This is a genomic window from Streptomyces sp. W1SF4, from assembly GCF_003950035.1.
Taxonomy (GTDB): Bacteria; Actinomycetota; Actinomycetes; order Streptomycetales; family Streptomycetaceae; genus Streptomyces; species Streptomyces racemochromogenes.
This window is the reverse complement of record NZ_CP034351.1, coordinates 1-54,861: the sequence shown is the minus strand read 5'-3', so window position 1 is coordinate 54,861 and position 54,861 is coordinate 1. Positions and strand designations below refer to the sequence as shown.

The 54,861-nt window shown below is 71.5% G+C and carries 56 protein-coding genes and 1 pseudogene (1 of these 57 only partly in view); 24 read left to right on the top strand and 33 right to left on the bottom strand.

The features are described 5' to 3' along the window. Positions 1-252: the start of a TauD/TfdA family dioxygenase gene (locus D1J60_RS34100; RefSeq protein WP_125824402.1), read on the bottom strand. The gene continues 744 nt to the left of window position 1, outside the view; only the first 252 of its 996 coding nucleotides appear in the window; it begins with the start codon at positions 250-252; its stop codon lies beyond the left edge, outside the window. A gap of 314 nt (positions 253-566) precedes the next feature. Between D1J60_RS34100 and D1J60_RS34095 the strand changes: the two genes are divergently transcribed. The 5 genes from D1J60_RS34095 (at position 567) to D1J60_RS34075 (ending at position 6,235) form a co-directional block, all read left to right on the top strand. Further along, positions 567-2,123: an ABC transporter substrate-binding protein gene (locus D1J60_RS34095; protein WP_125824401.1), complete on the top strand. Its 1,557-nt coding sequence runs from the start codon at positions 567-569 to the stop codon at positions 2,121-2,123. Between the two features lie 89 nt (positions 2,124-2,212). Then, entirely contained in the window at positions 2,213-3,133 is a 921-nt protein-coding gene (locus tag D1J60_RS34090) for an ABC transporter permease (RefSeq protein WP_125824719.1), read from the top strand. Continuing rightward, positions 3,130-3,981 carry an ABC transporter permease subunit gene (locus D1J60_RS34085; protein ID WP_125824400.1) on the top strand — a complete coding sequence of 284 codons (852 nt, stop codon included), beginning with the start codon at positions 3,130-3,132 and terminating at the stop codon, positions 3,979-3,981. The genes D1J60_RS34090 and D1J60_RS34085 overlap by 4 nt, the downstream gene beginning before the upstream one ends. Beyond that, complete coding sequence (locus tag D1J60_RS34080) at positions 3,978-5,507, top strand: ATP-binding cassette domain-containing protein (protein WP_125824399.1); 1,530 nt, start codon at positions 3,978-3,980, stop codon at positions 5,505-5,507. The genes D1J60_RS34085 and D1J60_RS34080 overlap by 4 nt, the downstream gene beginning before the upstream one ends. A gap of 74 nt (positions 5,508-5,581) precedes the next feature. After that, positions 5,582-6,235 carry a class I SAM-dependent methyltransferase gene (locus tag D1J60_RS34075; RefSeq protein WP_125824398.1) on the top strand — a complete coding sequence of 218 codons (654 nt, stop codon included), beginning with the start codon at positions 5,582-5,584 and terminating at the stop codon, positions 6,233-6,235. A gap of 103 nt (positions 6,236-6,338) precedes the next feature. On the opposite strand, the gene D1J60_RS34070 is transcribed toward D1J60_RS34075, so the two are convergent. Further along, positions 6,339-6,827, bottom strand: a complete 489-nt coding sequence (locus D1J60_RS34070; protein ID WP_125824397.1) for an isochorismatase family protein — start codon at positions 6,825-6,827, stop codon at positions 6,339-6,341. Positions 6,828-6,974: 147 nt separating this feature from the next. Here D1J60_RS34070 and D1J60_RS34065 point away from each other — a divergent pair, with 147 nt between their 5' ends. After that, positions 6,975-7,670, top strand: a complete 696-nt coding sequence (locus tag D1J60_RS34065) for an alpha/beta hydrolase (protein ID WP_125824396.1) — start codon at positions 6,975-6,977, stop codon at positions 7,668-7,670. A 53-nt stretch (positions 7,671-7,723) separates the two neighbouring features. On the opposite strand, the gene D1J60_RS34060 is transcribed toward D1J60_RS34065, so the two are convergent. After that, positions 7,724-8,677, bottom strand: a complete 954-nt coding sequence (locus tag D1J60_RS34060) for an SDR family NAD(P)-dependent oxidoreductase (protein WP_125824395.1) — start codon at positions 8,675-8,677, stop codon at positions 7,724-7,726. A 223-nt stretch (positions 8,678-8,900) separates the two neighbouring features. Here D1J60_RS34060 and D1J60_RS34055 point away from each other — a divergent pair, with 223 nt between their 5' ends. Next, positions 8,901-9,596, top strand: coding sequence for an alpha/beta hydrolase (locus D1J60_RS34055; RefSeq protein WP_125824394.1), 696 nt, complete (start codon positions 8,901-8,903; stop codon positions 9,594-9,596). A gap of 8 nt (positions 9,597-9,604) precedes the next feature. On the opposite strand, the gene D1J60_RS34050 is transcribed toward D1J60_RS34055, so the two are convergent. From D1J60_RS34050 to D1J60_RS34040, 3 genes are all read right to left on the bottom strand, one after another. Next, complete coding sequence (locus tag D1J60_RS34050) at positions 9,605-10,165, bottom strand: GNAT family protein (RefSeq protein WP_125824393.1); 561 nt, start codon at positions 10,163-10,165, stop codon at positions 9,605-9,607. A 458-nt stretch (positions 10,166-10,623) separates the two neighbouring features. Next, a complete protein-coding gene (locus D1J60_RS34045) occupies positions 10,624-12,933 on the bottom strand; it encodes an ABC transporter permease (protein ID WP_125824392.1) in 2,310 nt (769 codons plus the stop codon). After that, positions 12,930-13,640 (bottom strand): ABC transporter ATP-binding protein, encoded by a 711-nt coding sequence (locus D1J60_RS34040; RefSeq protein WP_125824391.1) that lies wholly within the window; start codon positions 13,638-13,640, stop codon positions 12,930-12,932. Before D1J60_RS34040 ends, D1J60_RS34045 begins: the two co-directional genes overlap by 4 nt. Before the next feature lie 157 nt (positions 13,641-13,797). On the opposite strand from D1J60_RS34040, the gene D1J60_RS34035 reads away from it, so the two are divergent. The 3 genes from D1J60_RS34035 to D1J60_RS34025 all read left to right on the top strand — a co-directional run bounded on the left by D1J60_RS34035 (position 13,798) and on the right by D1J60_RS34025 (position 18,521). Beyond that, positions 13,798-14,619, top strand: coding sequence for a histidine kinase (locus D1J60_RS34035; RefSeq protein ID WP_125824718.1), 822 nt, complete (start codon positions 13,798-13,800; stop codon positions 14,617-14,619). Next, on the top strand, positions 14,616-15,320 hold the full coding sequence (locus tag D1J60_RS34030; RefSeq protein ID WP_125824390.1) for a response regulator transcription factor: 705 nt from the start codon (positions 14,616-14,618) through the stop codon (positions 15,318-15,320). The genes D1J60_RS34035 and D1J60_RS34030 overlap by 4 nt, the downstream gene beginning before the upstream one ends. Positions 15,321-15,545: 225 nt before the next feature. Next, positions 15,546-18,521, top strand: a complete 2,976-nt coding sequence (locus D1J60_RS34025; protein ID WP_125824389.1) for a BTAD domain-containing putative transcriptional regulator — start codon at positions 15,546-15,548, stop codon at positions 18,519-18,521. Positions 18,522-18,779: 258 nt separating this feature from the next. Here D1J60_RS34025 and D1J60_RS34020 read toward each other — a convergent pair whose 3' ends face one another. Beyond that, the gene (locus tag D1J60_RS34020) at positions 18,780-19,253 is read right to left on the bottom strand and encodes a hypothetical protein (RefSeq protein ID WP_125824388.1); all 474 of its coding nucleotides are present in this window, start codon (positions 19,251-19,253) and stop codon (positions 18,780-18,782) included. Positions 19,254-19,371: 118 nt separating this feature from the next. Between D1J60_RS34020 and D1J60_RS34015 the strand changes: the two genes are divergently transcribed. Continuing rightward, positions 19,372-19,668 carry a hypothetical protein gene (locus D1J60_RS34015; RefSeq protein WP_125824387.1) on the top strand — a complete coding sequence of 99 codons (297 nt, stop codon included), beginning with the start codon at positions 19,372-19,374 and terminating at the stop codon, positions 19,666-19,668. 305 nt (positions 19,669-19,973) lie between these two features. Here the strand turns inward: D1J60_RS34015 and D1J60_RS34010 are convergent, their stop codons facing one another. Then, entirely contained in the window at positions 19,974-20,984 is a 1,011-nt protein-coding gene (locus D1J60_RS34010; protein ID WP_125824386.1) for a quinone oxidoreductase, read from the bottom strand. Between the two features lie 255 nt (positions 20,985-21,239). Here D1J60_RS34010 and D1J60_RS34005 point away from each other — a divergent pair, with 255 nt between their 5' ends. Further along, entirely contained in the window at positions 21,240-21,923 is a 684-nt protein-coding gene (locus tag D1J60_RS34005; RefSeq protein WP_125824385.1) for a GNAT family N-acetyltransferase, read from the top strand. Positions 21,924-22,359: 436 nt separating this feature from the next. On the opposite strand, the gene D1J60_RS34000 is transcribed toward D1J60_RS34005, so the two are convergent. Together D1J60_RS34000 and D1J60_RS33995 are read right to left on the bottom strand one after the other, a co-directional pair. After that, positions 22,360-23,421 (bottom strand): hypothetical protein, encoded by a 1,062-nt coding sequence (locus D1J60_RS34000; protein ID WP_241253651.1) that lies wholly within the window; start codon positions 23,419-23,421, stop codon positions 22,360-22,362. 34 nt (positions 23,422-23,455) lie between these two features. Next, positions 23,456-23,863: a hypothetical protein gene (locus D1J60_RS33995; RefSeq protein WP_125824383.1), complete on the bottom strand. Its 408-nt coding sequence runs from the start codon at positions 23,861-23,863 to the stop codon at positions 23,456-23,458. A 490-nt stretch (positions 23,864-24,353) separates the two neighbouring features. Between D1J60_RS33995 and D1J60_RS33990 the strand changes: the two genes are divergently transcribed. Both D1J60_RS33990 and D1J60_RS33985 read left to right on the top strand, forming a co-directional pair. After that, on the top strand, positions 24,354-24,803 hold the full coding sequence (locus D1J60_RS33990) for a papain-like cysteine protease family protein (protein ID WP_241253650.1): 450 nt from the start codon (positions 24,354-24,356) through the stop codon (positions 24,801-24,803). Positions 24,804-24,813: 10 nt separating this feature from the next. Next, on the top strand, positions 24,814-25,695 hold the full coding sequence (locus D1J60_RS33985) for an LPXTG cell wall anchor domain-containing protein (RefSeq protein WP_125824381.1): 882 nt from the start codon (positions 24,814-24,816) through the stop codon (positions 25,693-25,695). A 620-nt stretch (positions 25,696-26,315) separates the two neighbouring features. Here the strand turns inward: D1J60_RS33985 and D1J60_RS33975 are convergent. Next, complete coding sequence (locus D1J60_RS33975; RefSeq protein WP_125824379.1) at positions 26,316-26,801, bottom strand: hypothetical protein; 486 nt, start codon at positions 26,799-26,801, stop codon at positions 26,316-26,318. A gap of 880 nt (positions 26,802-27,681) precedes the next feature. On the opposite strand from D1J60_RS33975, the gene D1J60_RS33970 reads away from it, so the two are divergent. Next, the gene (locus tag D1J60_RS33970; protein WP_241253649.1) at positions 27,682-28,668 is read left to right on the top strand and encodes a helix-turn-helix domain-containing protein; all 987 of its coding nucleotides are present in this window, start codon (positions 27,682-27,684) and stop codon (positions 28,666-28,668) included. Here the strand turns inward: D1J60_RS33970 and D1J60_RS33965 are convergent. Beyond that, positions 28,656-29,591 carry a hypothetical protein gene (locus D1J60_RS33965; protein WP_125824377.1) on the bottom strand — a complete coding sequence of 312 codons (936 nt, stop codon included), beginning with the start codon at positions 29,589-29,591 and terminating at the stop codon, positions 28,656-28,658. The two genes, D1J60_RS33970 and D1J60_RS33965, sit on opposite strands and share 13 nt — an antisense overlap. 72 nt (positions 29,592-29,663) lie before the next feature. Next, positions 29,664-30,122, bottom strand: coding sequence for a peptidase inhibitor family I36 protein (locus tag D1J60_RS33960; RefSeq protein ID WP_164721103.1), 459 nt, complete (start codon positions 30,120-30,122; stop codon positions 29,664-29,666). A 462-nt stretch (positions 30,123-30,584) separates the two neighbouring features. Between D1J60_RS33960 and D1J60_RS33955 the strand changes: the two genes are divergently transcribed. Then, entirely contained in the window at positions 30,585-30,812 is a 228-nt protein-coding gene (locus D1J60_RS33955) for a hypothetical protein (protein WP_125824375.1), read from the top strand. Positions 30,813-31,023: 211 nt separating this feature from the next. Here the strand turns inward: D1J60_RS33955 and D1J60_RS33950 are convergent, their stop codons facing one another. The 6 genes and pseudogenes from D1J60_RS33950 to sigK all read right to left on the bottom strand — a co-directional run bounded on the left by D1J60_RS33950 (position 31,024) and on the right by sigK (position 35,255). After that, positions 31,024-32,310: a cyclopropane-fatty-acyl-phospholipid synthase family protein gene (locus D1J60_RS33950; protein ID WP_125824374.1), complete on the bottom strand. Its 1,287-nt coding sequence runs from the start codon at positions 32,308-32,310 to the stop codon at positions 31,024-31,026. Next, positions 32,307-32,912, bottom strand: a pseudogene (locus tag D1J60_RS33945) (class I SAM-dependent methyltransferase); the annotation flags it as partial. The pseudogene D1J60_RS33945 and the gene D1J60_RS33950, both read right to left, overlap by 4 nt. Positions 32,913-33,034: 122 nt before the next feature. Continuing rightward, on the bottom strand, positions 33,035-33,301 hold the full coding sequence (locus D1J60_RS38770; protein WP_277607527.1) for an NAD(P)-binding protein: 267 nt from the start codon (positions 33,299-33,301) through the stop codon (positions 33,035-33,037). 145 nt (positions 33,302-33,446) lie between these two features. Further along, the gene (locus D1J60_RS33935) at positions 33,447-33,929 is read right to left on the bottom strand and encodes a peroxiredoxin (RefSeq protein WP_125824372.1); all 483 of its coding nucleotides are present in this window, start codon (positions 33,927-33,929) and stop codon (positions 33,447-33,449) included. Between the two features lie 58 nt (positions 33,930-33,987). Beyond that, positions 33,988-34,734 (bottom strand): anti-sigma factor, encoded by a 747-nt coding sequence (locus D1J60_RS33930; RefSeq protein ID WP_125824371.1) that lies wholly within the window; start codon positions 34,732-34,734, stop codon positions 33,988-33,990. Further along, positions 34,731-35,255 carry an ECF RNA polymerase sigma factor SigK gene (sigK, locus tag D1J60_RS33925; RefSeq protein WP_241253700.1) on the bottom strand — a complete coding sequence of 175 codons (525 nt, stop codon included), beginning with the start codon at positions 35,253-35,255 and terminating at the stop codon, positions 34,731-34,733. Before sigK ends, D1J60_RS33930 begins: the two co-directional genes overlap by 4 nt. 458 nt (positions 35,256-35,713) lie before the next feature. On the opposite strand from sigK, the gene D1J60_RS33920 reads away from it, so the two are divergent. Next, entirely contained in the window at positions 35,714-35,953 is a 240-nt protein-coding gene (locus tag D1J60_RS33920) for a chaplin (RefSeq protein WP_241253648.1), read from the top strand. A gap of 265 nt (positions 35,954-36,218) precedes the next feature. On the opposite strand, the gene D1J60_RS33915 is transcribed toward D1J60_RS33920, so the two are convergent. Then, a complete protein-coding gene (locus D1J60_RS33915; RefSeq protein ID WP_125824369.1) occupies positions 36,219-36,524 on the bottom strand; it encodes a hypothetical protein in 306 nt (101 codons plus the stop codon). 248 nt (positions 36,525-36,772) lie between these two features. Here D1J60_RS33915 and D1J60_RS33910 point away from each other — a divergent pair, with 248 nt between their 5' ends. Together D1J60_RS33910 and D1J60_RS33905 are read left to right on the top strand one after the other, a co-directional pair. After that, the gene (locus D1J60_RS33910; RefSeq protein ID WP_125824368.1) at positions 36,773-38,365 is read left to right on the top strand and encodes a molybdopterin-dependent oxidoreductase; all 1,593 of its coding nucleotides are present in this window, start codon (positions 36,773-36,775) and stop codon (positions 38,363-38,365) included. 86 nt (positions 38,366-38,451) lie between these two features. Next, positions 38,452-39,105 carry a fasciclin domain-containing protein gene (locus D1J60_RS33905; RefSeq protein ID WP_241253647.1) on the top strand — a complete coding sequence of 218 codons (654 nt, stop codon included), beginning with the start codon at positions 38,452-38,454 and terminating at the stop codon, positions 39,103-39,105. Between the two features lie 109 nt (positions 39,106-39,214). Here D1J60_RS33905 and D1J60_RS33900 read toward each other — a convergent pair whose 3' ends face one another. The 5 genes from D1J60_RS33900 to D1J60_RS33880 all read right to left on the bottom strand — a co-directional run bounded on the left by D1J60_RS33900 (position 39,215) and on the right by D1J60_RS33880 (position 42,560). Beyond that, entirely contained in the window at positions 39,215-40,069 is an 855-nt protein-coding gene (locus D1J60_RS33900; protein ID WP_241253646.1) for a DUF4394 domain-containing protein, read from the bottom strand. Positions 40,070-40,397: 328 nt separating this feature from the next. Next, a complete protein-coding gene (locus D1J60_RS33895; protein WP_125824366.1) occupies positions 40,398-40,922 on the bottom strand; it encodes a hypothetical protein in 525 nt (174 codons plus the stop codon). Then, positions 40,915-41,826: a DUF6286 domain-containing protein gene (locus tag D1J60_RS33890; protein WP_125824365.1), complete on the bottom strand. Its 912-nt coding sequence runs from the start codon at positions 41,824-41,826 to the stop codon at positions 40,915-40,917. Before D1J60_RS33890 ends, D1J60_RS33895 begins: the two co-directional genes overlap by 8 nt. Next, positions 41,823-42,005 (bottom strand): hypothetical protein, encoded by a 183-nt coding sequence (locus D1J60_RS33885; protein ID WP_125604889.1) that lies wholly within the window; start codon positions 42,003-42,005, stop codon positions 41,823-41,825. The genes D1J60_RS33890 and D1J60_RS33885 overlap by 4 nt, the downstream gene beginning before the upstream one ends. A 75-nt stretch (positions 42,006-42,080) precedes the next feature. Beyond that, positions 42,081-42,560 (bottom strand): Asp23/Gls24 family envelope stress response protein, encoded by a 480-nt coding sequence (locus D1J60_RS33880; RefSeq protein WP_125604887.1) that lies wholly within the window; start codon positions 42,558-42,560, stop codon positions 42,081-42,083. A 171-nt stretch (positions 42,561-42,731) separates the two neighbouring features. Here D1J60_RS33880 and D1J60_RS33875 point away from each other — a divergent pair, with 171 nt between their 5' ends. The 3 genes from D1J60_RS33875 to D1J60_RS33865 are packed head-to-tail and all read left to right on the top strand — an operon-like array spanning position 42,732 to position 44,265. After that, the gene (locus tag D1J60_RS33875; RefSeq protein WP_241253645.1) at positions 42,732-43,310 is read left to right on the top strand and encodes a sigma-70 family RNA polymerase sigma factor; all 579 of its coding nucleotides are present in this window, start codon (positions 42,732-42,734) and stop codon (positions 43,308-43,310) included. After that, positions 43,301-43,939 carry an Asp23/Gls24 family envelope stress response protein gene (locus tag D1J60_RS33870; protein ID WP_241253644.1) on the top strand — a complete coding sequence of 213 codons (639 nt, stop codon included), beginning with the start codon at positions 43,301-43,303 and terminating at the stop codon, positions 43,937-43,939. The genes D1J60_RS33875 and D1J60_RS33870 overlap by 10 nt, the downstream gene beginning before the upstream one ends. Next, positions 43,936-44,265, top strand: coding sequence for a hypothetical protein (locus D1J60_RS33865; RefSeq protein WP_125824364.1), 330 nt, complete (start codon positions 43,936-43,938; stop codon positions 44,263-44,265). The genes D1J60_RS33870 and D1J60_RS33865 overlap by 4 nt, the downstream gene beginning before the upstream one ends. A gap of 23 nt (positions 44,266-44,288) precedes the next feature. Here D1J60_RS33865 and D1J60_RS33860 read toward each other — a convergent pair whose 3' ends face one another. Together D1J60_RS33860 and D1J60_RS33855 are read right to left on the bottom strand one after the other, a co-directional pair. Continuing rightward, the gene (locus D1J60_RS33860; RefSeq protein ID WP_125824363.1) at positions 44,289-44,825 is read right to left on the bottom strand and encodes a helix-turn-helix transcriptional regulator; all 537 of its coding nucleotides are present in this window, start codon (positions 44,823-44,825) and stop codon (positions 44,289-44,291) included. A gap of 98 nt (positions 44,826-44,923) precedes the next feature. Then, complete coding sequence (locus tag D1J60_RS33855; RefSeq protein ID WP_125824362.1) at positions 44,924-45,841, bottom strand: chlorophyllase; 918 nt, start codon at positions 45,839-45,841, stop codon at positions 44,924-44,926. Between the two features lie 98 nt (positions 45,842-45,939). Here D1J60_RS33855 and D1J60_RS33850 point away from each other — a divergent pair, with 98 nt between their 5' ends. Continuing rightward, on the top strand, positions 45,940-46,530 hold the full coding sequence (locus D1J60_RS33850; protein WP_125824361.1) for a TetR/AcrR family transcriptional regulator: 591 nt from the start codon (positions 45,940-45,942) through the stop codon (positions 46,528-46,530). Between the two features lie 177 nt (positions 46,531-46,707). Here the strand turns inward: D1J60_RS33850 and D1J60_RS33845 are convergent, their stop codons facing one another. Further along, on the bottom strand, positions 46,708-47,385 hold the full coding sequence (locus D1J60_RS33845; RefSeq protein ID WP_164721102.1) for an adenosylcobinamide amidohydrolase: 678 nt from the start codon (positions 47,383-47,385) through the stop codon (positions 46,708-46,710). Between the two features lie 785 nt (positions 47,386-48,170). On the opposite strand from D1J60_RS33845, the gene D1J60_RS33840 reads away from it, so the two are divergent. Further along, the gene (locus D1J60_RS33840; RefSeq protein WP_125824360.1) at positions 48,171-48,989 is read left to right on the top strand and encodes a hypothetical protein; all 819 of its coding nucleotides are present in this window, start codon (positions 48,171-48,173) and stop codon (positions 48,987-48,989) included. Positions 48,990-49,220: 231 nt separating this feature from the next. On the opposite strand, the gene D1J60_RS33835 is transcribed toward D1J60_RS33840, so the two are convergent. The 5 genes from D1J60_RS33835 to D1J60_RS33815 form a co-directional block, all read right to left on the bottom strand. Then, complete coding sequence (locus D1J60_RS33835) at positions 49,221-49,787, bottom strand: DUF3152 domain-containing protein (RefSeq protein WP_241253643.1); 567 nt, start codon at positions 49,785-49,787, stop codon at positions 49,221-49,223. A 632-nt stretch (positions 49,788-50,419) separates the two neighbouring features. Continuing rightward, positions 50,420-51,001, bottom strand: a complete 582-nt coding sequence (locus D1J60_RS33830) for an RDD family protein (protein ID WP_125824358.1) — start codon at positions 50,999-51,001, stop codon at positions 50,420-50,422. Between the two features lie 86 nt (positions 51,002-51,087). Further along, entirely contained in the window at positions 51,088-52,026 is a 939-nt protein-coding gene (locus tag D1J60_RS33825) for a serine hydrolase (RefSeq protein ID WP_241253642.1), read from the bottom strand. A gap of 184 nt (positions 52,027-52,210) precedes the next feature. Then, positions 52,211-53,677, bottom strand: a complete 1,467-nt coding sequence (locus D1J60_RS33820) for an FG-GAP-like repeat-containing protein (protein WP_164721101.1) — start codon at positions 53,675-53,677, stop codon at positions 52,211-52,213. 155 nt (positions 53,678-53,832) lie between these two features. Continuing rightward, complete coding sequence (locus D1J60_RS33815) at positions 53,833-54,333, bottom strand: hypothetical protein (protein ID WP_125824356.1); 501 nt, start codon at positions 54,331-54,333, stop codon at positions 53,833-53,835. Positions 54,334-54,861 lie beyond the last annotated feature (528 nt).

The following is a 54,861-nucleotide window of genomic DNA, read 5'->3' as shown; positions in this document are numbered from 1 at the left end:
GGGGGTGGGTCCGATGCCTTCGTCGTCGACGTCGAGGCCGCGCAGGACGAACAGGCCGTCAGCGGTGTCGACGGGGCGGAAGTGGTGGCGCAGGTCATCGCCGAAGTCGCGGGCGAGCCGTTGGACTCGGCCGAGGAGCTCGGGGCTCGTGGCGGACGTGCCGAACTCGGCGAGCAGTTTCGCCGCGGCCTCGCGGAGTTCGGCCACGGTGTGGGGGTCGAGCTGGCGGACTGGCGTGGCTGCCGTGCTCATGGCGAAGGAATCCGTTTCGTTCGGAGGACGGGGGGACCCGGTGCTCTGACGCGGCTCATCTCGCGAAGACGGGCGAGAACTCGTAACTGGCTTGGCTCACCGGCTAGTTGGCGGCCAGCCGTGAACCTGCGGAACCGGCGAACGACTCGAACCGTAGCAGTAGATTTAGGTAAGGCAAACCTTACCGGCGCGTCTGATTGCTCTGAGATTCAGACATGCGTCCCATCGCGACCGACGGCTTGCGGACATGGTTGTCATTAGGGTAGGCAAACCTAAGTAACAACCCCTTGTGGCTCGGCGGATCGAGGAAGTACGTGAACATGAACAGGCGTCAAGTGCTGTGGGCCGGCGGAGCGATCGGCACAGGGGCTCTCCTCGCCGCCTGCTCCTCGGGGGACGGCGACGGCAAGGCCGGGCCCGCCGCCGACGGCGGCGACAAGCCCAAGAGCGGGGGCACGCTGCGCATCGGCGCGCTCGGCCGCGCCGGCGCCATCACCCGCGACCCCCACGGCTCCCAGGCCAACGAGAGCGACTACCTCGTCATAGCCCTGGTCCACGACACCCTCACGATCCCGGGCGACAAGCCCAACACCGCTCCCCGCCTGGCGGCGTCGTGGGAACCCTCGGCCGACCTGAAGACCTGGAAGTTCAAGATCGCCAAGGGCGCCGCCTTCCACGACGGCAGCCCGGTCACCGCCGACGACGTCGTCTGGTCCCTCAAGCGCCTGCGCAACACCCCCTCCGGAGCCTCGCGCCTGCCCGGCATCAAGCCGGAGAACATCACGGCCGAGGGAACCGACACCGTCGTCCTCGTCTGCGACCACGCCAACGCCGAACTGCCGCTCCTGACCCGTCTGACGACCTTCGTCCTGAAGAAGGACACCCCCGACAACGCGCTGGACAAGGCCCCCGGCACCGGCCCGTTCAAGCTCGACTGGTACCGCGGCGGCAACGCCCGCCTGGTGAAGAACGACACGTGGTACGGCGGCACCGTGCACCTCGACGCCATCGAGGTCACCATGTTCGAGACCCCACAGGCCATGGCCAACGCCCTCCTCGCCGGGCAGATCGACGTCGCCTCCAACGCCGGCGCGGTCGCCGCCCGCACCGCCGGAGCCCGCAAGGACATCCAGATCCTGCGCCGCCCCAACGACATGGCCATGCCCATCGTCATGCGCACCGCCGCGGGCAGCCCCTTCGCCGACCCGCGCGTCCGCGAGGCCATGCGCCTGGCCGTCGACCGCGAGGCCATGGTCAAGCAGGTCCTCTCCGGCTACGGCGGCGTGGCCAACGACGTCCTGGGCACCGGCGACCCGCACTTTGCCAAGGACATCCCGCAGCGCAGGCGGGACCTGGAGAAGGCCAGGAAGCTGCTCGCCGAAGCCGGCTTCGACCTGTCCAGGACCTACGACCTCGTCACCACCGAGGACATCCCCGGACTCGCCGAGTCCGCCACCCTGTTCGCCAACCAGGCCCGCGAGGCCGGCATCAAGGTCCAGGTCGTCAAGCAGGAGTCAGGCGCCTTCTGGGACAAGACCTGGAAGACCGGCGACTTCTACACCACGTACTGGGGCACGAACGACTCGGTGGTCTTCTTCGCCTCCAAGACCATGGTCAGCGAGGCCGCCACGAACGAAGCCGGCTGGGCGGACCAGGAGTTCGACGCCGCCTACCTCAAGGTCATCGGCACGGCCGACGAGGCGGCGCGCGCAGCGGCCCTGAAGGAGCTCCAGCAGATCGAGTACGACAGGTCCGGCTACCTGCTGTGGGGCATGGCCGACGGCATCGACCTGGCCGCGGCCAAGGTCCAGGGCCTGCCCAAGCTCGCCGGCTACGGGCGGGTCCAGCTCGAGAACGCGTGGCTGCGTTGAGCCACCCGGCCGAGAACGACGTGGTGACCGCCCCTTCCCGCTCGGGGGCGGTCACCGCGCCGCGCCGTACCGCCGCACTGGCCGCCCACGTGGCCGCCGCGGCGGCCCGGCGGGCACTGCTGCTGGTCGTCCTGCTGGCCGTGGTGTTCACCGCGGTGGAAGCACTGCCCGGGGACGCGGCCGCCGCGGCCGCCGAGCGCGGCGAGAGCGCCGCCGACCTGGCGGCCCGCCGGCACCTCCTCGGCCTGGACCGGCCGCTGTGGGAACGGTTCCGGGACTGGATGACCGCGCTGCCCTCGGGAGACCTGGGCACTTCGGCCCACGGCCGGCCGGTCACCGAGCTGCTGACCGATCCGCTCCCCAACACGCTGCTCCTGGGGGCGAGCGCGTTCGTCCTGACCGTGGTCCTGTCCCTCTGCCTCGGCTGCTGGGCGGCCGCCCGCCCGGGCCGGCTCACCGACCGGATCATCGGCCATACGGCCACCGCCTCTTTCGCCGTGCCCGAGTTCGTCATCTCGGTTCTGCTCCTGCTGCTCCTGTCGCTCTGGACGGGATGGCTCCCCGCGGTCACCGTGACCGGTGCCGACGGCGCTCCGGCGACCTGGACCATGCTGATCACGCCGGTCATCGCCCTGGTGATCCCCCAGACCGGCTGGAACACCCGCATCGTGCGCGGCGCCCTCGCCGACCAGGCCGCCACCCCCCACGTCGAAGCGGCCCACCTCGACGGGCTGTCGACCCGCCAGGTGCTCCTGCGCCACGCCCTGCCCGGCGCGACCCCCGCCATCGCCACCGGCATCGCCACCTCCACCGGCATGCTCCTCGGCGGAGCCGTCGTGGTGGAGACCCTCTTCAACTACCCGGGCGTCGGCACCGTCCTGGCAGGCGCCGTCGCCGCACGCGACACCCCCCTCATCGCCGGTGTCGTCATGTGCGCCGGAGCCGTCATCAGCCTCGTCCTGCTGGCCGCGGACCTGATCCGCGCCCGCGTCCTGGGAGCCCGCGCATGAGCGCCGCCACCACCCTCACCCAAAGGCCACGGCCGATACCCGGCCGACTCCGGACCCTGCGCCGCACCGCACCCGGCACACTCCTCGTCCTCCTCGCCCTGTGCGGCCCCGCCCTCGCCCCGCACACCATCGACACCCCCGTCACCGCCCCCTACGCGCCTCCCGGGCAGGGGGCACTCCTCGGCGGGGACCAGCTGGGACGGGACGTCCTGAGCCGCCTCCTGGACGGCGGCACCGCCCTCATCGGCAGCGCCCTGCTGGTGGCGACCGTCGTCACCCTGACCGCCACGCTGACCGGCTGCGTCGCCGTACTGCGCCCCGCGATCGGCCGCGCCGTCGAACGCACCGCGGACGTCGCCATCCTGCTCCCCTCCGTCCTCGGCATCATGCTCATCGCGCTCGCCTGGCCCGGCGGCGGACGCGGGGCCGTCGTCGTCGCCGCGATGGTCCTCGGCACCCCGTACGCCGTGCGCATCGTCGCCGGCGCGGCAGCCCCCCTGGCGAACTCCGGCTACGTCGAAGCGGCCGTCACCCGTGGCGAGAACCTCGCCTACATCGCCCTGCGCGAGCTGCTGCCCAACCTCCGCGCCACCGTTCTGGCCCTCTTCGGGCTGCGCTTCGTCGAAGGCATCTACGTGATCTCCATGGCCGGCTTCCTCCAGATCGGTCCCCAACCGCCGGCCGCCGACTGGGCGCTGATGGTACGGGAGAACGCCCCCGGCATCCTGCTCAACCCCTGGGCCGTCCTCGCCCCCAGCCTGGCCATCGCCGTCCTCGCCATCAGCGTCAACCTGGCCGCGGTCTCCCTGGCCCCCCACTCCGTACCCAAGGCGGTGACCACCGCATGAGCGACACCGCACGCCGCGCGGAAGCCAGTACCGTCCCAGCCCACACGCCCCCCGGGACCGAGACGGCACCCCGGGCCGCCGTCGCCACGGTCACCGGTCTCGAGATACGCGTCCCGGACGGCCCCGTCCTGCTCCAGCCGACCTCCGTCACCATCCACCCCGGCCGCATCACCGCTCTCACGGGCACCTCCGGCTCCGGCAAGACCACCCTGCTGCGCGCCCTCATCGGCCACCTCCCGCCCGGCGCCGCCGTCACCGCGGGCACACTGGACGTCCTCGGACACCACCCGCCCACACTCGGCTCCGAACAGCTGCGGCAACTGCGCCGCTCCCGCGTCGCCTACGTCGGACAGGACCCCGGCTCGGCCCTCAACCCGCGGATGAAGGTCCGCCGCCTCGTCGCCGAAATGGCCCCCGACCGCAGCGAGGCCACGATCCTCGGGCTCCTGCGCGAATGCCGGCTCCCCGTCGACAGCGGACTGCCGGACCGCCGGCCCGCGGCCATCTCCGGAGGCCAGCAGCGCCGCGTCGCCCTGGCACGAGCCCTCGCCCGCACCCCCGACATCCTGCTCCTGGACGAGCCCACCGCCGGACTCGACACCGCCGTACGCGACGAGATCGCCGAACTGCTGCGCGCTCTCGCCGCCGACCGCGGGCTCGCCATCGTCATGGCCACCCACGACCCGGAACTCGTCGCCTCCTGCGCCGACCACGTCGTCCGCCTGACCGCCCCGCTACAGCGGACCGTCCCCCCACCCCGCAGCCCGGAGCCCGCGCTCCGCCCACGTCCGCGCACCGGCGAGGAGACGAGCCGGGGGCTCACCGCCGCCGCCGTGAGCGTCACCTTCCGCGAACCCGGGTCGCGTCACCGGGCCCTGGACACCGTCGACTTCGCGGCATCACCCGGAGGCACGACGGGCATCGTCGGCCCCTCCGGGTCCGGCAAGACAACCCTCCTGCGGGTCCTGGCCGGGCTGCACCCGGTGGACACCGGCCACCTCACGCTCGACGGACACCCCCTGCCGGACACGGCACGCAAGCGCACGCGCGAGCACCAGCGGCGCATCCAGCTCGTCCCGCAGAACCCCCTGGCCGCCCTGAACCCGGCCCGCACGGTCGGCGCCGCCCTGGCCCGGCCGCTGCGCCTGCACGGCGGCCTCCCCAGGAACGCCGTACCGGGGCGCGTCAGCGAACTCCTCCAGCAGGTGGAACTCCCCGCCGACTTCGCCGACCGCTACCCCGCCGAGCTGTCGGGCGGCCAGCGGCAGCGCGTCTCCATCGCCCGAGCCCTAGCCGCCGGCCCCGAGATCCTGCTGTGCGACGAGATCACCTCCGCACTCGACCCCGACACGGCCACCGCCGTCATGGAACTCCTGGCGCGCCTGCGGACCGAGCGGACCATGAGCCTCGTCATGGTCTCCCACGAACCGCACCTGGTCGCCGCCTACACGGACACCGTGCACGTCCTCGAGAACGGCCGGCTGGCCCGGCACGGCCCCACGGCATCGACGCTGCCCAGCCCCTGAACCGCACGGGGGCCTGCGACCGCCCCCTACGGCTCGGACGGGGCGTCGTCAGTGCCCCCTGAGAGGATCACCGGATGACGAACCCCGCCGCCATCACGGCCTACTGGGACGCCGCCGCCGACACCTTCGACGAAGAACCCGACCACGGACTGACCGCGACACCCACCCGCGCCGCCTGGGCCGCCCGCCTGTCCTCCTGGCTGCCGGCCACCCCGGCGAGCGTGCTGGACGTCGGCTGCGGCACCGGCTCCCTGTCCAAGCTCGTCACCGAAGCCGGCCACCAGGTCACCGGCGTCGACCTCGCGCCGAAGATGGTCGAACAGGCCCGGGCGAAGCTGCGGGCGGCCGGATTGAAGGGCCGCTTCCTCGTCGGCGACGCCGCCCATCCGCCCACGGGCGACGAACGGTACGACGTCCTGCTCTCCCGGCACCTGGTGTGGACCCTGCCCGACCCACAGGAAGCCCTGCGCCAGTGGACCGCTCGGCTCCGCCCCGGCGGGATGCTGATCCTGGTCGAAGGCCGCTGGCGCGAAGCCGGACAGAGCGGCGTCCCCTACGTCGCAGGCGCCGAAACCCTGCCCTGGCACGGCGGCATCACCGCCGAAGACCTCACCGCCGCCGTACGCCCACTCGTCGCCGACCTGCGAGTCGAGGACCTCAGCCACGACGCCGACCTGTGGGGCGGCCCGGTCACCGACGAACGCTACGCGCTCATCGCCCGCGTCTGACCCCTCTCGCCGCACCCCGGTGCCCGGCACCACCGGCACCGGACCGCAGCGGCTCCACCCCCTGCGCACCCACCTCGCGGGGTTCGGCGTCGAGCTGCCGGATTCAGCTGTAGGACGCCGTGTCACGCACTTCACCGAACCGGGGAAAGATCCTTTCCACGGTGAAGTCGTGCTCGTCGGCAGCGAAGCCGGACATCGCGTCGGCGACGAACTCCAACTCGTAGCCGTGGTCGCTCGCGGCCCGTGCAGTGGACTCGACCCCCATCGTGGTGACCAGCCCGGCGAGCACCAGCGTGTCCACACCCAGACCGCGCAACCGGTCGTGCAGATCGGTGCCGTGGAATGCACCGACGGTGCGCTTGACGACCACGACATCGCCGGGCTGGACCAGACCGTCGGCGAAGCCGCTGCCCGGCGGCTGCTGGGTCGTGTTCGGCCTCTCCACCCGAACCACCACCACCGCGCGACCGCTCGCCCTGAACACCTCGGCCAGCCGACGGCAGCGCGTCAGCACCTCTTCGCCGGAGTGCGGGGCAAGGGGAAGGGCGATGATGCGTGGCATCAGGTCGATGAGGATCAGCGCAGAGGTCACGGAGAGGATGGTAGGCGAGGACCCGAGACGGCCCTGGGTGAACACCTGCACGGGTGGCGGTACCGTTCCCCACACGCCCTGCGGGCAGTACGCAGTGTCGCCTTCCGTGGGGGCACTGGCGGCAGGAGGAGGGAAGGTGTCAGTTTCATGATCGGCCCTGACGCTCCACGAGTACGGCGGATCAATCTCCCCGATGCGATCCTGCGCGGGGAGGAGGCCGGTGCCGGACCTACCTTCCTGCTCCTGCACGCCGGTGGCGAACGCCGTCAGGTGTGGGGACCGGTCAGCGAGGTCCTCGTCGACGCCGGGTACCGGTGCGTGGCCTTCGACCAGCGGGGCCACGGCGACAGCGGGGGCAGTGCTCGGACACTGTCGGCGTACGCGGACGACGTCGCCGCGATGGTGCACGCCGAGCCGCCGGCAAGCGTGGTCGTCGGTGCCTCACTCGGCGGGCTCGCCGCGACCGCCGCCCTCACGGATCCGGCCGTGCGGGCCAGGGTGGCGGGGCTGGTGTTGGTCGACGTCGTACCCTGCCTCGACCCCGCCCGGGTCCGCGGCTTCCTGGCTTCCGTCGGCCCGCTCGGCGCCCACACCGAGCTCGTCGAGGACATCCTCGCCCAGGTCTCACGGCTACGGCAGGTCACCACGGAACTCGACCTGCCCCTCCTGCTCGTCCACGGCGACAACGGCTCGTCGGTCGCCGACGAGGACATCGACGAGTTGCTACACCTGGCTCCGCACACCACGGTCCGGCCCGTCCAGGGCGCCGGGCACCTCATCGCCCGCGATCAGCCCGTGGCCCTGGCCCAGGCCGTCATCGCGGCCACCACCGCCTGGCGGTGAGCGCGCCGGCCGGTGTTTCCGCACCTGCCTGCCGGGCCGCCGTCCGCGTCGGGCTACGCGCCGTCGGCGCCGGTCAGCCGGCAGCTCGCCTCCCACAGCCGGGCCGCGACACCCGGGTCGGCGAGGTGGCTCCACACCGTCTCGCGCCGGGGCCGGCCCCGCAGGCCGAAGACGCGCGGCCCCCACACCTGGCCTCCGCGCACCGCCGGATCGAGCACCGCCCGGACCGCGCTCCAGGCGCCGGCGTGCTTGCCCTGGAGGACGAGGGCGGCGGGCGCGGCACCCAGCCGCGCACCAGCGCCCCGGACGTGGACCGGCGGCCGCGGCGGGGTCAGCGAGTCCAGCGCGCCCCCGGGATGGACCACCACGCTCGCCACCGTGCTGCCGACGGCGCGCAGGCGGCGGTCGAGCTCCAGCCCGAAGTACATCTGAGCCAGCTTCGAGCGCCCGTAGGCGTGCTTGGGGTCGTAGCCGGTCCGGGACTCCAGGTCGTCCAGGTCGAGCCGCTCGGTCTTCGCCGCGAAACTTCCCACCGTCACGACGCGGGCCGCCGGCGCCGCCTCGAGCAACGGCATCAGCCACCGGGTCAGGGTGAAGTGCCCGAGGTGGTTCGTGCCGAACATGAGCTCGTGACCGTCCGCGGTCTCCTGTCGTGACGGGCCGTCGAGCGCGACGCCGGCGTTGTGGACCACCGCGTCGAGGCGCTCCGCCCCCAGCGCTGCCACCGCCGGTCCCAGGGAGGAGAGGTCGGCGAGGTCCAGCCGTACGGACCGTACCCGCGCCCCCGGGACGCGAGCACGGATCGAGGCCATGGCCGCCCCGGCCCTGACGGGGCTCCGACTGCCGAGGACGACGGTGGCTCCGGTGGCCGACAGCTGCTCGGCCGCGAAGTACCCGATCCCGGCGTTGGCACCGGTGATCAGGAACACGCGGCCATCGGCACGGGGCAGCCGGCGGACGTCCCAGGGCGGGACGGCGGACGTGGGCGGAGGCGACACGGACGACATGACGAGGGGCTCCCTTGCTCTCGAAGACGACCCCACCCTCCCGGCACCCACCGACCGGCCCCTGACAACCCCCACCGCACCGCCGACAACCCACCGACAGGCCGCTCACCCACGTCCCAGGGCACCGCTCCCACCCACACCCCTCCGGCCTCGGTACGAGTACGGTGCGAGTGCCGAGTTCGCATACGGCCGGAGCCCGTCCCGGACGGTTGGGAGCCTTCCTGTGAGCACGTTCCTCTTGATCCACGGCGGCGGCGACGTCGGCTGGTACTGGCACCTCCTCGGGGAGGAGCTCCGGGCCCGCGGGCACGAGGCGGTGGCGCCGGACCTCCCTGACGGCGACGACTCCCTGACCCTCGACGACTACGCGGACCACGCCGTCGAGGCCGTCGCCGCAGACCGCGACCTCGTGGTCGTCGGGCATTCGTTCGGCGCCTACACCGCGTCCCTGGTCGCCGCACGCCGCCCCGTCGCGTCGCTGGTCCTGGTCGCGGGCATGGTCCCCGCGCCGGGCGAGTCACCGGAGGCCTGGTGGGGCGCCACCGGCCACGCGCAGGCCGTCCGGCGGCAGGCCGCCCGGGACGGGGGCCTGACCGGCAACGACGACCCGTACACCGCCTTCTACCACGACGTCCCGCCTGAGCTGGCCACGGACGCGATGAGCAGGGAACGCGCCCACCCGTCACCGACGGCATGGGCCCAGCCATGGCCCCTCGACGCCTGGCCGGCCGTGCCGACCAGGTTCGTGCTGTGCACCGAGGACCGCGTCTTCCCGCCGGACTTCCTGCGCCGGCTCGTGCGGGACCGCCTCGCGCTGGTCCCGGAGGAGATCGCGGCCGGCCACTGCGTCGCCCTCAGCCGTCCGGCCGCACTCGCCGACCTCCTGACGGACGCCGCATGCCGGCCAGCCGCTCCATAGAGCTCAACTCAGCCGAGTTCGCCCCTGGCGTGCAGTTGCGCGAACTCGTCCGCGAGCATGCCCATCACCACGAGGTCGTGGTGCCGACCGGCGAAGAACACGTGATCGCGGAGGCGACCCTCCTCGATGAAACCGAGCCGCCGATGAAGCGCCAGCGACGCCTCGTTGTGGGCGAAGATCCGCGCCCCGCACTTGTGATAGCGCCGCTCGTCGAACATGAAACGCAGCAACATCACTACGGCTTCTGCTGCGTAGCCCTTGCGCCGATGGTCAGCACCCATCGTGACGCCGTACTCGAACACGCCAGCACGTGGATCAGCGTGGTGCGAGCCGACAGCACCGACCATCTCCCCCGTGTCGACCGCTTCGACGGCCAACCCGAAGCAGTCCCCATCCGACTTGGCAGCGGCCTGCTCCCTCGCCCAGGCCCGGAAACCCTCCGCGGAACGAGGCGGATGCAGCACATCCCCCAACCGCTCCTCGTCGACGGCGAACCGCATGAACGCCGTCCAGTCGTCGGGCTCGATACCGCGCAGGCGTACCCGCTTGCCAGTCCAGAACGATGTCATCCCCTATTTGATCACGCCGCAGTGAGCGATGCACAGGCCGAGCCAGACCAACGTGGCACGTCAGCGGAGCCACGAAACCTGGTACGAACAGACAGGACGAAGGCGACCGGGGCGCGGCCCTTCGGCGTATTACGTTCGCGCACCGGAGCGGCTCCTGCGGTCGGGGAAGCAGCGAGATGCGCACCCAGGCGCTGCGCCGGCCCGACCTCAGGAACCGGGCCTCTGGCCGTACGGGGATCGCCGTGCATCAGGGGGCTTTGTCGGGCGGGACCCGGTCCACGCGGAGCAGACCGCCGACGAGGTTCGGGACGTCGCCCGGGTACGTGCGGCACCCGCAGCACCCTGGGCAGGGGCGCGCGGGCCGCATTGCTTGACTCGCCTCACCGGCGGACCGCACCCGTGACCGGGCCGCTTCCGGTGCGCCGACCCCGGTCAACAGGCTGGTGCCGACGGGTGACCTACTCGGTGTGCAGCACCGAGGCGATGGTCATCCGGGCCGCCGACCGGGCCGGGACCAGGGCACCCAGAACGGCGATCGCCACACCTGCCAGGAGCATCGCGGCCAGCTGCGGCGCGTGCCACACGTCCTTCATGTACGCGGGGAAGTCGACCACCCCGACGTGGTCCACGACGAGGCGGTGCGCCGCCATCCCGAGCGGGATGCCGAGCAGCCCGCCGACCGCGCCCAGCCCGGCGACGGAGGTCACCGTCATCACCACCACCTGCCGGGGGGTCATCCCGATCGACTTGAGCATGCCCAGGTCCCGGCGCCGCTCGCGAGTGTTCAGCAGGACGGTGTTGAAGACACCGAGCGACGAGACGAGGGTCAGCAGCACCGTGAACACCGTCGAGAAGGTGACGACGGTGGCGGTACCGGCGTTCGCCGAGTCCGCCACCGACGCGTGCAGGCCCGGGTCGAGCGCCTCGACCGCCTCGGCGTACGCGCGCGCGTCAGCGCCGGGAGCGAGCCGTACCGTGTACTCGGTGGCGTGGACGTCCGGTGCGAGTTGGGCGAGGGTCTGCCAGGTGGCCTCCAGGGCCCGGGCGTCGCCCTCGACGAGCTGACCCACGACGGTCGCCGAGACCTGCCTGCCGTTCAGCTCCAGGGTGGCCCGGTCACCGACCTTCAGCCCGCGCTGGGTCAGGAACGCCGGCCCGGCCACGATCTCGCCCGCCGCGGCCGGCGCGCGGCCCTTGACTATCACGCGGGCGTGCGAGGAGGCGTCCCCGCGGTAGAAGTCGGCGAAGACGGGCTGGGTCTGGCCGGTCATGCTCGCCTGGGCCAGCGCGCGGGCCCGCACCCCCTTGGCACCCGGCAGGGACCGCAGCCGTTCCTCGATCTGCGGGTCACTGAGCCGCGGCGGGGTCCGGTCGTTGCCCGCTCCTCCGGTCGTCACGTGGATCCTGGCGCCTCCGTCTTCCCGCCCGACGCTGCCGTACGCCACCATGGTGCTGGTCAGTCCGGTCGACAGGGTCACCGTGGTGACCCCGAGGACGATGGCCGCCATGGTCAGCAGCGTGCGGGCGGGCCGGGCGAACGGCTGGCCGAGGCCCAGACTGACCGGGCGCGGCAGCCGGGTGGCGCCGAGCACCCGCTGAACGCGCAGCCCGCGCCCGGTGCGCGGTGCGCGGCCCGCGCTGATCGCCTGCGCGGCGGATAGCCGGTGGGCTCGCAGGGCGGGGACCAGCGCGGCCAGCAAGACGAGGGCGGCCATGCCCACCAGGCAGACCACGGACACCCACGGGCCGACCTCGCCGACCGACGCCCGGCCCACGTCGATGCCGGTGAACGCCACCTTGAGGATCGGCCCGGCCAGTACGTTGCCCAGCAGCGTGCCCAGCACGCAGCCCACCACGGCCGGTACGGAGACCATCGTCAGGTAGACGGCGACGACCTGGTTCGGGGTGAAGCCCAGGGCCTTGAGCACCCCGATGTGCCGGTACCCGGAGACGACCGCCCCGCTGACCACGTTGCCGACGATGAGGGTGGAAACCAGCAGGCCGAGGACGCCGAAGAGCGTCATGAACGGGAGATAGGAGTCGGCCAGCGCCGAAAAGGCCTGCCTGAGGGTGAGATGGGTCTGCGTGCCGGTCAGCGATCCCTGGGGCAGTCTCGCGGTGGCCCCGGCCAGCCCAGCGCTCAGTCGGGCCTCCGTCGAGGAGTCCGTGAAGCGGTAGAGCATCTGGGCGGAGGACGGGTGCAGCGCGGCCATCTGCTCGGGCGCGACCCAGGCGCTCGCCGACTTGCTCATGCTGGTGGCGAATCCGACGACGGTCAACGTCGGTCCCCCGGGGTTCTCCAGCTTGGTGCCCAGCAGCTCCGGCCCGGGGGAGCCCTGGACCGGCCAGTTGACGACGATCTCGCCGGGCGCGGTCGCCCAGTGGCCTTCCAGCAGCTCGATCCGGTCCACGGGGCCCGCCGGATCGGCCCGGCCGACCACGGTGAGTGTGCCGCCCGCCGTCCAGAGCCAGCCCTTGGGGATGCCGACGACGGCCTGCCCGAAGGGCCCGGCCGCGGCCTCCACCCCCGGCTGCCGGGCGGTCCGCGCCAGCTGCTCCGGCGAAACCTTCGTGGTGTCGAAAGTCGCCACCGCATGCGCCCCGCGCTGCTCGGCGTAGGCCTTGTCGAAAGGGCCCGAGGCGGCAGCCAGCAGTCCCAGCGCGAGCAGGACGGTCGTTGTGGAACACAGGACGACGAGCCCGATGACGAAGGTCTGGAGCCGACGGCGTCTCACGGCCGCGCGCGAGGCCCTCCACACGGCGCTCATACGGTCGTCTCCAGCGCGCTCTCGCGGGCGACCCGGCCGTCGGCGACCTCGATCAGCCGGCTGGCGCAGCGGGTGGCCAGCTGCGGGTCGTGGGTGACGATCAACAGGGTCTGGCCGATCTGGTTGAGGTCGATCAGCAGGTCCATCACCTGTTCCCCGGAGCGGCTGTCGAGGGCGCCGGTCGGCTCGTCGGCCAGCAGCAGGGCCGGACGGTTCATCAGGGCCCGTGCCACGGCGACCCGTTGCCGCTCGCCGCCGCTGAGCGTCGCCGGATAGTTGTTCCGCCGTGTCGCGACACCGAGTTCGTCAAGGAGCTCCAGGGCGCGGCGGCGCGCCTGCCGAGCCGGGGTGCCGGTCAGCTGCGCGGCCAGCGCCACGTTGTCCAGGACGGGCAGATCGTCGATGAGGTTGAAGAACTGGAAGATCATGCCGACGTTCCGCCGCCGGAACAGCGCCAAGCCGGTCTCGTTCAGTTTCCCGAGGTCATGACCCTGCACCTCGACCGTGCCCGAGGTCGGCCGGTCCAGGCCGGCCACCATGTTGAGCAGGGTGGACTTGCCACAGCCGGAGGGGCCCATGACGGCGACCGCGTCCCCCGCCCTGATCTCCAGCGACAGGCCGTCCAGGGCCTTCGCGTCGCCGTACTCCTTGTGCACCGCGTCCATCCGCACCACTGCCTGCCGGGCACTGCCTTGATCAGTTGTCATGGCCCGAAACTTAGAACGGGGCCCACCGACGGGGCGTCACCTCCCGGTTGTATCCGCCGCGGGAGGTCATCCCGGGGATGTACGCAGCTGCATCCGGGGGCTGATGCGGGGCGCGTCGGGCGGCTGCGAAGATGACCCGGTGTGGAATTCCTGGACGATGGGGCTGGTCATCGCCCTGACGGCGGCAGTTGGCGCCGCCGGGTGTCTGTGCGTGGCCGTGGTCCGGGCCCGGCGGCTGCACCAGAGGGCCATCGAGGAGCGCGGCTGGCTGCTGGAGCGTGAGCGCGAGAGCGCGGCGCGGACCGCGGTCGACGCCGAGCGGGCCAGGATCGCCGCCGATCTCCACGACATCGTCAGCCACAACGTGAGCCTCATGGTGGTCCAGGCCGGGGCCGCCCGCGAGGTGCTGGCCACGATGCCGGACGAGGCCGCGGCGGCGATGAGCGCCGTCGAGACCGCCGGGCGGAACACGATGACCGAGCTGCGGCACCTGCTCGGCCTGCTCGCGCCCGCGCAGAACGGCGACGACGAGCCCTACGGTATGGACCTGTCGCCGCAGCCGAGCCTGAGCCGGATCAGCCCGCTGATCGACAGGTTCGCCTTCGCCGGCCTGCCCGTGGAGATGCGCGTCTCGGGTGACCCGCGCCCACTGCCTACCGGGATCGACGTCACCGCGTACCGGATCATCCAGGAGGCCCTCACCAATGCCCTCAAACACGGGAACGGAGCAAAAGCCGAGGTGACGGTGCGGTACGCGGACCACTACCTCCGGGTCGAGGTCCTGAACAGCGGACCGAGCGTACTGACGGGCAGCCGACCCGCGCGGAGAGAGCCGGTCCCGGGCCAGGCGGACGGAACCGGACGCGGGCTGCTCGGCCTGCGGGAGCGAATCGCCGTCTACGGCGGCGACCTGGACGCCCGCCGCCGCCTCGGCGGCGGCTACCGCGTACGCGCCCGGATCCCGCTGGACCGGCCATGACGACGCACACCGAGTCGGCCCCTCGCGTCGTGATCGCCGACGACCAGGAGCTGGTCCGCACCGGTTTCCGCCTGATCCTGACCGCCCGCGGCATCAACGTGGTGGGCGAGGCCGGCGACGGAGCCGAGGCCGTGGCCGCCGTGCGCAGGCTGCGGCCCGACGTCGTCCTGCTGGACATCCGGATGCCCGTCATGGACGGCCTGGAAGCCGCCCGTCGCATACTCGCGCAGGCCCCCGACTGCCGGGTGATCATGCTGACCACCTTCGACCTCGACCACTACGTCTACGCCGCCCTCGCCGCCGGAGCCAGCGGGTTCCTCCTCAAGGACGTCACCCCCGCGCACCTGGCCGCCGCCGTACGCCTGGTCGACACCGGCGACGCCCTCCTCGCGCCCTCGATCACCCGCCGCCTGGTGGAACGCTTCGCCCCCAACACCCCCCGAACCGGCTCGGGCCCCGCAACCCCGGCGGTCCACCAGGACCTGGCCGCGCTGACGCCGCGCGAGCGCGAGGTGCTGACGCTCATGGGCCGGGGCCTTTCCAATACCGAACTGGCGCGGGAACTGACGCTCAGCGAGGCGACGGTAAAGACCCACGTGGCCCGGATCTTCGCCAAACTGACCCTGCGCGACCGAGCCCAGGCCGTCGTCCTCGCCTACGAGACCGGACTCGTCTCACCGGGGGAGTCCGGGGGCAGTTGAGCGCCCCGCGCCCGATCAGACCGCGCGCCGGCTCGGGTGCGCCGCGTCGACGCCGCCGTGCGCCTCGGGCACCTGGCGACACCACCGGCCCCGCTCAGCGGATCACGGTCGGCCCGGCCGACCGCATCCGGCTCCGGGCCGGGGCACCGGCGGGTCGACCTTGATCATCCGGCCGTGGCTGAACGAGGATGATCCCAGGGGCGGGGGCTCGGACAGGGGGTACGGGTGAGGTTCGGCGTGCTGGGGCCGTTGACGGTGCACGACGACGACGGCAGCCCCGTCGTCGTGGGAGCGCCCAAGGTGCGGGCCCTGCTCGCCGTGCTGCTGCTCGAGCCCAACAGACCGGTGTCCACGGACGGCGTCATGACGGCTCTCTGGGGCGAACGGCCTCCGGCCACGGCCACCGCCTCCCTCCACAACCACCTCGCCCGCCTGCGCAAGGCCCTCGGGCCGCACGCGGACCGCCTGCGCTCACGCCGGGAAGGCGTCGAACTGCGTGTCGGGGCCGGAGAGCTGGACCTGGACGACTTCGACGGCCTGACGCGCCTCGCCCGGCGGGCCACGGCCGAGGAGGACTGGGAAGCGGTCTGCCGGGAGGCGGGCGCGGCCCTCGCCCTCTGGCGCGGGCTGCCGCTCGCCGACGTACCCGGCACCGCCGGCCACCCCGCCACGGCGCGGCTCCTGGAACAGCGCCTGGACCTCCTCGACAGCCGGTCCGAGGCGCTGCTCCGGTTAGGCCGCCTCGACGGACTGCCGGCCGAGCTGCGCGCCCTGGTCGCGGAACACCCGTTCCGCGAGTCCTTCTCACGCCGGCTCATGCTGGTACTTTCCCGCACGGGCCGGCAGGCCGAGGCCCTCGCCGTCTTCCGTTCGCTGCGCCGGACCCTGGTGGAGGAACTCGGCGTGGAACCGGGACCGGCCGTCCAGGACGCCCACCGGGAAGTGCTCCGCTCGGCGGAGGGGCGGCGGCCCGGCCCGCCCCGTCCCGTCCGGCCGGGGCCGCCCCCCGAACCCCCGCTGGCCGTCGCACCACTGCCTCCGCCCGTCGCACAACTGCCGTCGGCCCCCGCCGTCTTCGTCGGCCGCGAGGCGCAGACCGCCCGGGTGCGCACGGCACTCGGCGCCGACCGTACGCAGGCCGCCCTGGTGGTGATCAGCGGAATGGCGGGCGTCGGCAAGACCGGCCTGGCCCTCCACCTCGCCGCCAGCCTCCGCGAGGACTTCCCCGACGGGCAGCTCTACCTCAACCTCCACGGCGGAACCCCCGGGGTGGCGCCCCTGCAGCCGGCCGAAGCCGTGGCCCAGCTCCTCCTCGGCCTCGGCACGGACGCCCGCCGCATCCCGGAGGACCCGGCCGCTGCCACCGCCCTGCTCCGTTCGAGGCTCGCAGCCACCCGCACGCTGCTCGTGCTGGACGACGCCGCCGGCGTGTCCCAGGTACTGCCGCTGCTGCCGGCCGGAGCGGGCTGTGTGGTCCTGCTGACCAGCAGGACCACCCTGGCCACCCTCGACGCCGCCGTCGACGTCCCGCTGGACCCCCTGTCGGACGCGGACGGCGCCCTGCTGCTCGCCCGCGCCTCCGGTCGCGCCTGGGCGGACTCCGACGGCGCCGCCGTCGCCAGGATCGTCGCCCTGTGCGGACGGCTGCCGCTGGCCCTGCGGGTGTCGGCCGCCCGCCTGCGCAGCCGCCGGACCCTCACCGTCGGAAACCTGGCGGAACGGCTGGCCAGGCCGGAGGAACGGCTCGACCACCTGGAGCTCGAAGACCTCAGCGTACGGCGGTCCCTGCGGGCGGCCCACGACGGCCTGCGCCGCCCCGGTGACCTCCCGGACGAGGAGGCGGCCGCCGCCCTCGCCCTGGTCGGCGCCCTGGACCTGCCCGAGTACCCGGCCCCGCTCGTGGCCTGGACCATGGACCTGCCCGAGCGGAACGCCGAGCGGGCCCTGGAACGGCTGGCGGAGGTCGCCCTGCTGCAGGAGACGGCGCGCGGCCCGTACGTACCCCACGACCTGGTCCGCGCATACGCCCGCGAACTCGCCGACCAGCCCCACCGCAAGGCCCGGACGGCGGACACGGTCGCCCGCGCGCTCCGCTGGTACGTCGAGGGCGCCACGCTGTGTTCCGCCCTGCTGCGCCCGACGTTCTGGCCGGCCACGGGCCCGGCCGCGACGAGGCCGCCCTTCACCGACGCGGCCGCCGCGCTCGCCTGGGCGGACGCGGAGTCGGAGAACCTCCTGTTCCTCGCGTCCGGGGGCGCGGAGCGCCACGGCCTCGACGCCGCGACGAACCTGGAGCTCGTGAACGGCCTGTTCCCCTACCTCCAGGACCGCGGCCGGATCCACGACCTGAAGCGCCTCACCCGCCACGCGGTCACGGTCGCCCGGGCCTCGGGGGACGCGGCCGCCGAGGGGCGCGCCCTGTTCCAGCTCGCCACCGCCCACTACTCCGGAGGCCATCTGCGCCCGGGCGTCGACCTGTTCAGGCAGGCGGTGGACCTCAGCCTGCGGCTGGGCGACGACACGGCCCGGATGCTCCACCTGGGCAACCTCGCCGTCCTCCTGAAGATCCTCGGCCGCCCGGACGAAGCCAGGTCCACCCTGTCGGAGTGCCTCTCCCTGCGCCCGGACGACCCGAGCCCGAACCACGAGGCGATCCTGCTGGGACACCAGGGCCACATCGCCGAACTCGCCGACCCGCGGGAGGCCCTCGGCTACCACCGCAGGAGCGCCCAGGTCGCACACGAGGCCGGCATACCGGTCCTGCGGCAGATGGCGCTGTGCAACCTGGGACACCTCCACCTCCGGCTCGGCGAGCCCATCGAAGCTCTGGACCGCTTCCAGGACGCCCTGGAGGCCATGCCCGCCGGCTCCGGCCACTGGAACGCGGAGCGCGAGGTCCGGCTGGGGCGGGTGAAGGCCCTCCTCTCGCTGGGACTTCCCGAACAGGCGGAACAGGAGTGCGCACAGCTGCTCGAGGAGATCACGGCCCGCGGGGACACGTACGCGCGCGGGCTCCTCGCCTTCGAGCGCGGTCACGTGCGGATGGCCCTGGCGGACGAAGCCGGCGCCCGCACGCTGTGGCGGGAGGCGCTCGCCGCCCTGGAGGGCACGGACGCCGAGGTCCTCGGCGAACTGCGCACCCTGGTGCGGGGCCCGGCGGACCGTCCTGCGGCACACCGTTCCGCCCCGCGCGGCCGTTAGCCGAGCCGGCCGCCCCCTGCCCATCCTCGCCCGTACGGCCCTCACGCTCGGCACCACCGCGGCCGTGCTCGTCCCCCTCACCGGCACCGCCCAGGCCGGCATCGCGGAGGACGGGATCTGGGACCCGGCCGCCTGAGCGACTACGATGCCGTCGCGGACCACGGCCTCCCGCCAGGACCTCCAGGCGGGAGACGGGCCAGCGATCGGGCCGGCCGCAGCAATCAACCAAAGGCTGTGACCAGCACTTGCACAGCAGGACTAGTAGACCTTGGTCCAGCGCTTGTAGTTGTCCCCCTGGCCCGGCGTGCAGTAGCCGATGTTTCCGGCGCCCGCGCTGCCCATACCGAGGTAGCAGTTCTTTCCCGCCACCAAGGTGTTCGTGTCCCCGGAGGTGGCCCAGCTCGTCGACCACCCGTTGCCGGCCGCATCGCTGCAACTGCTCGTCAGCGCACTCCAGCTGGGGGTCGAGACCAGACAGACCGAGATGCTCGTCGACGGCATGATGATCATGGACTTGTAGTTGCCCCACCACTGGGACGAGTCGCCCCGGTTGCAGGGAACGCCGCGCGTGTCGTTCGTGGACTGCGACAGGGAGCCCTGCAGGCACAGCCCCGTGGCGGCGTTCTTCAGCATGAACGCCCCGGTGCCCGCATGTGCGGACGTGGTGCCCATCATGAGCGAGCCCGCCAGTACGCCACCGGCCAGCAGGGTGGCGGAAAGCCGACGCTTCATGGGATCTCCTTCGAGAGAGGGTGTCACCGGCCGCGTTCGCAGCGGCGGTGACCAGGTGAGAAGATCGTGCGGGAGGCCGCCAACGACACTCCAACGGCCCACCAACAAGCCCACGGCGATGCCTGGTCCACTGCTGCCCGACAGAGGGGCCGACGGCGGATCGGCCCGGACGAGCATCCTGCTGATGAGCTGCGGCACGCGTCGGCTGGGCGGCGGCCGCGCGGCGGTGCCGATGCTGCCCGGTCTGCTCTCCGAAGGGGCCGACCCGCTGTGGGCGGCCAGGTCGTCTCTCACCGCCTTGCTCGCCGTCGACGGTGCAACTCTGCACCTCGAACCGGACGGAACCCAGTGGGTCAGCGCCGGCAGAGGCCCGGCCGAGTTGTCACGGCATCTGCCCGCCAACCACCAGCCGTAGCGGCCATCCCGTCGCCAGCTCCCGAACCCACCGCCCCGGCCACACGCTCCTCGCCCGGCTCGCCGCCAGCGGCCCGGACCAAGACTTCCGGTCGACTACGTCGTCACGATGCGGCGTCGGGGCCCTCCGCCCCATCCTCGACGAGATCAAGGGCCCCGCCGAAGCTCTGATCACCGAGTGCGCGGAGCGGGGGCGGCCGGCCCGGTGGGCGCTGTCCGGCCGGGACCGGATCGCCGTCGAAGGCCTGCCGCTGACCGGCACCTCGGTCACGGCGGGCTGGCGGGCGGCGCACTCGTCGCCCGCGATCAGCTCTGCGTCTCCTCGCGGCGTCCAGTGGCGGCCGCAGCGGGTACGAGGAGCAGCTTGCCGGTGGTACGCCGAGCCTCCAGATCGCTGTGGGCCTGGGCGGCCTCGGACAACGCGTAGCGGCCCGTCACGGTGACCTCAAGGGCCTTGGAGCGCACCCACGCGAACACATCGGCGGCCCGTCGGAGCAGTTCGGACCGATCGGCGATGAAGTCCCCGAGGCTGGGCCGGATCAGGGTCAGCGAACCGCCCCGGGCGAGCCGCATCGGATCGAACGGCGGCACGGCACCACTGGCCGCGCCGAAGAGCACGAGATGGCCGCGGCTTCGCAGGCTGGCGAGGCTCGCGTCGAAGGTGTGCGCGCCGACGCCGTCGAAGACGACCGGCAGTCCCTGACCGCCGTTGAGCCGCCTCACCTCGGCAGCGAGGTCCTCGACGGCAGACGAAAGAATCACCTCAGCGGCCCCGGCACGCTTCGCGAGCTCGGCCTTCGCCGTGGTCGACGTCGTGCCGATCACCCTGCCGCCGAGATGGGTGATGAGCTGGGTCAAGAGCAGCCCCATGCCACCAGCGGCCGCGTGCACGAGCACCGTGTCGCCCGCCTGTACCGGGTAGGCGTCCTTGACGAGATAGTGCGCGGTCATGCCTTGGAGGAGTACGGCGGCGCCCGTCTCGAAGCCGATGTCGTCGGGCAGCGGCACCAGCCGGGAGGAGTCCACGACGGCCCGCTCGGCATACGTGCCGGGAACCTCCACCCAACCGACCCGGTCCCCGACTGCGACGTCAGTGACGCCGGGTCCGACTTCGACGACCGTGCCGGCGCCCTCAGCGCCCGGGGTGAAGGGCAGCGGGAGGCTGTACCGGCCTTCGCGGTGGTAGACGTCGAGGAAGTTGACCCCGGATGCGGCGACCTCCACGACCACCTCGCCCGGACCCGGCCGCGGCTGGTCCACCTCGGCCTCCCGCAGCACCTCGGGACCGCCCACTTCGTACACCTGAATCGCTCGCATGACCCCTCCAACAACGGCTTATCCCCCCACCAACCCCGTTGACGGCGATCCGATTCCCGGCAAGCAGACCAGCCCTCCACCCCCGCCGGAAGCTGAGAGGTCGTGGGGTGTGCTGGTAGGGGAGCGGAGCGTGCTGCCGGAGGCCGCGAGGGTTCATGGAGGGCGGAGTCGCCCTGCGGGGGCGGCCGGCGGGGGCGGCCGGCGGGGGATGGTTATTCGCCCGTCCACCGGGTGCAGGCATGCTCTAATCGCCGGATGACGAAGATCGAATCGGAGCTGATACGACGTTGGCTGAACGGCTGGACCGTGGCTCGCTCCCTGCCCGAGGCCGAGCCGGTCGAGTCCGCCGGGGACGGCCTGCGGTCCCATTGTCACCAACCCGGCCGCGAGGTCGAGGTGTTCGCGCTGCGCGCGGACGAGGAGCCCGAGTCCTTGGCTCGGCTGGCGACAGCCGTCGCCGCCACGAGGCAGACCACCTGGCTCACGGTACCTACGCTGCGCCCGGGCACCGTCGAAGCCGTCGTCGGCGCCGCCGGACTGGAGTTGCTCCGCCGGTCCGAGTGGTTCATGACGACCGATCTGACCGCGCACCCGCAGCACGCGCCCGCCGCGCCGTACGAGCGCGAGGTCCGCACGGAGGGACCGGTTACGGTCGTCTCCCTCCACGACTCCTCCGGAGAGGTGGCGGCGCGCGGCACCATCGCCGTGGTCGGCGCTGATGCGATCGTCGATCGCATCGAGACGGACGCGGCGCACCGGCGACGCGGCCTGGGCCGCGCCATGATGAGCGCGCTGGCGGAGGCCGCCGTGGCCCAGGGCGCCCGTACCGGTCTTCTCATCGCCAGTGAGGAAGGCCAGCACCTCTACTCCTCCCTCGGCTGGCGTCACGAAGCCGACGTCCTGATCGCCAGGGGGCCAGTGGTTCCCTCCAACCGGTAGGACTGGCTCACGCTGACAGATCCGCCCGTACGCTCGGCGTACTCCTGCGGATCCCGCCGAGCGGCCCGGCCACACCATGCGACAAACTCGCCATCGCCCTCCACCCCGCCGCCAGCCTCATCTGGGCACGACGATGACCACGCTAAAGGCCCAGAGCATGGGCGAACGCCGAGAATGTGGGCGTGACCAGGCGCCACTCGCACTGGCGCGGGTTCGTCCGGAAGTCGCTGCCCACCACGCGGGGATCGGAGGGATCCGTGCGGTAGTCCAGAGCCAGGGCCACGTCGTCCCCGGCGTGGCGGTTCACGGCGACGAGAACTGCCTGCTCGACATCCAGCCAGGGCAGTTCGACCGCGGCCTGCTGACTACTGCCGCAGCTTCGGCCCCACCCGCTCGAGGGAATGGAACCTGACTCCGGCCGCGGGCAGTCCCCGTGTCACTTCCGGCTCCTGACCTGCGGAACGTTCTCGCCATTGCGCTGCGCTTGCTCCATCTGGTCCATCGCGGCGCTGATTCCTTGCCGGAGCTGTTCCTCAGTCAGGTTGTCGCCGTAGTTGTTGTAGAGCTCGATGCCGACGCGCATCGTGATCTGATCGCCTTGGTCGTCGTCCCCGGTGAGCAGGGTTTCTCCAAGGGATGCGCCCTTGATCAAGGTGTCCGCGTCGAAGCCGGCTGCCGAGTCAATCGTTTGGAGGTCGTACCGCTCCTGGAACTGCGGCTTGTGGTCCCAGTCCTGCCCCGGAGCCACCTTCACGCCCCACATCGTCAGCGCCGCACTGACATCGGAACCGTAGTTGCGCACGAATTCGTACCATTCGGGTTCGTCCAGCAGGGACCGTATCTGCCCGACCGTGTCCGACTTCACGTTCCGCTCCATCTCCTCGAAGATCCACTTCTCGGCGTCGGTGAACTTCTGCTCGCTCCGCGCCGACCCCGTAGGCGGGGTGACGGGACTGGCCGAGGCGTTGAACTCCCCGATGGTGCCGTCGAGGATGTTCCCGTCAACGACCACGACTTCGAGTGCCTGCTTGACGGCCTTGTCGAACTCGTCCACGGCCCTCACCGCTGCGGTGATGTGCGCGGTCCAGGACTCCTCCACACTCTTCAGCTCCGGGTCGCGCCGCAGGGTCCGCGCCTGTGCCGGGTCCTGGACCCGCGTGAAGTCGAAGGTCGCGCGTCCCGATGCCGAGACCGCCATGCCGGCGGCCACCGCATCGTCCCGAGCCGACTCGACCTTCTTCTTCAGGTCCGCGAAGCCGGTGTGCGCGTCCCTCAGAAGCTTGGCCACCACCTCCGCCTCGGTCTGCGCGGACTTGTACTCACGCCGAGTCGTGGCGAACTTCGTCTGCGCCGCTTCCACCCTGAACCCGCGCCAGTTCTGGCCCAGGGTGATCTTCTGGACAGTCTCCCCGTAACGCTCCTCTACCTTCGACAGATCAGCGGCCATGGATTGCCACTTTTCGGCAGCTGTCGTCAGGACGCCGAGATCGGTCGTCATGACTTCCTGGTATGTCAACACGCGCCCGATCCCCCTACAGTCCTTCGAGCTTGGATTTCCGTCTCAGCGCGCGGAGTTCGTCACCCGTGCGGACGTCGTTCTGTACGAAGAGGCCCGAGGCGCCACGCAGGGAGGTCTTTTCGGCGCTCAAGCGTCCCATGAGCGTCTTCACCTGTTGGTCCCAGGTCTCCGTTACCTTCTTCAGGCCGGAAGCCGTCTCCCAGCCGTCAAGGGTCCTGGCCGCCGCGCTCGTGTTCTCCTTCGCACCGGCCGCGGCTTTCCTGGTGTTGGGCTCCAGCTCGGTCTCGATGGTGTCCGCCGCGGCCTTCTTCTCCGCCGGCGTCGAGCCGAACGCGCTTCCGTCCCCCGGAGGGAGGGGGTCGGCCGGTACACCATCCCGGCCGTTCAGCCTTGTTCCCGTGCTGTTTGCGTCTCCTGACATGTTCATCCTCCCCTGTTCCCCTGGCCTAGGGTCGCGACCAGGGCTTCGCGCAGCTGACGAACGACGAACCCGAGCAAAAGCGCGACCTGGAGCACACACCCGGCACTGGCACACCCTGTAAGGGGACCACCCCGCTGCTCCCGCGCCCGCCAAGCACGACTTGGAGCCCGCCGAAGGCGGGGCAGGTTGTGAGCATCACACTCGGCTCCGGCAGGCAGGCCTGGACTCTAAGTGCCGATTCAAGCTATTAGCTGCCAAATAATCATTAGGGGGTAATTTCCTTCAAGACCCCTACGTGCCACAGGCACGATGCGCTGTCATATTCCTGCCAGATTGCCCCGTTCGTCTCGTGCACCCATCAGGGGAAGGCAGGAAAATGGGCAGGTTCAGGTACGGAACCACGGCGTCGGCCATCGCGCTGGCCGCCTTTGGATCGCTCGCGGCCGCAGGAGGCACGGCTCACGCGGAAGCGGGTCAGGACACCATCAGCATGCTGAAGCAGGAGAAGACCCAGTGGTGCTGGGTCGCCTCCGGGCTGACCATCGCCAAGTTCCAGGGCTTCGGCTCCACACAGACGGACTTCTGCAACCGTGCCCAGCCCTACTACGGCTGCAACAACCAGCCCGCCACGCTCGACGACATGGCCAGGGGCTGGAGCAGCCTCGGCATGGCCCACACCGGCTCGGGCCTGAGCAGCGCAGCCACGTTCAACCAGGTGTACACCGACGTCAAAGCGGCACGGCCGATCGGCGCCCGCATCGGGTGGACGTCCGGGGGCGGGCACATGAACGTGGTCTACGGCTTCGACACGTCGAACAACACGATCGCCGTGGCCGACCCGTGGCCGGACACCACCACGTACACGTGGTGGAACTACAACGACTACGTGAGCAACAGCTCGTCCAAGTGGACCCATTCCCGCATCGGTATCTCCCGCTAAGGCAGGCGACATGCGCGACACAAGCGGCACCAAGATGTCCAACCAGCGGGCGGCCTCTCCGTTCTCCCGTCTGTCCTTCGTCATTGCAGTGAGTGCGTCCGCAATGCTGTCCGTCGTCGGTCCGACGCACGCGGCCCCGGCCAAGGACCCTCTCCCCGCCGACATCCCCGACTACCAGGCCGCCCTCAACGCGGTGAAGTCCACCGACGTCCACAACGCGGTATGCCGCTTCCTGCGCACTCCGGTGCCCACCGGCGACGCCGGCGGGCCGGTGCAGACGATCCCCGAAACGGCAGAGCCGTGTCAGGGCCTTCCGGTCTTCACGATCAAGGATCCGGTGGCACTGAACGAGATCACCCCCGGGTTCGTGGCAGGCACCGCCAAGCCACTGCCCACCGAGGCGATCAAACTGACGCAACTGGTCTCCTCGCTCAGCACCACCGTCAACGGCCGCAACGCCACCGTCATGCTCGCCCCCACCCAGGGTGGCGGCTGGCACCTGGCAGCCGTGCGAGACGGCGACAGCGACGCCACATACGCCGGCAAGGCCACCCTGGGCACGCTGGTCTTCTCCGAGCCGCAAATCCGCGGCTGGTACCAGCTCAAGCTCACCACCGTCGAGCCCCTCAACGACCAGGCCCGTCAGGGACTCGGCGGCCAGGCGTCGGTGTCACTCACCGACTACCAGAAGCTGGTCAAGGCCCGCTACGCCGACAAGCTGCCCGGCTCGGAGTACGACACCACCGGCTACTCCAGCGGCTACAGCCTCCCGCGCACGGAGGACGACGCCTCGCCCTCCGCCCTGCTCCTTGCCGGCGGTTCCAGCGCGGCCCTCGCCCTCGCGGGCGCAGCCGTCGTGCTCCGCCGGCGTCGGCGCGCAAGCACCCACTGAGCCCAACCCCGGACCGCCACTACGCTCCGTCCCGGCATTCGGCCGGGACGGAGCGGTGGGGTCTGGCCCAAGTTGGGTCAGATCCACGGCTCCTGCCAGCGTTTCCCCACATACCTGGCCTGTGGTGGGCGGCCGGGCGTGCTGGTGTTGAAGGTCCGCCGGTTCCTCTGCGCGGCGCCGGCCTGTCCAAGGCGCACGTTCGTCGAGCAGGTACCGGGACTGACCAGGCGCACGGTCGTACTACCGAGCGCCTGCGGTCCACGATGAGCAAGGTCGGGCTGGCGCTCGCCCGGTGGGCCGGTGCACGCCTCGCCACGCGTTTGGCATCGTGACCAGCCGCAATGCGCTGCCGCGGCGGGTGATGGACCTGCCCGACCCGGCACCGACCGAGCCCCGCGCCGTCGGCGTGGACGACTTCGCCCTGCGCCGCGGCCATGTCTACGGCACGGTCGTGATCGACGCCGAGACCCATCGGGTTCTCGACCGGCTGCCCGAGCGCGATGTCGCCACCCTCGTCCCCTGGCTCGCGGCCCGCCCCGGAATCGAAGTCACCTGCCGCGACCGCGCCGGCGAGCGATCTACCTCAGCGGGAAGGCTTCGCGCCCGCCCCGCCACCACCGTCAGTACGACGGGTAGCCGGCTGGATCACCCGACACCGGGCCAGCCTGACCGAAGAGGAGAAGACCCACAGGCACGGGCGGGGACGTGCGGGTGAGGTCGAGGCCGGCGGGGGTGAAGGCCGGGCCCCAGGGCGGTTCGACGAAGTAGGTGTCGCGGGGGCCGCGGGCGGGGTGCTTGCCCAGGAGGTCGGCGTAGTCGCCGAGGTGGAGCCGGGTGGTCGTGGTGATGCGGCTGAGGTTGTGGCGGGTGGCGTCGTGCACGTCGACGTCGAGTTCGGTGGCGTGCACGGGGATCCCGAGGCGGGTGCCCAGGTGGTTGCTGAAGTTGCCGGAACCGCAGAACAGGTCCGCCACGAGCGGCTCCGTGCCGTTGTCGGGGAGCGTCGCGTGGATGTCGGCGAGGGCGTCGGCCACGGCCACGGCGTAGTCGTCGACGCAGCACTCGATCACGGTGCGGCCCAGCAGGCGGATGCCGACCGCTTCCATGCGGGGAGCGGGCACCCCGAAGGCGGCCGTACCACGTGAGGCCAGGTCGGCGCTGCTGATCAGCCCACCACGCGGCGAGGCGCTGGGCAGAGGGCGGCCGGCGCGAAATCGCCCAGGCGGACGAGCTCGCTCACATCGCCCGGTTCCTCGAACACTACGAGTAGGCTCGCAGGTATGGGAATTGACTGGGAGAACATACTCGGCGCCAGCGGTGACGGCATAGAAGATGCCTACGACAGGGCGGTCTCCGCGGCCACATACAGCGATGACCCGGGGGACGACCGTCGGCCACTCCCCATCGGCGAAGAGCTCGACGACACAGACGGCTTGCGCTGAAGTGAGCACCCGCACGAAACGCCCCGGCACGCCCCGGAGTTTCGCTGCCTCAGAGATCGCGTCACGTCAGGGGTACACACCCACGCACACGACACACCGGTATCAGCTCGACCTGTAGCAGAGAGCGGACGGGCCGGACCGGGACATCACCCCGCCCGGCCCGTCCGTGCTTTCGATACTCGCCCGGCATCCCCTCCGTCCTGGACGGCTCCAGCAGGTGCGGCGTCGTCCGGTCGTGCATGCAGGTCCAGAGCGTCGACTCCTTGGTCTCTTTACCTGCTGGCCCCCGCATGAGGTCGTGGAGGGGGCGTTGCCGATGCCGGAGCACGGGCCGTCCGGCTCCGGCGGCCGGCCGACCACGAACCCATGGGGACGCAGTCGGCCCCCGCCGGTACCTTGGCGGGGCGACGTCCCGTGGCAGCAGTCGGCCGACCGAGCGCCGTGGCAGGGCCGGTCGCACGGTCAGCGTGCGCCGACGGCGTTCGTCGGCCGCGTCCTGGCCCGGTCGAAGAAGTCCCGCAAGGAGTGCTGAATGTGGTCAGTGGTGTCAACGGCCGGAATCGCACCGGGAGACCGGTTCGACTGGTACTCCGGCATCGTGTCGAGCGAGGTGATGCCCGCCGCCCTCAGCTGCAAGCGGCCCGCCGAGTTCCAGGGTGAGGCCGCGGTGCTGGACCTGGGGGAGATCCGCGCGTCGAGGTTCTCCCTGTCACCCCTGCGTTCACGGCGTACGGCGCCGATGATCCGGCGTGGCGACCCCGAGGAGTACCAGCTGGCCCTCCTGCGCAAGGGGGCCACGTCACTGTCGCAGTACCGGAGCGAGTGCACCATCGGAGCCGGTGATCTCATGCTCTGGGACACCTCCCGCCCCTCCGACAACCACATGCCCGCATCAGGCGGCCAGGTACAAGCGACGATCCTGATGCTGCCCCGGAGGATCCTGCCGCTGCGCGCCAAGCGCCTGGACCAGGTGCTGGCCCGGCGTATAGCCGGCGACCGCGGCATGGCCGCGATCCTGGCGTCCTTCATGACCTCACTCGAGGACCACGGCGCCGAATGCGCTCCCGAAGAACTACGCCGTCTCAGTACGGTGGCCGTCGACCTCGTGGCGGCGTGCCTGGCCCAACAACTGGATGCGCAGGACCAGCTCCCCGCCGAGGTCCGGACGCAGGCGCTGGTGCAGCGGATCCACGCCTTCATCGAACACAACCTCGGCGACCCGGAGTTGAATCCCCCAGCGGTCGCCGCCCACCACCACATTTCGGTGCGCACCCTGCACCAGCTCTTCCACGGCCAGGAGAGCGTCAACGCCCGGATACGCCGCCGCCGCCTCGAACAGTGCCGCGCCGACCTTGCCGACCCCGCTCTCCGCGGCCGCCCCGTAGGGGCCATCGCCGCTCGTTGGGGCTTCAGCGGACCCGTGGTGTTCAGCCGTTCCTTCCGCGAGGCGTACGGAGTCAGCCCGACCGAGTTCCGTGCGGGGAGCGTGCTGACCGTGGAGGTCACAGCGGGCGCGCTTCACGGGGCGTAGGCAGTCAGTAGCTCTGTGGTGTGGGTGACGTCCGCGTCGCGGGCCTTGGCCAGGGCCTCGAATTCGGCGCGGTGATCGGCGATGGATGTGCGCTGGTAGTCGGATTCGACCGTGAACCAGATGCCCACGAGGTTGGTGGTCCGCTTGCAGGCGATATCGGCCTGCGCCGCTTCGATCTCGGTGGCGTCGGGCTTCTCGGCCTGGATCGACGGTATGCCGGCCCCCGCCTCCATGGGACTCGGCGCGTCGTAGCCGTGCGTGCTCAGACACTTGGACCAGCGGGCGAACACGGCCTTCACCCGCGGATCTTCGATCGAGCGCCTGAAGCTGTCAGCCTTGGTGGTGGATATGAGCTGGTCTGGACCGGTACCCGGACCCCGGGTACCCGAGGGGGCCGTTTCCAACTGCTCCGAGGCCTTCTCCGAGCAACCCCCCTTCGGCAGCTCGCGTCCTCGGAAAGAGGCCGTCGGCGTGCCGTCGGCGCTCCTGCCGAACAAGGCGGTCGTCTGCTCGGCGGAAGGCTTGATCCCCGACCCGGCAGCCGAGGGTTCGGCTTGCGCCATGGGAAGGTGGTAACCCCATTCGGCGGCCGCGGCCGCGTCCGTTATCCCGTACCGGCGGAACACGAGGGAGTCGCGAGGCGAGAGCACGGGCTCGGGAAAGACCGGGTACTCCAGGCCGTACGTCTTCATGCACGCCTGGATGAGCTTTCCGTGGAGCCAGTTGCGCCTCGCCGACTGGAGAGGCGTGAGCATGTAGTCCTCGACCGGCAAGCGCAGGGTCTCGGCCTGCGCCGGATCAATGGTATGCGCGGCCGACTCTGCCGGCGGGGTGGCTCCCTGGCCCGTACAACCGCTCGCCAGCAGGGCCGTCAGAAGAGCCCAGGCCGGCAGGCGCCGGAGAGCACGGTTCGGCGTGGTCATCGCTTCCTCAGCAGTGCACGGGAGGCCCTTGCCCACGCCTGGGCGTGGGCAAGGGCAGAGGGGTACCGGTGGTCAGCGGGCCCGGACGGCGGGGCAGGAGCTGACCCATCCCGGACCGTCGACCGCCATGGACGCCTCGTTGTTCCGGAGGTTGGGGGTCAGGTTGCCACCGTAGAACCCGCTGATGACGTTCGAGTCGCCCACGTAGTTCGGGTACACCCAGATGCGAACGTCACAGGTGCCGGCCCCGTTGTCCGCGGAGGCCGCGTTGTTGCGGATGGCGTGCCCGTCGCTGAAGTTGCCCGAAAGGGTGGGAACGGCAGTCTTGCTGCTGCCCCAGAAACCCCCCTGCCGGTTCGGTGAGTACCAGAGGCAGAAGAAGTACGGGCTGTCGTTGTCACAGCGGGAATCGGCACGCCACTGATCGATGCGGACATCGCTCGCACTGGCCGATCCCGCGGCCGCGGTCACGATGAGCGCGGCAACGGCGGCGGCTGCCCCGGCGCGTCTGGCGAGCTTCTTCACGAACATGTCGGTCTCCCCCATGAAGCGTTGAATGGTTGGTGGTGGCGGTAAGCGGCGGCAGCCCCGACGGTGTCCGCCCACCTCTGATGCACGGGCGACAAACCGTTCTCCCCGGCACAGATGTCGGACTGGGTACCACCCTTGTGTCGATCTTGGTGGGAGCCGGCCACTGACCACCCTCACCGGACCGAACGCGCCGTCCCCACAGGAGCCCGACCACCACTTCCCGGGCTCCCCGCGCTCATCGAACGTCGGACATCACCGAACCTATTCAGAAGCCGATCACAGCGCTGTACGGTCGGCGCGGGATTCCTTGACTCTCAGTGCACGGAACCCGGCGGGGCTGATTCCGTACGTCGCGGGGCGGCATCCGTTGGCACCGAGCAGACCGGGGTGACGAAGCGGCCTTCACTCCCTCCATGTTCCGGTGTGCGCCATCTCGGCCACGAACGGGCGTACTCGCAGCAGATGACGACTGCGGTGCGGATCGGCGGCGGGGAAAGGGGCGTGCCGTCGAGTCCCGAGCCGAGCACGGCGGTTCTGCGCGAGCGCTGCCTGGACTTCCTCTTCGGCCCCCACCTCCCCATCGCCTTGGACGGGGTGATCTGGCAGTTGAACGGGGAGTTGCCCGCCGACGCGGACTACCTGGCGGGCATCGACCGGGACATGGACATGCGCCTCGTCGGCAGGAACTGACCTGTGGCGATGCGCGCGCCGGCCGCAGCCCCCTGACGGCGGTGGCCGCGAAGGCGACCGCGGTGAAGGCAATCCCCCACGCGATCGACGATGCGGTGCAGCCCGCGGCGGACGGCCACGGCGAAGGTGGCGAGGAGCACCGCTCACGTCGCGGTCGCGCAGGCGGCGAGGTTGAGGCCGAGGGTGCTCCAGTCCATGCCGGCCATGCCGGTCATGCCGGGCTCTGGGCGCCGTACCAGGTGGCGGGGGTGGCCGGCATGGCGGAGCTGCCCTCACGGGTGGGGCGTACGGCGAGGATCTGGTCGACGCCCATGCGGCGTTCGGCGAAGGCGAGGGAGGCGCCGGCCAGGTAGAGGCGCCACACACGTCCGGTGGTTTCCCCTACGAGGTCCTCGACTTCGCACCAGCGGTGTTCGAGGGTGGTCCGCCAGGCGTCGATGGTGGTCGTGTAGTGCTCGCGGAGGGACTCGGTGGAGCGGACCTCCAGGCCCGCGCCCTCCAGCAGGTCCACGGTCCGCCCGACGGGGCGCATGTGCATGTCGGGGGCGATGTACGTCTCGATGAACGCACCGCCGCCGGGGGCGTGGGCGCCGCGGGACATCTGCTGGATCAGCAGCCGGCCCTCGGGGCGCAGCGCGTCGTGCAGTTTCGCGGTGAAAGCGGGGTATTCGGCGTCGCCGACGTGTTCACCCATCTCGATCGCGGCGGCCGCGTCGTAGCCCCCGCCGTCGATGTGCCGCCAGTGCCGCAGAGTGACGTCCACCAGGTCGGCCACCCCCTCGCGTGCGGCCCGCTCGGCGACGAAGTCGCGCTGCGCCCGGGAGAGGGTGACGGCGGTGACGCGCGCCCTGTGCTCGCGGGCTGCGTGCACGGTGAGGGAGCCCCAGCCGCAGCCGACGTCGAGCAGCCGGTCACCGGCGCGCAGCCCGAGTTTGCGGCAGACCAGTTCGAGCTTGTCCCGCTGGGCGTCGGCGAGGGTGTACGCGGGGTCGTCCGGCCGGGTCCAGTAGGCGCAGGAGTACGCCATCGACTCGTCGAGGAGGAGTGCGTAGAACTCGTTGGACAGGTCGTAGTGGTGACTGATCGCGGCCCGGTCCCGGGAGGCGCTGTGCGGGCTCCCGGCCAGGCGGGCCCGTCCGTCGGGGCGTTTCGGGGGCGGGCCGACGACCCCCAGGCGTACGGCAAGGACGGTGGCCGCGGCCATGTCCGCCGGCCGTGGTCGGGCTGCGGGCAGGTCGCGGGCCGTCCGGCCGGCCTGCGACAGGGCGTCGGCGAGATCCCCTTCGACGTCGAGGTCCCCGGTGACGTACGCCTCGGCGAGGCCGAGTTCGCCCGGCTGCCACAGCAGACGGCGCAGCGCCTGGGGCGAGCGGAGCGTGACGAGGGGGGCGTCGGCGGGGCCCGTCCGGCTGCCGTCCCAGGCGCGGACGCGGACGGGGAGGGGGCCGGGGAGGAAGTGGCCGAGGAGCTGGGCGAGTCGGTCGGCGGCGGGCTTCACGGTCGGGTCCCTTCGGTGAGGAGGAGCTGGCGCACGTCGAGGTAGCCGGAGCGGAATCCGGCTTCCGAGTAGGCGAGGTAGAACTCCCGCATGCGCTGGAAGACGGTGTCGAAGCCGAGGCCGGTGACGACGGAGCGGTGGGCGGTGAACCGCTCGCGCCACAGGCGCAGGGTTTCCGCGTAGTGGGCGCCGTAACCGTCGTCGGCGGAGTGCTCGGCGATGGTCTCCCGGGAGGGAATGAGGCCGCCGGGGAAGACGTACTTGCTGATGAAGGTGTGGGCGGCGTCGGTGCGCAGCATCTGCCGGTAGTCGCGCAGCTGGACATCGACCCGGTCGGCGAGTCCGGCCGCCGCGATCCGCTCGCGGGCCAGGGCGGCCTGTTCGGCGGAGAGGGTCAGGGTGGTCACCCGTGCTCCGCGTGCGGCGGCCCGCAGGGCGAGTTCGCCCCAGCCGGTGCCGATCTCCAGCAGGCGCGTGCCGTCGCCCACCTGAGCGAGGTCCAGGAGGCGGTCGATCTTGCGGTGCTGGGCTTCGAGGAGGGCGGCGGGGCGGGCGGGGAAGGCGGTGAAGACCGCCGAGGAGTAGGTGAGGGTGGGGTCGAGCCCATGGCGCAGCGGCGTGATGCGGCTGTGGGTGATCACGCAGTCGTAGAGCGCGGCGGCGGGCGCCCCGGCAGCCTCCCGGCCCACGGGCACCACGGGTACGGAGGGTCGCGCCGGCCCGGTCACCAGCGCGCTCCCAGAGAGCGGGCGGCCGCCGCGCCGCAGCGGCAGCCGTCCTCGTGGAAGCCCCAGCCGTGCCGGGCCCCCGCGTACGCGGTGACCCCCTCGCTCAGGCGGGGCAGCTGTTTCCGCGCGCCGACGGCGGTGTCGGTGTGCAGATCGCGGGTGTGCGCGTGCCCGCCGAGCCGTTCGTCTGCCTCGTACAGGGTGACCTCGTAGGAGGACGCGAGGATGCGGGCGGCGGTCAGGCCCGCCACCCCGCTTCCCACGACCGCCGCCTTCCGCTGTTCCACCTATGGTGCTCCCGCCACTCGACACGCCGTCCGGCTGCTGCGTTTCACTCGTACTTCGCAGCGGCCCGGCGGCCGGATTGGAGGAGATCCGAAGGGGTGGAGCGGCTCGTCGCGGGCGGGTTCAGACGGGGAGTGCGGCGAGCTGTGCGGTGAGTGTCGTGGCGGGCGGGTAGGTGGCACCCACGGCGGTGACGTGCTTCCAGTGAACGCGGCCGGTGGCGGTGAGGATGAACACCGCCCGGCGAAGCCCGATCAGGGGTGCGGTGATCCCGAAGGACTTCGCCACCGTGCGGCCCTCGTCGGAGAGCAGGGGGATGCGCAGGTTACGGTCGCGGGCGAACCGTTCGTGGCTGTCGACTCCTTGGGGGCTGATGCCCCATACGGCGGCGCCGGCCGACTGGAGGTCGGTCAGGCCGTCGGAGTAGGAACACAGCTGGGCCGTGCACACCGGGGTGTTGTCGCCGGGATAGAAGGCGAGGACGAGGGGCGTACCGCGGTGTTCCCACAGGGCGTAGTCGCGGCGATGGAAGGTTTCGCCGTCCAGGCGCCCTCCGGGCAGGCGGAAGTCGGCGACGGTGTCCCCGATCTTCGGGGTGTGGGGCATGGGGGATCTCGATTCGATAGGTCGGTACGGGCACCCGCGGACGGCGGCGCTGGGCGGATCAGGCGCGAAGGGGCATCAGGAGCAGAGGGTCGGTCGTGGGCTGGGGAGAGCCTCCGGCTGGCTCGAGGGTGAGTCCGACGGCGCCGGCGTCGGCGGGGTTGCCGGTCAGGACGACGGTGCCGTCGTGGTCGAGGAGTCCGGCCGGGCGCATGATGCCGTCGTGGTCGAGCCACAGCTGGTAGGTCTTGCCCGGTGTGGGGGCCGGCAGGCGGGCCGCGGTGAAGACGGCCCTGTTCTGCCGGTCGGAGGCAACCACCGTGGTCAGCGTGCCGTTTGAGGCCCGCCCGTGAACGGTGCGTGCATCGGGTGCTGCCAGGACGGCGCTCACCGTGTCGAGCTGCTGCTGGGTCTGGCGTGCTCGGGCCCTGAGGTCCTGTCCGTTCTGCGCTTGCCATACCGCGACGCCGCCGAGTGCGGCGGCCGCCACGCCGGCCGCCAGGGCGAGCGGCACGGCCTTGCGCCGCAGGCTGCCGCCAGCGGGCTTGGTGGCGTGCGTGGGAAGGCGCGGCGGTAGCTGGCGTACGCCGTCGATGGCGGCCATGACCTGCGCCTTGGCCGCGGCGGGCGGCGGCTGGGAGACGGCCGCGGCCAGACGGGCCGCGGTCGCCTCGAACTCGGCGGCTTCCTGCCGGCATGCTTCACAGGCGTGCAGATGGGCGTCGAAGGCGGTGCGTTCGTCGTCTTCGAGGGCGCCGAGGGCGTAGGCGGCGGTGAGGGTGTGGGCGTCGGTGGCGTGGTGTTTCATGTGGTCACCCCCATGCAGTCGCGGAGCCGGATGAGCCCGTCGCGCATGCGTGTCTTGATGGTGGGAAGCGGTGTGCGCAGGGCTTCGGCGACTTCACGGTAGGTCAGCCCCCGGTAGTAGGCCAGGGTCACGGCCTGGCGCTGCAGTTCGGTCAGGCCGCGCATGCAGCGGCGTACCTGTTCGGATTCCAGGCGGGTCTCGACCTGTTCGGCGACCTCGTCGAAGGCGGTGGTGTGCTCGCGGGCGGCCTGGGCGTACTCGCGGTCGGTGGCGGCCTGGGCGGAGCGGACCCGGTCCACGGCCCGCCGGTGCGCGATCGTCGCCGCCCAGGTGGTGACGGATCCGGCTTCGGGCCGGTAGCGGGCGGCCTGCCGCCACAGGTCGATCATGACCTCCTGGGCTACCTCCTCGGACTGCGCCCGGTCGCGGACGACCTTGACCACGGTTCCGAACACCAGCGGGGCGAGGGCGTCGTAGAGGCCGGAGAACGCCTCCTTGTCGCCGTGGGCGACCTTCTGCATGACGTCGGTGAGATCGCCGCGGGCGGGGTCGGAGGGACGGCCGGTGTTGAAGGGGATCGGTTGGTTCACCTGCGGGGCTCCGGCTGTGGAGAGAAGGCGAAGGGGCGGCCGGGGGCGGCCGTCGGGGGGAGGGGCGTCCATCGCATGCCGGTCCTTGTGTCGTCGCTGGTGCGGGCCGGACCGCCCCGGGGGGACGGTCCGGCTGTGGAAACCTGTGCGTGTGTCGCCTGTTCTTCGTAGCCGACGGGCCTACGGATGGGCCTGCGGATGGGAGCCGCTGCGTCACCGGAACAAGCCCGCATTAACCCGTGGGGGGGAACCTGGACCGGTCGGGCAAGCCGGTGGGGGAGCGGCGGCGAACACCGGCCGTGAGAGAGCCCAGAAGGTGTCCACCGGGCCTCTCACCGGCCGCGTGGGACCTCCGTGCGGCCGTACACCCTCATGGGAGGTACAGAGACATGGTGCGTATGCGACGAGGTCTGGCCGTGGCCATCGCGGCCGGCGCGGTGGTGGTGGCGGGCGCTTCGGTGGCGTCCGCCGACGCGGGCGCGCAGGGCGTGGCCGCCGGCTCGCCCGGCGTCCTCTCGGGCAACCTCATCCAGGTGCCCATCCACATCCCGGTCAACGTCTGCGGCAACACCGTCAGCGTCATCGGGCTGCTGAACCCCGCCTTCGGCAACACCTGCGTCAACGCCTGACGTCTGCCGCGGGCACAGCTCCGGTCGGGGGCCGTCAGGACGGGGAGTCGCCGGCCGGTGACACCATCCGGCGCGGTGCCCGGCGCGGCCTTGGGACGCGCCGCGTGCGTATCCGCCGCCGGGCGGGTCGGCTGCGGGTGGCTGTCGGCACAGCCACCCGCAGTACCCCTGTTTCAGGCGGCCTGCCAGGTGAGAACCGCGACGACTTGCCTGCCGCGGTCCGAGCGGGCGACGAACAGGTCCGCGCCGGGCGCCCGGACGATCTTCAGGGCCCGGCAGCCCGACTCAACCCGCGGCGGTTCGCCACCAGAACGTCTGCCGGATGGTTCCCGGGAGCCGTCGGCTCCAGCGCCGGCATCCGCGCCACGTGGCAGTTCCGGCGGCCGGGAACCCAGTCGCTGACGTAGTGGCCCGGCACCCAGTGCTGCTTCCGGTACCCGTCGCCCCGGTCGCCGGTGACCGTCGAGGTCACCGCGGACGGTGTGGGCGACGCGTTCGCCGTGACGGCCACGCCCAGCACGGACGCGCCCGCCGGCAGACCGGCCGACCCGCCCGCGTAGCTGAAGGGCATCCGCCAGGCGGCCACCACCGTCGACGCAACGCGCTTACGACCTCCTTGAGTTCGGCCCCCGCACCTGGTGGCCCGCCCCCCTGCCCGCAGACCTCTCCCGTCCCGGGATCGGCCCACCCCCGGCCCACCCCCCGGACACGGCCGACCCCGGGCGCCCGACCGCCTCGATGCCTGTGCCGTGACGGCAACACCAACGATCGGTTCACTCTTCCGGAGGACGGACCAATCCGCCGGACGGGCGCCGCCGAATGGCGGGTGTGAGCAGCTTCCGCAGCACCCTCTCCCGCGCCGCACGAGGCGCACTGGCCGGCCTTCTGGCGGCGTTCACGGCGTTGGCCGTGGCCGAGCTGGTCGCCGGCCTGGTGCGGCCCGCGGCCGGCCCGGTGACGGTCGTCGGCGGTGCGGTGATCGACCGGACGCCCGCCGCGGTGAAGGACTTCGCGATCCGCACCTTCGGGGAGAACGACAAGGCAGTCCTGCGGCTCGGAATCCTCGCCGTCCTTGCCGTCATCGCCGTCGGCCTGGGCATCCTCACCCTCTCCCACCGGCGGGCCGGCGCCGCGGGCGTGCTGCTCTTCGGGATCGCCGGCTCCGCCGCGGCGCTCAGCCGTCCCGACTCCACCGGCATCGGCGACGCACTGCCCTCGGTCGCCGGAACCCTCGCAGGGGCCCTCGCCCTCTACGTCCTGGCGTCGAAAGCCGTCCTCGCCACCGCTCCTGCCGTCGCAGACGGGCAGGAAGCCACCGGAAGCTGGAACAGGCGCGGTTTCCTGGCCGCGGCCGGTGTCACCGCGGTGGCGGCCGCCTCGGCCGGAGCCCTGGGCCGGTTCCTCACCGGCCGCCAGGGTCAGGGCGCTGTCGCCTCCCGCAACACCCTGGTCCTGCCCGCTCCGGCCTCTCCGGCGCCCGCGGTCCCGGCCGGTGTCCAGCTCAAGGTCCCCGGCATCAGCCCCTTCACCACCCCCAACGCCGACTTCTACCGCGTCGACACCGCCCTGACGGTGCCCAAGGTCGACGCCGGCACCTGGCGGCTGCGCATCCACGGCAAAGGCGTCACCCGGCCGCGCACCTACACCCTCGACCAGCTCCTGGCCCGCCCCCTCATCGAACGCGACATCACCCTGACGTGCGTCTCCAACGAGGTCGGCGGCCCCTACACCGGCACCGCCCGCTGGCTCGGCGTGCCCCTCGCCGAACTCCTCAAGGAGGCCGGAGTACGGCCGCCGTCGCGAGGCGGGCAGGCCGATCAGCTGGTGGCGCGCTCGGTCGACGGGATGACGCTCGGCTCGCCGGTCGAGGACGTGATGGACGGCCGCGACGCGATGCTCGCCGTCGGCATGAACGGCGAGCCGCTGCCCTTCGACCACGGCTTCCCGGTCCGGATGCTCGTGCCCGGCCTGTACGGGTACGTGTCGGCCTGCAAGTGGATCACCGATATCGAGCTCACCACCTTCGACACCTACGACCCGTACTGGGTCAAGCGGAAGTGGGCGCGGAAGGCGCCGATCAAGACCCAGGCACGCATCGACACCCCCCAGCCCTTCGCGCGCCCGGCTGCGGGCACCATCTCCATCGCCGGTGTCGCCTGGGCCCAGCACCGCGGCATCACCCGCGTCGAAGTCCGTATCGACGACGGGCCCTGGCAGGACGCCGACCTCGCCCCGCAGGCAGGCATCGACACCTGGCGCCAGTGGTCCTACCCCTGGAAGGCCACCCCCGGCGGCCACACCATCACCGTCCGCGCCACCGACGGTGCCGGAGCCGTGCAGACCGAGCAGCGCACGCGGACCATCCCCGACGGAGCGAGCGGCTGGCACAGCGTCTTCGTCACCGTCCCCTAGACCACCGGCCGGCCCGCGGGCCGAATCCGGCATCACGACCAACCCCTTCAACACCCCAGAGAAAAACCCCCAAGGAGCAACAGATCATGAGCAGCAGCATGAAGTTCCGCCGTACCGCGGTCGCCGTCGCCGCAGCCGCCGTGCTGCCCTTCTCCCTGGCGGCGTGTTCCGACTCCGGCAGCGACACGGAAGCCGCCCCCAGCGCGGCCGCCGGTGACCAGGCCAAGACCGGAGCGAGCACCCCCGCCGGCGACTCGATGACCGGTGACCAGCCGTTCGGCCCGGCCTGCGCGGGCGTGCCCAAGGAGGGCGCCGGCTCCTTCGACGGCATGGCCAAGGACTCCGTCGCCACCGCCGCCTCCAACAACCCCGCCCTGTCCACCCTGGTCGCCGCGGTCAAGCAGGCCGGGCTCGTGGACACCCTGAACAACGCCAAGGACATCACCGTGTTCGCCCCGACCAACGACGCCTTCGCGAAGATCCCGAAGGCCGACCTGGACAAGGTCCTCGCCGACAAGGCCACCCTGACCAAGATCCTGACCTACCACGTCGTCGGCCAGAGGCTCACCCCGAAGCAGCTGGAGAACGGCAGCTTCGAGACCCTCCAGAAGGGCATGGTCACCACGAAGGGGTCCGGCGAGACCTACAAGGTCAACGGCACCTCCAACGTGGTCTGCGGCAACGTCAAGACCGCCAACGCCAACGTCTACATCGTCGACACCGTCCTGATGCCCAAGTAACCCGCACCAAGAAATCGATCCCGCGACGGCCGGTGGCCCCGCCTCCTTCGACGAAGGACGCGGGGCCACCGCCGTACCGGCGGCGCGGGTCCGGGCGTCAGCGTGCGGGCTACTTCTGGTTGAAGGGGAGGGCCAGGTCGGTGACCTGGTACTTGGCCGGGAAGGCGCCCTTGCGGGTGGCCTTGCCGGTCAGCAGGTCGACCGCGTAGAGGCGGTAGGAGCCGCCGGTGCCGATGGCGGCGAAGCCGTGGTTCGTGCCGGCCACCGGGTTGTAGTAGATGTCGAATCCGGCATCGAGGTCGGCGTCCACACCCAGGCTGCCGGTCGGGGCGAGGGTGCCGGCGTTGGCCGGGGACTGCAGGGAGATGCGGTCGGCCATCGTGTCGAGATCGAACAGCGTCGTCGCGGTAGCGGCGTTCAGGTCGTTGTTGGTGTAGGCGGCGCCGGTGACGCCCATGGCGGTCGACGGCGGGGTGGTGGGGTTGGTGAGGGTGCCGTCGACGGTGGTCGTCAGCGGGGCTGCCGCGTCGTCGATGTTGTGGCGCAGGTTCTGTCCGGTGTTGGAGATGACGCGCAGCCGGTTGGCGGCGGGGTTGAATTCCACGCCGAACGCGGTCCCGGCCGGCGCGACGGTCAGCTGGGACACCTTGGCCGCCTCGGCGTTGTCGGTGTTGAGGGTGTAGACGCCGCCCTTGTCGCCGACACCGTAGAGCTTCCCGTTCTGCACGCGGAAGTCGATGCCGACGAGCCTGGTGTCGCCGGACAGGCCGGAGACCCTGCCCAGCGACCAGGTCTTGGCCGGCTTGTTCACGTCGAACTCGACCAGACGCTGGTCACCGGTGAGCCCGATCGCGCGCAGGGCCCTGTGGTCCTGGGCGGGCAGGGTCTGCGGCGGGGTGCCGGACGCCGCCAGGGCGGGTGCCGCGCACAGGGCGGCGAGCACGGTGGCGGACACAGCAGTCATGGTGCGATTACGCATGATCTCTCCCGGTATCGGACGCCGCAGCCTGGGGGGCCGACGGCTTGCGGGGGATTCGCGGCCGCCACCGCAGTGGACGGGAGACCGCCGCGAATGCCACCCGCCCGGCCCAGACATCCAGGCAATCGCTGCTCCGGGCGGGTGGCTGTCGGCGCGTCGCCGCGGGACCCGGAACGTCACCCGTGCCGGCCCTACCCACCCACCCACCCACCCGCACGGCCACGGCCACGGCCATAGGAGGTCCGCAGGACTGATCGGCATGGACTCCCCCGTAGCGGCCGAGTCCGCGCGCGGTCGCGCCGCGCGGCGTTCGTCACAGGGCTCGGTGCGGGCGGGGGCGTTGCACCTGGAGACGGATGCGGGTGTGAAGCCGCCGGGGCGTGAGCAGGGGTTCGATCTGCACCAGGACCCCGTCCGCGACGGCGGTCAGGACGTCGCCGGGGTGTGCTGATCCCCGCACGGTCAGAGTGATCGTCAGGCGCATCGTGCGCCGGCGGCCCGTGAGGCGGCAGCGGGCTCGCACGACCCCCGGCACGGTGGCGCAGCCGGCTCGGACGGCGTGGCGCAGCGCCCGGCTGTCGAGCCTGCAGCCGGGGGCGGGAAGGTTCAGACGCCGCCGGGCCGGGCGCGGGATCTGCGCGGTGAGCAAAGCCATCGAGGCGGCGAGGGCGGTACTGGTCGCGGTGAGGAGCAGGCCGCGATCGGCTTCCTCGAGATGGCGCACGGCGGCCACGAGAGTCTTTCCGTCGCCCCACCAGGTGGCGGCCGCGCCGGCGGTCAGGAGGGCGAGTCCGCTCAGAGCGAGTGCCGTCCGGTTGGCCACGGTGCGGTTACGCATCGCCATCCCGCCGTGCAGGCCGGGTGGCGGTGGTGTGCGGGTCGCGGGTGGGGTGCAGGACGAGCCGTACTTTCGGGGTCTGTCGCAGACCCATGGTCCGCAGGGTGCGCGCGATGGCAGCGGTGGTCGTGCTGCGGATGTCGTGCGCCGTGCCGTAGACCGCTTCGGCGCGGACGGTGACCTTGCGCGGGGTGAAGCCGACCGCCTGGACCCGTAGCCCGGGGACCTCGGTGACGGCCGCCCGGACCAGCCGCGCGGCCTGCCGCCGGCTGATGACCGCCCGGGCCGGCGGGGGACAGCCCAGGGGGAGCAGACGGCGGTGGCCTGGGGACAGGGCCAGGAAGAGCAGCCAGCCCCCGGCGGCAGCGGCCGCCAGGCCCGCCGCCGGGCGCACGAGAGGCCGGCCCCCGGCCTCCGTCAGCCAATGGCGCACCTGCCCCCGGGGCGACGCGGCGCTGCCGTGCAGGTGCAGGACGGTCCACAGTGTCAGCGCGGACAGGACGGCGACGGCCAGGGCCAGACCCGTGGCGGCGGCAGGCCGTGGGGACCAGGGCCTGCGGGCCGTGATCGACGACGGACGCACGGCGATGTCCGGCTGGGGGCTCGGGGTGAGCGGGCCGAGTTCGCGGATCCGCAGGTGTGCGGGTGCGATGGCCAGTCCGGTCAAATGCCGTGTGCGGCTGGTCAGATGGTCGCGAAGGTGGACCATGCGGCCCGTGTCGGCCGGTGCGGACGGGGGCAGGTCCACCTCCACGGTCACTTCGACGCAACGCCCGCGTGTGGTGGCCGCCGACCTCAGGACGTGCCCGCCGGCCGGGATGATGGCCTCGGCGGCCGCCTGTCTGGCGATCTTGGCCGTCACCCGGTCGGCGACGGTGGTGACACCCCGCTGGGCGGCGCTCACCGTTGCCTGCGCTCGGTGACCAGAAGGTCGCGCAGGTCTCCGCCGCGCTCGGTGTGGCGGCCGGCCGCGTAGCCGAGGCCGCCCAGCGCCGCGACCAGGAGGAAGGCGCCGAAGCCGCCGAACCAGCCGGCGAATCCCAGCGCCATCCCGACTACCAGCCCGAGAACGTCCTTGCCCATGCTGTCTCTTTCTCCCATCGGCGACATGCTGCATCCGAACGGACACAGCGACACAGCGACACAGTGCGGAGCAGGTCAGGCCACCCGTGATTCGCCGGTGTCGTCCTCGTCGTCGCCGGGCAGGTGGACGTCGGTGACCGCGATGTTCACCTCCACCACCTCCAGCCCGGTGATCCGCTCCACCGCGCCGATCACGTTCTCCCTCACGTCACGCGCCACGTCCGGGACCGGGACGCCGTACTCCACGACCAGTTCCACGTCGATGGCGGCCTGGCGCTCACCGACCTCGACCTTCACACCGCGCCCGACGTTGGGGCGCCCGCCGGGCACCCGGTCGCGTACGGCGCCCAGCGTCCGGGACAGGCCGCCGCCCATGTCGTGGACGCCTGGAATCTCCCGGGCCGCGCGCCCGGCGATCTTGACGACCACGGTGTCCGCGATCGACGTCCTGCCCCGCGTGCCCGCGGGTTCGCTCACCTCGGCGCGTCCCGGCGCGTGCGCCGCGCCGTTGACGTGCTCCGGACGGGCCAGGGTCTTCTCCTGCGTGGCGGTCATCACTTCTCCCTGCATCGGTGCGCCTGCGGTTCGTACTCCTTTGACACCAGCGGACGGTCCTCCGTTACGGACCTCTTGCGCGTGAACGGGTGAACAGCAGTACGGATCGAAGTGGCGTAACGAAAGCCGGGCAGGCGGTGTCAATCCGGTGGAGGCTGGAAGGAGCCCGCGTTGAACGCTCGGTGGGGCCCGGACGATGATGAGGCGGCCGAGGCCGGTGACAGGCTGCTGAGCGTCCGGGCGGCGGAAGGGGACGAGGAGGCGTTCGAGGTGCTGGTACAGCGTCACTCCCCGGCCATGCTGCAGCTCGCCGAACGCCTCATGGGCAGCCGGCCCGAAGCCGAGGACGCCGTCCAGGACGCTTTCGTCAGCGCCTGGCGCAGCCTGCCGGAATACCGGGGTGAGGCCGGGTTCGGGACCTGGCTGCACCGCATCGTCACCAACCGGTGCCTGAACCTGCTGCGGGCCCGCAGACCTGCGGCCGACCTCGACACGGTCATGGAGCCCGCGGCTCCCGAGCACCAGTCCTCACCCGTCCGCGCGGCCGAATCGAGCGCCGCCGTACGCGACCTGGCTCAGGCCATGGGCGCGCTGTCCGCGGAGCAGAGGATCTGCTGGGTGCTGCGCGAGATCGAGGGCCGGCCGTACGAGACGATCGCCGAGGCGGTGGGGATCCGGCCCGAAGCGGTCCGCGCACGCGTCTTCAGGGCCCGCCGCATGCTGACGGAGGCGATGGCCGCATGGCGATGAACGAGCCCGACCCCAGCCGTGCCCCCTTCCCTGACGAGCCGTTCGAGGGCGAGGACTTCGAACTCCTCGCCTGCGGGCGGGACCTGGCGACCGTGTGGGAGGAGGCGGGCCGCTCGGAGAGCGACCCGCACACCGCCACCTGCGTCTACTGCCGACGGGCCGTCGAGGATCTGGAGCACCTGCGTACAGCGGCCCTCCCCCCGGCCGCCCCCGCATCCGCCGACATCGACACCGCCGCGGTAGTGCGGCGGGTCATGGACGCGGTCCGGCTGGAACTGCGCCCCGGCCGCAACCTGCCCCTGGGCGAGGCGGACGAGGACACCTGGATCTACGAGTCCGTCGCGGCCCGCACCCTGCGCGCCGCCGCCGAGCGAGTGCCCGGAGTACGGGCCGCCGGCTGCCGCATCACCCCGCTCGGCGGCAGTACGAGTCCCGCACGCGGCCCCGTCGCCGTCAGCCTCGGCATCACCGTCGCCTACGGGCTCGACCTGCGGGCCACCACCCGCGCGGTGCGCGGGAGCCTGGGCCGCGCCGCCCGGGACATGCTCGGCCTGGCCGTCTCGGACCTGCACGTCACCGTCACCGACCTTCACGAACCCCAAGACCACGCTCAGGAGACCAGGCGGTGAAGAGCCAGCGGGACCCGGCCCTGACCCAGAAGATCACCGCAGCCGTTCTGGCCGTCCCCGGCGTCGCCTGCCTGCGTCCCGGCCTGCGGAGCCTGCTGAAGGCGGCGGACACGCGAGTGCCGGCCTTCGGCGAGGCCGGGAACTCCGGCTCGGCGGTACGCATCACCTTCGACGCCCGGGGAGCGGTCACCGCCCTGCAGATCGACGTCGTCGTCCGCGCCCGGCAACAGGCCGCCCGCACGGCCAGGGCCGTACGGGCCGCCGCCGCCGAGGCGGCAGCGGCCCCACCGGGGGCGGTGAAGGTCACCGTCACCGGAATCGTGTGACCCGCCCGCCCGATCCCGGCCGCCTAGAGGGGCACCGGGCAGGTGAGGATCACCCACAGCGCCAGCGACCACACGCAGGCCGCGGCCCCCAGCAGCCGAAGACGCCGGACGCGCTCCGGCTCGATGGGAACCGCCCCGCCCACGCGCACCACTCCCCCCGCCAGGGGCGTGGCCGCACACGTCGGCGGGGGAGCGACGGTCTGCTGCGGGCCGGGCTTCACGCCGGCGACCGCCGTTGGCGGCGCCGGACGCCGACGGCGTCGGGCGCGCACCGCCGCGCCGGGCCGGGGCATGCCGCCGTGTTGGGCCAGCCCCGCCAGGAACTGCTGGTAGGCCTCCTTGCGGCCGCCCCTGGGCGTCGACCGCCCGCGTTCCCAGGACCGGACCGTCGCGGGAGTCACCCCGAACGCCACGGCCACCTGCCGGGTCGACAGGCCCCACTGCTCGCGCAGCCGGCGCCGCTCACCCGGCTCGGGCAGATCGGACCGCAGGCGCCGGGAGACCCGCGCCGCAGGGAGGGCGGCTTGACGGGGGATCGTCTGCTGATGCGCTGTTGTCATACCGATGTGACAATCCGCGCGCATCGGCTGTGACGCACGGCTGCGCACATTCACCCGGACGCCGCACCCGGGCCGGGAAGGGGCAGGACTGGGCCGGGTCAGTCCTTGTGCCGGAAGGACCCCTTCTCGACGGCTTCGGTGCCGACGCGGAAGCGGGACCACGCGTCGGGGTCGCGGTCGAGGGCGTCGAGGAGGTACGCGGTGACGGCGTCGGCGACGAGGGCGACCCGGTCGGCGTCCGTGTCGGTGGTCTCGCTCACGGCCTCCCCGGCGATGCCGCCCAGGGTGTGCTCCCCGCCGGGGACGACGAGGAGGCGCTTGGGGGCGGGGCTGAGGTCGTAGGCGTCGAGGAACCAGTCCGCTCCCCGTGTGGACATCCGCGACTGGTCCTGGTCGCCCGCGATGACGAGCGCCGGCGTGGTCATGGTCGAGTAGTCCGGCCTCATGAAGGGCAGGTGCTCGACGGCGAACGGCGTGAGCGAGTCGCCCGTGCCGGTCGCCGCGATGAGCACGCCCGCCTTCGCCCCACCGTGGGAGAAGTCCTCGCCCGCGGTGCCCTGGGCGTCGAACACGCGGGCGCCCAGCAGGGTGCCGACGGTCTGGGCTCCCCAGGAGTGTCCGACGAGTGCGACGCTCGTCCGGTCGGTGCGGTCGATCAGGTCGCCTGCCTCGGCCAGGACGGCGTCGAGGTGGTCCAGCACCGCGTGGAGGTCATCGATGCGCACGCGCCAGACGGTGCCGAAGCGCGGATCGTCGAACCCTATGGCGATGCGGCGCGAGTCCAGGTGGGTCGGTTGCACGACGACGAAGCCGGCGGCGGCCCAGCGGTCGACCAGCGGCTCGTAGCCGTCCATCGACCACGCGTTGCCGTGGGAGAAGACGATGACCGGAAGGCCGCGGCCCTCGGCTGGTGCGGTCACCTTGACCTGCAGGGGCACCGCCCGGTCACCGGTGGGAACGGTGATGGGCTTGATCGCGACGGTCTTCGTCCGGGATGGCGCAGGAGTGGGGAACATGTGCGGACTTCCTGTGGGAGAGGCGCGTACCGCATACTTGGCGGAACAATGTTCCGCCACATTAGCGGAACAATGTTCCGCGAACCAGAGGTGAGATCTTGTCCCGATCGGCCGGCTCCAGAGCAGCGGGCGCCGAGCGCACTCGCCAGTCCCTTCTCGCGGCCGCGGCGCAGGTGTTCGTCGAGCAAGGCGTCCAGGCGCCCATCCGCGACATCGCCGGCCGGGCCGGCGTGGGCCTGGGCACCGTGTACCGCCACTTCCCCACCCGCGCGGAGCTGGTCGTCGCCGTCTACCGGCAGCAGGTGGACGAGTGCGCGCGACTCGCCGCCGATCTCGCCGGATCGGCCAGGCCGGGCGAGGCCCTGACGCGATGGATGGACGCGTTCGTGGAGTTCCTCGTCACGAAGCACGGACTGGGGGCGGCACTCCAGTCCGAGGACCCCAGCCTGCAGAGCCTGCACTCCTTGATGCTCGACACACTGGTCCCGGCCTGCGCCTCGCTCCTCGACGCCGCGACGGCCCGGGGCGAGTTCGACCCGGACGTCACCGCGTACACGCTGATGCGAGCGGTCGGCAACCTGTGCATCCTCGGCCCGGGATACGACCGTGAGCACGCGCGGGCCATGGTCGCCCGGCTCCTTGCCGGCTGCCGGACGACCATGCCCCCAAACGGCCCGGTGGCGGCCTGACGACCGCCTCACCCCCACGCCCTTGAGCGAACAGGTCGGCAGCGGCGAGTTCGCCGGAACCACGCCACGTCCCGCCTGCGGGTCTGCCGTCCGCTCGGCCGACGGCGGCCCTCTGCGGCGTGGGGCCGGTCGGGTCAGGCCACCCTGCTCTCGATCAGGGGGCACCCCACTGGTCCGTCACTTCGACGCGGCACTGCGGACGGCGTGGTGAACGGCGCGGGCCAGGCGGGCTCCCCATACCGAGCGGGGCCCGGCGAAGGCGTGGACCTCTTCGCCGGGACGGGGACTCCAGGCGGCGATGCAGACCGCGTCGGTGGGCGTCCCGCTGCAGTCGTACCCCGCTTCCAGCAGGCCCTGCACCTTCGCCTCCGTGGCGGTGGCGACCGCGTTGACCAAGGCGGCATCGGACAGCGCCACGGGGATGGTGGCGACGATGTTGATCGTGCCGGGTGCCGCCGGCCGGAGCGTGCCCTCGGCGGGAGAGGCGGCCCACCCGCGGACCTCCAGGCCCGCGGTGACACTGGTCTGGACGCCGCCGCCGTGGGCGTGGACGTGCCGGGAGACGTCGGCAGCGGTCATCAACCCCACCCCCGCCCCGTGTGCCCCCGCCTCTCGCGCCAGGTCGGCGAGGTGCCGGTCGGGATCGGTGCGCCGGTATCCGTGGGGCACCTGGGCGTTGAGGATCCAGGACCGCTCACCGATGCCTCCGCCGAGGACCGCGCTGCTGATCATCCGCCAGCCGGCGTCCGCCCGCCACAGCAGGCTGTGCAGCCGCTCGCCGTTCTCGGTGCGCACGAGCTGCTGGACGGGCAGCGCTTCGCCGGCCGGACGGGGTGCGGGAAGGACAGAGGTCACGGGGGAGTTCTCCTTGGGGCAGCGAACCCGCCGATCGTATGTCGCGAGCCGCAGGCGTTTCGTGCGGACCTGGCACAACCGGCGTGGAGCCCGGCCGGGGCCGGGGTGATCGCGTCCTCCGCCCGCCTCTCACCGCGACGGCCGCAGACCATCGATGACGATGACGGTCACCTGCGCGGCCCCGGGTCTTGGCGTAAGCCAGCATGGCTTGGCAGCAGCCCACGGGGGGTCAGGCCCCCGTCAACCCCTACGGTGACCACGTCACAGGCTGCGCGGTTTGCCGGCAGAGCGCGCTCGGGCGCCCTGGAAGTCTGGAAAGCCCTGTGCACCTGCGCAGTCGCCTGCTCAACGAAGACCTGCTGACGAAGCCGTTGCCCGCCCGGCCGCTGATCGGCCGGTGCGTAGCTGCTCCGCCTCGGGGCTGACGGGTAGCCGCTCGGCACGCCGCCGGAGTGCGCATGACCGATCCGATGACCGATGACCGCCTCCCGTGACCGATCCGGTGAGCGACGGCGTGAACGATGCCGAGCCCCGTGACCAGTTACTGATCGGGGTTCGATCGGTCACCGGCCATGATCGGTCCGCAGGCATCGGTCATCCCTCCACCACACCCTCGCCCCGCATCTCCCGGTCCGGACTCCCAAGGCTTGCCCACCCCCAGGGAGGCCACAGTTGCACGGACCCGGTCACGAGGAGGCGGCCCTGGGGCCCGCGCGGAACGGTGGTCGGGTCGGAAGCTCATGGGGCGGGGCCGGCGGCGGCAGTCTGGGCACTACGCTGCACGCGTGATCGATCATCCGAACGTACGTCTTGCCGACCTTCTCGACCGCCGTGCGGACGGGCACGAGCCCGCGCCAGAAACGGTGCTCGCCGCGCTGTTCGAGGGTGGGGTGTTCGTTCCCGTCACCAACACCGGATCGGTGATGTTCCTCCCCGACGACGAGCAGCCACCCACGCTGCTCGGCTTCACCGACGCGGCGCTCGGCGCGCAACTGCTGCCGACGGCCGCCGGGATGGTGCACTGTGACGCGGCGCGGCTGAAGGAGATCCTGGAGAAAACCGGCGTCGCCGTGCTTGGGGTCCGCTCCGGAAACGGGCAGGCGATCTTTCCTGAGCAGGTGCTGAGGGACTGGGCGACCTACGGGCCCGGGGCGGAAATGAAGCTCGACTGGTCCACCGACCCAGTGGCGGTCGCCCTGCGCGACGCCCTGGTTCGGCGGGTCCGCGAATTCCCCGCCGTCCGCTCGGTGTGGGTGGCGCAGGTCCGGTGGCGGACCAGCGGCGAGGAACACCTGATGCTGCACGTCGCCGTGGACGAGGACCTGCCCTCGGCCTCCGCCGACCGCCTGATGCAGATCCTGCTCGGCGAGGAGGTGAAGCTCGGCCCAAGGCACCCGAAGGTCGGGATGCTCGCCCTGAACACCACCACCCACGCCGACACCATCGCCCAACTGAACCGCCAGGGCCTGGACACGGTGCGCCACGACGTCGCGTCGGGCCAGGTCCAGGTGATCTGCCGCGAGTACGACGACCCGCCGGCGGCCCCGGCGAACGGCGCCGCGCCCCCTCCCCAGGCCAAGCGCCGCTGGTTCGGCCGCTCCTGACGGGACGACGCCGATCCGCTCTCCTTCGGTTCTTGCCGGGCTCCCAACGCGTACGCCGTCGGACAAGTTCCGAAAGAGAGGGCCCAAGACTGGCTGACCACATGAAGACCATTTCCCGATCTCAGAGTGATCGCGTTCGCGCAGGTCGGTGGCCGGATTGATTGGATCGGCGCCTGCAGGCGTAATCGACCGATTCCGGCCCGGATTGACCTTGCGCGGAATGCTTGGGGTCTAAGGCACTGCCGGGCCCGACAGGTACCTGCCCTTGCGGTCGTGGGGCCAGGCATTGGCCTCGCAACCCGCCAGCCCCTTGAGCTGCTGCATCATCGCGGGGGCCGGCTTGCCCGGAGCCGGGCACGTTTCGTGTCCGCGGCCTATCTCGTGGCCGACCTCGTGGTTGATGATCAGCGCGCGGTACTCCGAGACCGGTCCGTCGAACTGCGGTGAACCCTGCTGCCACCGTTTGAGGTTGACCACGACCGTGTGGTTGGTACTGCAGTTGGTCTCGCCGACCAGTTCGGGCGTGGTGATGTCGCACAGCCGGTTCGTGGTCTGCGGTGTCGCGATCCGTACGGTGAAGTCCGCCGTGCCCTGCCCGGCCAGCTGGAAGCCGTACCGGTCGTCCCGGATCCACCCCCGCCGGTCCGCGAGGACCGTGTCCACCTCCCGCGCGACTTGGTCGGCGTCCAGGCCGGAGCCGTCCTCGACCTCCACCCGGTAGCGCCGCACGGGCCCGTTGCCGCGCTTGCCGGCCGAGACCTTGGCGGCGGTGAAGGTGCCCGCCCCGGACGGGGGCACGTCGCTGTGCGCGCTCCGGCTCGGCTCGGGCGTGGGCGTTGGCGAAGGCGACGTGGACGGCATCGGCGGCGCCGGGGAGGAGGGCCCTGGGCGCATGGCCGCTTGGGCCCCGGACTCGACCGCCGGTGGGTCTACCCGGAGCAGGACCGCCGTGCCGCCGGCCCCGCATGCCGCGCAAACCAGCCCCAGGACCGAGCGGCGGAGCCGTCTGCGGCGCTTGGAGCGGGCTTGGGCCCTGCGGGCGGAACTACGTCCCCCGCTGCGTGTGCTGTTCGATTCGCGCATACATGTGCCGTCCGGAACGTGTCCGTTCGGCCTTCCCCCTGGATATTCGGTACGTGGAACTGAGGAGACGGCAGTGCTCGACGAAGCTGCTGAGCGTGCGCTCCTGGCGGTGCGAGAGCTGCCGACCCCGCACGATCGCGATCTCAACGCGTCGCGTGTGCTCCGCACTGCCGGACAGGATGACCACGAAGGGCGCCTCCTCGCGGTGCCGGTCGTAGATCACGAAGCGCTTGTGCGGTCACCACAAGGCGGGCCGGAGCCCGCACAGGCGGGGATCCGCATCGGGATCGCAACGAGGACGGCGACTTGGACCGGGCCGAGCCCCCCGGTGGCGGTGAGGAGGTGCCTCAGCCCTTGCGGACACGGATGACGACGGTGCTGCACACCTTGTCGGCGAAGGTCTGCTTCTTGGGGTCCCACAGCGGCCAGATCCAGCCGATGTGGCAGGGGACGCTGTCGAGGATGTGGGCCAGCTTGCGGACGAAAGCCAGGCCGAATCCGCAGGTGCGGCCGTCGCTCTCGCGGCGCAGGCTGATGCCGACCGCCTTCTTGCCGATCGACTGCCCGGTCGAGCCCTCCTTGTATAGCTGGAAGAAGCCCATGGCGACCGCGTACGCGAGACCGACCACGAAGAAGACGCCGGGTTCGGCCGTGTCCGGGTCGGCGGCGGTCGCCAGGTCGACCAAGCCCAAGGCGTACATCGGGCCGAGGACGATCAGCGTGTCGAGCAGGTCCGCCCCGACGCGCAGCCCCCAGTGGGCCAGCTCGGGCATCCCGCCCGGCACACCGGGAGCGGGGTGGGCCCCGTAGGCAGCGTGCTGCGGGGGGTACCCGTACTGCGGGGTGGCCTGCTGAGGGTAGCCGTACTGTGGCGGCACGCCGGGCGGGGCCTGCTGGCCGTACGGGTTGTTCGGATCGCTGAAGCTCAAGGTGAGATCTCTTCGTTGTAGGGGAACGCGGACGACGTGCGGCAGCGCGAAGCCACACGCACGTCGTCCGCATCGCTGTCAGCGGGTCAGTCGAGGACGTCGGGGATCGGCTCGGTGTTGCTGCGCTGGAGGGCGGTCTTGGAGCCGGCGGCTGGGCCGAGGGCCCAGTCGGAGAGGGCCATGGAGTCCATGTACCGCTCCTCGTCGTTCAGCAGGACCCCGATGATCGTCTTGCCGTTGCGTACGACAGAGAAGACGAGGCACTTGCCCGCGGGGGTGGTCCAGCCGGTCTTGATGCCGATCGCGCCCGGGTAGGCGTAGCCGGTCGGGCGGGGCTGGATGAGAAGGTTGGTGTTGCTCCAGGCGGCGACGCTGGAGGTGCCGCCGGTGCTGTAGGTGGTGGTCTTCACCAAGGTCTGGAACAGGGTATTGGTCATCGCGTGCCGGGTGAGGTTTGCCAGGTCGCGCGGGCTGGTGAGGTTCTGGCCGGTCGGCGAAATGCCGTCGAAGGAGTCGTAGACCGTGTTGGCCAGGCCCAGCTCCTTGGCCTTGGCATTCATCTTGGCGATGAAGTCCGCCGTACGGGCGGCCAGGGTGGTGCCCGTGCCGAAGGTGTCCGCGAGGGCGTACGCGGCGTCGTCGCCCGACGGCAGCATCATCCCGTACAAGAGCTGACGAACCGTCGGAGTCGCGCCCGCCTTCAGCTGGGCCGAGCTCCCGCCCTTGACGTAGACGTAGTCTAGGTACTCCTGCTTGACAGTGACCTTCTGGTCGAGGTTGAGACCCGGCAGGGTGGCGACCACCAAAGCAGTCATGATCTTGGTCGTGCTCGCCATCGGGCGCTTGGTGTCGGCGTCCTTGGCCATCAGCGTGGCCCCGTTGGTGCCGTCGACCACGATCGCGCCGGCCGCGGTGAGGGTTGGCGCTGGAGCGGCCTGGGCGGGTGCCGTGACGGTGAGCAGGGCACCGGTGGCGATGGTCACCGCGAGCGCGCCCTTGGCGCGCCGCATCAGGGTGGAGATCACTTCTGTCCTTGATCGTGTTGAAGAGCCCCGGACGGGACGGGAGGTCCGCTAGGGCGCCCCGTGCGGGAAAACGCAAGCGGGAGCGCCGCGTTGCTTACAGCCGAGGCCGCCGTGCTCCGGTCGGCGGGCGCCCGTAGTACGCAGCAGGTGTCCCCGGCTGCGCACGACGGGGCCCGGTCCTGAATCAGAGCTGGACGCCTACGCCCTCGAAGGTGCCGTTGCCGCGGCCGCGGTGGAAGGACATCTTGTTGTCCTTCCAGCTGACGATGTCGAGCTTGCCGTCGCCGTCGACGTCACCGGTGACGATCTTCAGGTCGGTCCAGGTGCCGGCCGCGGCCAGACCGCCGGAGTCCAGGGTTCCGTTGGCGTTGCCGGTCCAGCGGACCAGGGCGCCGTTCTCCCAGACGCCGACGACGTCGTCACGGCCGTCGCCGTTGAAGTCACCCGTGCCGAGAATGATGACGTTCTGGAAGGAGGCGTCGGGCCAGATCTTCTTGCCGCCGGTGAAGTCGAGCTGACCGTTGCTGCCGACCTTGTAGGCGTACAGCTCGCCGTTGGGGCGGGTCGCGAGGACGCCGTCCTTAGGGCTGGCGGGGTCGAGCTTGTAGCGGGTCAGGTGCTTGAGCTTGGCCCAGGTGGCGTTCTGCGGGCTGAGGGTGACGGTGGTGGCGAAGGTGCCGTCGCCCTTGCCGGCGTGCAGCAGGATGCGGTCGCTCTCCCAGACGGCGGCGATGTCGCGCTTGCCGTCGCCGTTGAAGTCACCGGCGAAGACCCGCTGGACCGTCTTCCACACCCCGGGAGTTCCAACCGCCGTCGGGGTCGGCTCGAAGGTCCCCTCGGCCCGGCCGCGGTAGACCTGGAGGGTGCCGTTCTTGTCGACGGCGGCCAGGTCGGCCTTCCCGTCCCCGTTGAAGTCCGCCAGGACGCGGTGCTCGGTCAGGTTGCTCGTGTCGGGGCCCGGCACGGTGACATTGGACTTGATCCACTGCCCGAGGTCGTCGACGCGGACGGCGCGGGCCCCCCGGCGGGATTCACCCTCGGGGGCACCGAGGCAGGAACCGAGCCACGAACCGGTCGCCAGCGCGACCAGCTCCTGCTGCCCCGCGTTCTCCCGCGTGAGCGGCCCGCCCGCATCCCCCTGGCAGATCGCCGAATCACCAGCCGGCTCGAGATCGACGACCGCATCGGCGGTGGTGGCGGTGACGCTGAACTGCCCACTGTTCAGCAGCCCCGGCACCCAGCTGGTTTTGGTACGCCCGAAACCGGCACTGAGCAGAGCCTGCCCGGCGGCGGGCGCCTGCCCGGCCAGCACCGCCGGGGCGACATTGGCCACCGGCACGCCCAGCTTGAGCAGCGCGACGTTCCGCTCCGGGTGGACGACCACATCCGTGGCCTCCACAACAGCCCCGCCGGCGGCGTTGTTCAGGTCCGCGCGGCCGACGGTGACCGTGGTCTTCTCCTGAAGCTTGCCGCTGACGGGCCGGTCTTTGGTGGCCGAAACGCAGCTGGCCGCCGTGAGGACGTAGCTCTTGTCGACCAGGACCCCCGAGCAGCCCTTGAGGTGATCACCGAAGACGATGCTCGCGGCGAAGGCGCGGCTTCCATCGGTGACCGGCGCGCCGGTCAAGGACGAGGCGGGCGTGGCGGTCAACACGACCGCGGTGGCTGCAGCGGCCGCGGCGACAGCCGCGACCCGCGGGTGACGGGAACGGTGAGAAGGCATTAGACATGTCTTTCAGAAGAGTGCGTGATGTTGCGTGGTCCGCGTCGTGGATGACGACTCGACAGGACCGGTGGGGGAGCTGATCAGCCGGTGACGCGCAGCTCGACGAGGACGGAGGTGACGTTGCCGTTGTCCGCTTCGCCGATCGGCTTGTAGTCGTTGGCGGGTGCGTCGACGACGGTCTTCTGGCCGCCGGTGGTGATGGTGGCCTTGACCGGGTAGTCCTTGGTCCAGATACCGAAGGACGAGGGAAGCTCGAGGGTCACGTACCCCTTGGGGGCGTTGACGTCGAAGCAGAAGAGGCCTTCGCCGGTACGGGACCTGACCCTGATGTCTGGTGTCCCCGCGGAGCAGTCGGTCAGGGTGATGTGGCCGTCGCCGCGCTTGAGGAGGATCTTCTGCTCGGCCTGGATCTTGGCGGCGTTCGGGTAGGCGAACTCCTCGACGGCGGTCGGCATCTCGCCGTCGGCAACGCGGGATGGGGCCTGGGGGCCGGCGTAGGCCACGCCAAGGGACGCGAACCCGGCGAGGGCAGCGCTGGTGAGACCGGTGAACAGTGCCTTACGGGCACGGGATATTGCCACGGCTTTCCTTCAAGAACAGGAATGAGGGACTCCGGATAAGGGGCCCTCTGGAATTCCCAGAAGTAAAGCACATGTATGATCCACTCGCCGTCTCGAATCCTGGGTTATCGGTGGCATTTGGCCATTCCCGCCTTGAGAAGTGGCTAATAGTCGACCATGTGCCTGCGTACTTCGCTGGGTAGATGAAGTGGATTCATGAATTCCGAATGGCCAGTTGCGTGAGCATTGGCGCGAAATCGAGCTAGGGGGGAACCGTCGTATGAAACGGCGAGCATTCCGTTCCGGACTATTGGGCTCCGGAACGCCATCCCGGAGAAGGGGAAGAAGACTCCGCAGCATCTGTGGTGTCGTACTCCCGGTAGCCCTGACCGCAGGCTTGCTGGGGGCCGCGTCTGCCACTGCCGAGGGGCTGGATGACACGTACGCAGACCGCGAAGTCGTCGTGGACTACTGGCAAACGGGCGGCGCCGGGGTGCGTGAGGCTGCCGAGCGGGCGCTTCTGGGCACCGACGACGACATCCGGAAGTT

Bases quoted from the DNA above. Each gene is read 5' to 3' on its own strand.
- D1J60_RS34005 (WP_125824385.1), top strand. From the start codon at position 21,240: ATGACGAAGATCGAATCGGAGCTGATACGACGTTGGCTGAACGGCTGG.
- D1J60_RS33975 (WP_125824379.1), bottom strand. From the start codon at position 26,801: ATGGAAGCGGTCGGCATCCGCCTGCTGGGCCGCACCGTGATCGAGTGC.
- D1J60_RS33960 (WP_164721103.1), bottom strand. From the start codon at position 30,122: ATGTTCGTGAAGAAGCTCGCCAGACGCGCCGGGGCAGCCGCCGCCGTT.
- D1J60_RS33900 (WP_241253646.1), bottom strand. From the start codon at position 40,069: ATGACTGCTGTGTCCGCCACCGTGCTCGCCGCCCTGTGCGCGGCACCC.
- D1J60_RS33995 (WP_125824383.1), bottom strand. From the start codon at position 23,863: ATGTCAGGAGACGCAAACAGCACGGGAACAAGGCTGAACGGCCGGGAT.
- D1J60_RS33965 (WP_125824377.1), bottom strand. From the start codon at position 29,591: ATGACCACGCCGAACCGTGCTCTCCGGCGCCTGCCGGCCTGGGCTCTT.
- D1J60_RS34010 (WP_125824386.1), bottom strand. From the start codon at position 20,984: ATGCGAGCGATTCAGGTGTACGAAGTGGGCGGTCCCGAGGTGCTGCGG.
- D1J60_RS33920 (WP_241253648.1), top strand. From the start codon at position 35,714: ATGGTGCGTATGCGACGAGGTCTGGCCGTGGCCATCGCGGCCGGCGCG.
- D1J60_RS33855 (WP_125824362.1), bottom strand. From the start codon at position 45,841: ATGTTCCCCACTCCTGCGCCATCCCGGACGAAGACCGTCGCGATCAAG.
- D1J60_RS33955 (WP_125824375.1), top strand. From the start codon at position 30,585: ATGACGACTGCGGTGCGGATCGGCGGCGGGGAAAGGGGCGTGCCGTCG.
- D1J60_RS34020 (WP_125824388.1), bottom strand. From the start codon at position 19,253: ATGAAGCGTCGGCTTTCCGCCACCCTGCTGGCCGGTGGCGTACTGGCG.
- D1J60_RS34080 (WP_125824399.1), top strand. From the start codon at position 3,978: ATGAGCGACACCGCACGCCGCGCGGAAGCCAGTACCGTCCCAGCCCAC.
- D1J60_RS34015 (WP_125824387.1), top strand. From the start codon at position 19,372: ATGCCTGGTCCACTGCTGCCCGACAGAGGGGCCGACGGCGGATCGGCC.
- D1J60_RS34060 (WP_125824395.1), bottom strand. From the start codon at position 8,677: ATGTCGTCCGTGTCGCCTCCGCCCACGTCCGCCGTCCCGCCCTGGGAC.
- D1J60_RS33885 (WP_125604889.1), bottom strand. From the start codon at position 42,005: ATGGGCAAGGACGTTCTCGGGCTGGTAGTCGGGATGGCGCTGGGATTC.
- D1J60_RS33935 (WP_125824372.1), bottom strand. From the start codon at position 33,929: ATGCCCCACACCCCGAAGATCGGGGACACCGTCGCCGACTTCCGCCTG.
- D1J60_RS33905 (WP_241253647.1), top strand. From the start codon at position 38,452: ATGAGCAGCAGCATGAAGTTCCGCCGTACCGCGGTCGCCGTCGCCGCA.
- D1J60_RS34035 (WP_125824718.1), top strand. From the start codon at position 13,798: ATGGGGCTGGTCATCGCCCTGACGGCGGCAGTTGGCGCCGCCGGGTGT.
- D1J60_RS34075 (WP_125824398.1), top strand. From the start codon at position 5,582: ATGACGAACCCCGCCGCCATCACGGCCTACTGGGACGCCGCCGCCGAC.
- D1J60_RS33860 (WP_125824363.1), bottom strand. From the start codon at position 44,825: ATGACAACAGCGCATCAGCAGACGATCCCCCGTCAAGCCGCCCTCCCT.
- D1J60_RS34000 (WP_241253651.1), bottom strand. From the start codon at position 23,421: ATGACGACCGATCTCGGCGTCCTGACGACAGCTGCCGAAAAGTGGCAA.
- D1J60_RS33870 (WP_241253644.1), top strand. From the start codon at position 43,301: ATGGCGATGAACGAGCCCGACCCCAGCCGTGCCCCCTTCCCTGACGAG.
- D1J60_RS34040 (WP_125824391.1), bottom strand. From the start codon at position 13,640: ATGACAACTGATCAAGGCAGTGCCCGGCAGGCAGTGGTGCGGATGGAC.
- D1J60_RS34085 (WP_125824400.1), top strand. From the start codon at position 3,130: ATGAGCGCCGCCACCACCCTCACCCAAAGGCCACGGCCGATACCCGGC.
- D1J60_RS33930 (WP_125824371.1), bottom strand. From the start codon at position 34,734: ATGAAACACCACGCCACCGACGCCCACACCCTCACCGCCGCCTACGCC.
- D1J60_RS33990 (WP_241253650.1), top strand. From the start codon at position 24,354: ATGCTGAAGCAGGAGAAGACCCAGTGGTGCTGGGTCGCCTCCGGGCTG.
- D1J60_RS34030 (WP_125824390.1), top strand. From the start codon at position 14,616: ATGACGACGCACACCGAGTCGGCCCCTCGCGTCGTGATCGCCGACGAC.
- sigK (WP_241253700.1), bottom strand. From the start codon at position 35,255: ATGCAGAAGGTCGCCCACGGCGACAAGGAGGCGTTCTCCGGCCTCTAC.
- D1J60_RS33915 (WP_125824369.1), bottom strand. From the start codon at position 36,524: ATGCCCTTCAGCTACGCGGGCGGGTCGGCCGGTCTGCCGGCGGGCGCG.
- D1J60_RS33895 (WP_125824366.1), bottom strand. From the start codon at position 40,922: ATGCGTAACCGCACCGTGGCCAACCGGACGGCACTCGCTCTGAGCGGA.
- D1J60_RS33880 (WP_125604887.1), bottom strand. From the start codon at position 42,560: ATGACCGCCACGCAGGAGAAGACCCTGGCCCGTCCGGAGCACGTCAAC.
- D1J60_RS33910 (WP_125824368.1), top strand. From the start codon at position 36,773: ATGGCGGGTGTGAGCAGCTTCCGCAGCACCCTCTCCCGCGCCGCACGA.
- D1J60_RS34050 (WP_125824393.1), bottom strand. From the start codon at position 10,165: ATGACATCGTTCTGGACTGGCAAGCGGGTACGCCTGCGCGGTATCGAG.
- D1J60_RS33985 (WP_125824381.1), top strand. From the start codon at position 24,814: ATGCGCGACACAAGCGGCACCAAGATGTCCAACCAGCGGGCGGCCTCT.
- D1J60_RS34065 (WP_125824396.1), top strand. From the start codon at position 6,975: ATGATCGGCCCTGACGCTCCACGAGTACGGCGGATCAATCTCCCCGAT.
- D1J60_RS34045 (WP_125824392.1), bottom strand. From the start codon at position 12,933: ATGAGCGCCGTGTGGAGGGCCTCGCGCGCGGCCGTGAGACGCCGTCGG.